At 37.4% G+C, this 57,671-nt stretch carries 49 protein-coding genes (2 of these 49 running past the window's edge); all 49 read right to left on the minus strand.

The annotated features are described in order from the left end of the window. Positions 1-116 carry the 5' portion of an RNA chaperone Hfq gene (hfq, locus tag BK137_RS02270; protein ID WP_038184348.1) on the minus strand. Its footprint begins 115 nt before the window's first position, so only the first 116 of its 231 coding nucleotides appear in the window; it begins with the start codon at positions 114-116; its stop codon lies off the left edge, out of view. 78 nt (positions 117-194) lie between these two features. Further along, positions 195-1,109 (minus strand): tRNA (adenosine(37)-N6)-dimethylallyltransferase MiaA, encoded by a 915-nt coding sequence (gene miaA, locus BK137_RS02275; RefSeq protein WP_081730073.1) that lies wholly within the window; start codon positions 1,107-1,109, stop codon positions 195-197. Further along, a complete protein-coding gene (locus BK137_RS02280) occupies positions 1,106-2,026 on the minus strand; it encodes an alpha/beta fold hydrolase (RefSeq protein ID WP_038184343.1) in 921 nt (306 codons plus the stop codon). Before BK137_RS02280 ends, miaA begins: the two co-directional genes overlap by 4 nt. Then, positions 2,019-3,677 (minus strand): glycerol-3-phosphate dehydrogenase/oxidase, encoded by a 1,659-nt coding sequence (locus tag BK137_RS02285; RefSeq protein WP_038184340.1) that lies wholly within the window; start codon positions 3,675-3,677, stop codon positions 2,019-2,021. Before BK137_RS02285 ends, BK137_RS02280 begins: the two co-directional genes overlap by 8 nt. Before the next feature lie 28 nt (positions 3,678-3,705). Next, positions 3,706-5,604, minus strand: coding sequence for a DNA mismatch repair endonuclease MutL (gene mutL, locus BK137_RS02290; RefSeq protein ID WP_038184330.1), 1,899 nt, complete (start codon positions 5,602-5,604; stop codon positions 3,706-3,708). 12 nt (positions 5,605-5,616) lie between these two features. Continuing rightward, positions 5,617-8,247: a DNA mismatch repair protein MutS gene (gene mutS / locus BK137_RS02295; protein WP_038184327.1), complete on the minus strand. Its 2,631-nt coding sequence runs from the start codon at positions 8,245-8,247 to the stop codon at positions 5,617-5,619. A gap of 130 nt (positions 8,248-8,377) precedes the next feature. Continuing rightward, positions 8,378-8,965, minus strand: a complete 588-nt coding sequence (cotE, locus tag BK137_RS02300) for an outer spore coat protein CotE (protein ID WP_038184325.1) — start codon at positions 8,963-8,965, stop codon at positions 8,378-8,380. Positions 8,966-9,607: 642 nt separating this feature from the next. Further along, complete coding sequence (locus BK137_RS02305; protein WP_038184323.1) at positions 9,608-10,042, minus strand: YlbF/YmcA family competence regulator; 435 nt, start codon at positions 10,040-10,042, stop codon at positions 9,608-9,610. Beyond that, complete coding sequence (gene miaB, locus BK137_RS02310; protein WP_038184321.1) at positions 10,042-11,589, minus strand: tRNA (N6-isopentenyl adenosine(37)-C2)-methylthiotransferase MiaB; 1,548 nt, start codon at positions 11,587-11,589, stop codon at positions 10,042-10,044. The genes BK137_RS02305 and miaB overlap by 1 nt, the downstream gene beginning before the upstream one ends. 459 nt (positions 11,590-12,048) lie before the next feature. Then, complete coding sequence (locus BK137_RS02315; protein WP_038184318.1) at positions 12,049-12,915, minus strand: 2-oxoacid:ferredoxin oxidoreductase subunit beta; 867 nt, start codon at positions 12,913-12,915, stop codon at positions 12,049-12,051. After that, complete coding sequence (locus BK137_RS02320; RefSeq protein ID WP_038184316.1) at positions 12,902-14,653, minus strand: 2-oxoacid:acceptor oxidoreductase subunit alpha; 1,752 nt, start codon at positions 14,651-14,653, stop codon at positions 12,902-12,904. Before BK137_RS02320 ends, BK137_RS02315 begins: the two co-directional genes overlap by 14 nt. Before the next feature lie 332 nt (positions 14,654-14,985). Continuing rightward, complete coding sequence (locus BK137_RS02325; protein WP_038184313.1) at positions 14,986-15,252, minus strand: stage V sporulation protein S; 267 nt, start codon at positions 15,250-15,252, stop codon at positions 14,986-14,988. A 90-nt stretch (positions 15,253-15,342) separates the two neighbouring features. Further along, entirely contained in the window at positions 15,343-16,140 is a 798-nt protein-coding gene (locus BK137_RS02330) for a TIGR00282 family metallophosphoesterase (protein WP_038184310.1), read from the minus strand. Between the two features lie 138 nt (positions 16,141-16,278). Beyond that, a complete protein-coding gene (gene rny / locus BK137_RS02335) occupies positions 16,279-17,835 on the minus strand; it encodes a ribonuclease Y (protein WP_038184308.1) in 1,557 nt (518 codons plus the stop codon). 212 nt (positions 17,836-18,047) lie between these two features. Further along, a complete protein-coding gene (recA, locus tag BK137_RS02340) occupies positions 18,048-19,109 on the minus strand; it encodes a recombinase RecA (RefSeq protein WP_038184305.1) in 1,062 nt (353 codons plus the stop codon). A gap of 175 nt (positions 19,110-19,284) precedes the next feature. Beyond that, positions 19,285-20,541, minus strand: a complete 1,257-nt coding sequence (locus BK137_RS02345) for a competence/damage-inducible protein A (protein WP_038184302.1) — start codon at positions 20,539-20,541, stop codon at positions 19,285-19,287. Positions 20,542-20,673: 132 nt separating this feature from the next. Next, entirely contained in the window at positions 20,674-21,252 is a 579-nt protein-coding gene (gene pgsA / locus BK137_RS02350; protein ID WP_038184299.1) for a CDP-diacylglycerol--glycerol-3-phosphate 3-phosphatidyltransferase, read from the minus strand. A 49-nt stretch (positions 21,253-21,301) separates the two neighbouring features. Then, a complete protein-coding gene (locus tag BK137_RS02355) occupies positions 21,302-22,204 on the minus strand; it encodes a helix-turn-helix domain-containing protein (protein WP_051448685.1) in 903 nt (300 codons plus the stop codon). Positions 22,205-22,211: 7 nt separating this feature from the next. Further along, entirely contained in the window at positions 22,212-23,012 is an 801-nt protein-coding gene (locus BK137_RS02360; protein WP_038184458.1) for a DUF3388 domain-containing protein, read from the minus strand. A gap of 115 nt (positions 23,013-23,127) precedes the next feature. Next, on the minus strand, positions 23,128-23,385 hold the full coding sequence (locus BK137_RS02365; protein ID WP_038184292.1) for a DUF3243 domain-containing protein: 258 nt from the start codon (positions 23,383-23,385) through the stop codon (positions 23,128-23,130). Positions 23,386-23,429: 44 nt separating this feature from the next. Beyond that, entirely contained in the window at positions 23,430-24,158 is a 729-nt protein-coding gene (ymfI, locus tag BK137_RS02370; protein WP_038184288.1) for an elongation factor P 5-aminopentanone reductase, read from the minus strand. After that, positions 24,158-25,489 carry an EF-P 5-aminopentanol modification-associated protein YfmH gene (gene yfmH, locus BK137_RS02375; RefSeq protein ID WP_038184285.1) on the minus strand — a complete coding sequence of 444 codons (1,332 nt, stop codon included), beginning with the start codon at positions 25,487-25,489 and terminating at the stop codon, positions 24,158-24,160. The genes ymfI and yfmH overlap by 1 nt, the downstream gene beginning before the upstream one ends. Then, a complete protein-coding gene (yfmF, locus tag BK137_RS02380; protein WP_038184284.1) occupies positions 25,486-26,757 on the minus strand; it encodes an EF-P 5-aminopentanol modification-associated protein YfmF in 1,272 nt (423 codons plus the stop codon). The genes yfmH and yfmF overlap by 4 nt, the downstream gene beginning before the upstream one ends. A gap of 171 nt (positions 26,758-26,928) precedes the next feature. After that, positions 26,929-27,888, minus strand: coding sequence for an ABC transporter permease (locus BK137_RS02385; protein ID WP_038184281.1), 960 nt, complete (start codon positions 27,886-27,888; stop codon positions 26,929-26,931). 1 nt (position 27,889) lies between these two features. Continuing rightward, a complete protein-coding gene (locus tag BK137_RS02390; RefSeq protein WP_038184278.1) occupies positions 27,890-28,933 on the minus strand; it encodes an ABC transporter permease in 1,044 nt (347 codons plus the stop codon). 1 nt (position 28,934) lies between these two features. Then, positions 28,935-30,482 carry an ABC transporter ATP-binding protein gene (locus BK137_RS02395; RefSeq protein ID WP_038184275.1) on the minus strand — a complete coding sequence of 516 codons (1,548 nt, stop codon included), beginning with the start codon at positions 30,480-30,482 and terminating at the stop codon, positions 28,935-28,937. A gap of 192 nt (positions 30,483-30,674) precedes the next feature. Next, positions 30,675-31,736, minus strand: a complete 1,062-nt coding sequence (locus BK137_RS02400; protein ID WP_038184271.1) for a BMP family lipoprotein — start codon at positions 31,734-31,736, stop codon at positions 30,675-30,677. 48 nt (positions 31,737-31,784) lie between these two features. Continuing rightward, the gene (locus BK137_RS02405; RefSeq protein ID WP_038184268.1) at positions 31,785-32,513 is read right to left on the minus strand and encodes a GntR family transcriptional regulator; all 729 of its coding nucleotides are present in this window, start codon (positions 32,511-32,513) and stop codon (positions 31,785-31,787) included. A gap of 179 nt (positions 32,514-32,692) precedes the next feature. Next, positions 32,693-34,942 (minus strand): FtsK/SpoIIIE family DNA translocase, encoded by a 2,250-nt coding sequence (locus BK137_RS02410; RefSeq protein WP_081730079.1) that lies wholly within the window; start codon positions 34,940-34,942, stop codon positions 32,693-32,695. 141 nt (positions 34,943-35,083) lie between these two features. Further along, a complete protein-coding gene (locus BK137_RS02415) occupies positions 35,084-36,751 on the minus strand; it encodes a ribonuclease J (protein ID WP_038184264.1) in 1,668 nt (555 codons plus the stop codon). 113 nt (positions 36,752-36,864) lie between these two features. Beyond that, positions 36,865-37,758 carry a 4-hydroxy-tetrahydrodipicolinate synthase gene (gene dapA, locus BK137_RS02420; RefSeq protein WP_038184262.1) on the minus strand — a complete coding sequence of 298 codons (894 nt, stop codon included), beginning with the start codon at positions 37,756-37,758 and terminating at the stop codon, positions 36,865-36,867. A gap of 13 nt (positions 37,759-37,771) precedes the next feature. Continuing rightward, the gene (locus BK137_RS02425) at positions 37,772-38,812 is read right to left on the minus strand and encodes an aspartate-semialdehyde dehydrogenase (protein WP_038184258.1); all 1,041 of its coding nucleotides are present in this window, start codon (positions 38,810-38,812) and stop codon (positions 37,772-37,774) included. 78 nt (positions 38,813-38,890) lie between these two features. Then, entirely contained in the window at positions 38,891-39,478 is a 588-nt protein-coding gene (locus BK137_RS02430; protein ID WP_038184255.1) for a dipicolinate synthase subunit B, read from the minus strand. After that, positions 39,471-40,286, minus strand: a complete 816-nt coding sequence (locus BK137_RS02435) for an NAD(P)-dependent oxidoreductase (RefSeq protein WP_038184252.1) — start codon at positions 40,284-40,286, stop codon at positions 39,471-39,473. The genes BK137_RS02430 and BK137_RS02435 overlap by 8 nt, the downstream gene beginning before the upstream one ends. Further along, positions 40,283-40,552: a YlmC/YmxH family sporulation protein gene (locus tag BK137_RS02440; protein ID WP_038184249.1), complete on the minus strand. Its 270-nt coding sequence runs from the start codon at positions 40,550-40,552 to the stop codon at positions 40,283-40,285. Before BK137_RS02440 ends, BK137_RS02435 begins: the two co-directional genes overlap by 4 nt. Positions 40,553-40,655: 103 nt before the next feature. Then, positions 40,656-41,888, minus strand: a complete 1,233-nt coding sequence (locus BK137_RS02445) for a M16 family metallopeptidase (protein ID WP_038184246.1) — start codon at positions 41,886-41,888, stop codon at positions 40,656-40,658. A gap of 147 nt (positions 41,889-42,035) precedes the next feature. Continuing rightward, positions 42,036-44,147 carry a polyribonucleotide nucleotidyltransferase gene (gene pnp / locus BK137_RS02450; protein WP_038184243.1) on the minus strand — a complete coding sequence of 704 codons (2,112 nt, stop codon included), beginning with the start codon at positions 44,145-44,147 and terminating at the stop codon, positions 42,036-42,038. 182 nt (positions 44,148-44,329) lie between these two features. Further along, positions 44,330-44,599, minus strand: a complete 270-nt coding sequence (rpsO, locus tag BK137_RS02455) for a 30S ribosomal protein S15 (protein WP_038184240.1) — start codon at positions 44,597-44,599, stop codon at positions 44,330-44,332. A gap of 157 nt (positions 44,600-44,756) precedes the next feature. Next, complete coding sequence (gene ribF / locus BK137_RS02460) at positions 44,757-45,704, minus strand: riboflavin biosynthesis protein RibF (protein ID WP_038184455.1); 948 nt, start codon at positions 45,702-45,704, stop codon at positions 44,757-44,759. A gap of 15 nt (positions 45,705-45,719) precedes the next feature. Further along, positions 45,720-46,634 (minus strand): tRNA pseudouridine(55) synthase TruB, encoded by a 915-nt coding sequence (gene truB / locus BK137_RS02465; RefSeq protein WP_038184237.1) that lies wholly within the window; start codon positions 46,632-46,634, stop codon positions 45,720-45,722. 86 nt (positions 46,635-46,720) lie between these two features. Then, the gene (gene rbfA / locus BK137_RS02470; protein ID WP_038184234.1) at positions 46,721-47,071 is read right to left on the minus strand and encodes a 30S ribosome-binding factor RbfA; all 351 of its coding nucleotides are present in this window, start codon (positions 47,069-47,071) and stop codon (positions 46,721-46,723) included. A gap of 19 nt (positions 47,072-47,090) precedes the next feature. Next, the gene (locus BK137_RS02475; protein ID WP_038184231.1) at positions 47,091-47,369 is read right to left on the minus strand and encodes a DUF503 domain-containing protein; all 279 of its coding nucleotides are present in this window, start codon (positions 47,367-47,369) and stop codon (positions 47,091-47,093) included. Further along, positions 47,366-49,834: a translation initiation factor IF-2 gene (gene infB, locus BK137_RS02480; protein WP_038184228.1), complete on the minus strand. Its 2,469-nt coding sequence runs from the start codon at positions 49,832-49,834 to the stop codon at positions 47,366-47,368. The genes BK137_RS02475 and infB overlap by 4 nt, the downstream gene beginning before the upstream one ends. A gap of 14 nt (positions 49,835-49,848) precedes the next feature. Then, positions 49,849-50,160 carry a YlxQ family RNA-binding protein gene (locus BK137_RS02485; protein WP_038184225.1) on the minus strand — a complete coding sequence of 104 codons (312 nt, stop codon included), beginning with the start codon at positions 50,158-50,160 and terminating at the stop codon, positions 49,849-49,851. Further along, positions 50,157-50,435 (minus strand): RNase P modulator RnpM, encoded by a 279-nt coding sequence (gene rnpM, locus BK137_RS02490; RefSeq protein WP_038184222.1) that lies wholly within the window; start codon positions 50,433-50,435, stop codon positions 50,157-50,159. The genes BK137_RS02485 and rnpM overlap by 4 nt, the downstream gene beginning before the upstream one ends. 83 nt (positions 50,436-50,518) lie before the next feature. Beyond that, entirely contained in the window at positions 50,519-51,661 is a 1,143-nt protein-coding gene (gene nusA / locus BK137_RS02495) for a transcription termination factor NusA (RefSeq protein WP_038184218.1), read from the minus strand. Positions 51,662-51,681: 20 nt separating this feature from the next. Further along, positions 51,682-52,164 (minus strand): ribosome maturation factor RimP, encoded by a 483-nt coding sequence (rimP, locus tag BK137_RS02500; protein WP_038184215.1) that lies wholly within the window; start codon positions 52,162-52,164, stop codon positions 51,682-51,684. Positions 52,165-52,297: 133 nt separating this feature from the next. Next, entirely contained in the window at positions 52,298-56,632 is a 4,335-nt protein-coding gene (locus BK137_RS02505) for a PolC-type DNA polymerase III (protein ID WP_038184212.1), read from the minus strand. A 72-nt stretch (positions 56,633-56,704) separates the two neighbouring features. Next, positions 56,705-57,671 carry the 3' portion of a proline--tRNA ligase gene (locus BK137_RS02510; RefSeq protein ID WP_038184209.1) on the minus strand. 740 nt of this gene lie beyond the right edge of the window, so 967 of the gene's 1,707 nt are visible here — the last part of the coding sequence; the start codon falls outside the window, past its right edge; the stop codon is at positions 56,705-56,707.

A 57,671-nucleotide genomic window follows, 5' to 3' on the forward strand; every position in this document is an offset into this window, starting at 1 on the left:
TCATAAGATTTAATAAGACCTTTTAGTTGAAAACCATTTAGCAAAAAAACGGTAACGAAAACCCCATTTTTACGCATTTGATTTAGAAACGCATCTTGTAAGTTAATAGATTTCATGCAAAGCCACTCCCTCTTCTGTTTTAAATAAATCTCCTCAATACCATGTATTCGATTTCATTTACGAAAAACCCTTTATTATTCCAACATTTCTCTGATTATTTTTTCTGTGCCATCCAAACTATCGAACCATTTAACGTCCATTTTATTACGGAAATAAGTTAATTGACGTTTTGCATATCGTCTTGAATTTTGTTTTAACTGCTCTATCGCATTCTCTAGTGATTGTTTACCATCAAAATATGCATAAAGTTCCTTATATCCAATAGCTTGTACCGATTGTACACCTCGAATATCCTTTTGCCAAAGTGCTTCTACTTCAGCTAGCAGTCCTTGTTCCATCATTATATCAACACGCTTATTTATTCTTTCATACAACAGCTCACGGTCCATATTTAATCCAATGATAATATGGTTATAAAGTGGTTTATCACCTTGATTTTGCTCATCAGAAGATTTGGCTACACCACCATGCTGAATCATCTCAAGTGCTCTGATTACTCGACGAGTATTATTTGGATGAATCGTTTCAGCAGTTTTAGGGTCAAGCGCTACTAATTTTGCATGCATTGCCTCAGGTCCAATTTCACTAAGTTCTTTATAATAGGCTTCTCTCGCAGCTTCATCAACTTTTTCATCTGTAAAGCGGTAGTCAAAAAGTACAGCTTGAATATATAGACCAGTGCCGCCAACTATGATTGGGAATTTTCCTTTCGCACGAATAAAGTCTATACGTTCACGCACGAGTTGCTGATATTCAGCAACTGAAAAAGATTCTGAAGGCTCTTTAATACTTAGAAGATGATGTGGTATACCTTCCATTTCTGTTTCTGTTATCTTAGCTGTTCCAATATTCAATTCTTTATAAATCTGCATGGAGTCACCATTTATAATCTCTCCATTTAATCTTTTTGCTAGCTCTATACTTAAAGCAGTTTTGCCTGAAGCTGTAGGACCAACAATGGCGATTACCTCTAAATCTTGTTGTCTCATTCTTTTTCTAACCACCATATGATTTTGTTATAAACCTCTTGTCGATTTACTTCATTTAATATTTCATGTCGTTTTTCTTCAAATAACTGTACGGTAACATTTGTTAAACCACAACTTTGATAACTTTTTGCCACCTTCCAAATACCTTTACTAAAACTACCAACAGGATCATCTGCACCACTTATTAAAAGGATAGGTAAATCTTTTCGAATTCCATTTATTTCCTCTTCCTTCGATAAAGTTAGAATACCACCAGTTAAATCAACATAAAACTGATTAGTCGCTAAAAATCCACAATCTTCATCTGCAATATATTTAGCAACTTCAGTTGAATCAGATGATAACCAATCAAAATCAGTTTGGGTATTTGAAAATGCACGATTGAAATTTCCGAATGACAATTTATCTAATAATGGACTTTCCTTCGTTTTCCCTTGTAATTTAGCAAGACTTTTAGCAAGTACATGGCCAGCTTGATGTGTCACACTTGCAGCACCTGTTCCGCAGAAAATTGCTTTGGATAGAGTATCACTGTAAAGCTCTGTATAACGTCGTGCTATAAACGAACCCATGCTATGACCAAATAAAATAACAGGAGGTAAATGTTGATCAGCCCGAACGAAGTCAAGCACTTCATGTACATCTAACACAACTCGCTCAAAGCCTTGCTGTTCAGCAAAAAAACCTTTAGGTGACTCGTTTACAGACGCTGTTTGCCCATGACCACGATGATCGTGCATAGAAGCAACATAACCATTGCCTATGAGGAATTTTGCAAAATCTTCATATCTTGCACTATGCTCTGCCATACCATGAAGAATGTGAATATGTCCTTTCGGCTCTTCACTAGGGAAATAGACAGTCACCGAAATAAGGTGACCATCTGAGACTTTAACTAAATGTGTATTTTTATTCATAAATTCCCTCTTTAGCAAAATGCGACGCTTCGAATAGAACTTGGTCTAATTCCAAGCGATATTGCTCTTCCTGTGCTGTTGAATAGGACAAGTATTTTTTCATTAATTTTATTACTGCTTCCTTATGATTATAGACACTATCTATATCAAATAATAATCGACTTGAACGGCGAACAAAAAAATCTGTTGGTGTTTGTGCCAATTCGTATTGAATAGCATATAGTAGCTGCGCATGTATAGCAATCGGTAAATCCTCAATTGAATTATTGACTTTCAGCGTATGAATAATGTTGAATATGGCTTGTATATTCGTACCGTATTTAGATACGAGCATATTCGCCTCTTCTTTAGTTAAACCTAATTTCGTTCCTTCATATGTTTTATTTTTTACATAAGGGCCAAAATTTATAGGATTTATACCTTTAGATCCTGAAAGGGACAAATGCTCTGTAACACAAGGTCCAGACTTTTTAAATTGTTTTTTTTCTACTATCTTGTCGACTATATTTTCAGCCATTTTACGATAACCTGTTAATTTCCCACCTGCAATTGTCAACAATCCACTCGGAGATTCCCAAATCTCGTCTTTACGAGAAATTTCTGAAGGATCTTTACCCTCTTTGAAAATAAGTGGACGAACTCCAGCCCAGCTCGATTCTACGTCTTTTTGAGTAATTTGGACATCCGGGAAAATATAGTGAATTGTATCTATTAAATAAGTAATATCTTCATCAGTTGCAACTGGATTTATGGGATTTTCTTCGTAAAATGTATCAGTGGTACCGACATACGTTTTTCCATCTCGAGGTATTGCAAAGACCATACGGCCATCAGGTGTATCAAAGTAAACAGATTGTTGAAGTGGGAAACGAGATTGATCAATCACGATATGTACACCTTTAGTGAGACGTAATTGTTTATTATTACTAATTTGATCTTTTTTACGTACTTCATCTACCCACGGTCCTGTAGCATTTACTACTGAATTCGATTGAATTGTCCAAGTGCGAGATGAAATTTGATCGTGAACGACAACTCCTGTAATTTTCCCGTTTTCATAATTAAATTCTTCTGCTTTTACATAATTTAAGCAAACAGCACCAAGTTCAACAGCTTTCTTAATAACCTCAATCGTTAAACGTGCATCATCAGTGCGGTATTCTACATAATATCCCCCACCCAATAATCCTTCTTTTTTGAGTAAAGGTTCTTTTTGTAAAGTCTCTTTTGCATTTAGCATTTTACGTCGTTCTGATTTGTTAACTTGAGCTAATTTATCATACACTTTTAAGCCTAATGAAGTTGAATAAGGTCCAAATGATCCTCCTTTGTAAAATGGAAGTAGCATCCATTGCGGAGTTGTAATATGTACCCCATTCTCATAAACGATGGCACGTTCCTTTCCAACTTCAGCAACAACACCTACTTGTAGTTGTTTTAAATAACGCAAACCACCATGTACTAGCTTAGTTGAGCGACTAGAAGTACCAGCAGCAAAATCCTGCATATCAATTAGGGCAACAGATAATCCTCTAGAAACAGCATCTAGCGCAATTCCTGCACCTGTAATGCCACCACCAATTACCAACACATCAAAAGAATAAGCATCCAGTGTTTCAATAAAACTTTCACGTTGTGCAGATGAAAACATATTATCTTCCTCCTTTATTTCGTAAAAATCACATAACTCGCTTAAACATTTTTTCAATTTCATACGTTTTAAAATGGACGATTACAGGTCTTCCATGTGGGCATGTAAACGGATTGACCATTTTTTTTAAGTCTTGTATTAAGACTTCCATTTGTTGAGTATTTAAGTAGTGATTTGCTTTAATCGAACGTTTACAGCTCATCATTATAGCTGCGTCTTCACGTAATTTTCGTATATCCGTTTTACGTTCACGTAGCACCTGTTCAATTAATTCTTCAATGATTTCCTCTTCAAAATCTTTTGGGAACCAAGCGGGATGTTCTCTAACTACAAATGAGTTTGTGCCAAATTCCTCAAGAATAACACCTACATCTATTAAATAGGCCATATTTTCTCTTAACACTAATGCTTCATCAGCAGAATAATGGAATGTTAGCGGAAATAGTAGTGTTTGTCGTTCATTTGGATCGACCTCTCCTACTTTTTCTTTGAAAAACTCATATTTAATTCGTTCTTGTGCAGCATGCTGGTCAATTAAATAAAAACCATCCTCACTTTGTGCGACAATATACGTCCCATGAATTTGACCTACAACTTCAAGTTCAGGAAATGGTTCTTTCGTTTCTTGCTCGTCAACTTCTTCTAGTGGCATTTTATAATCTTCATCGTTTTTAGCTTGCTCTGCAGACAATTCTGATTCCGACAAATCGTGTGTACTATTTACTTGTTCCCATGTTGCTTCCTTTACAAAACCTGAATTGGGTGATGAATTTAAATCATCTTGTGGAAATGGTTCTGAATAAAGAGTTGAACCTTCTTCTTGCTTAGTTTTTTCATTAAATTGAGGCATACTCGTGTTATTATAATTCATCGATTTCCAAAAATTAATTTGCTCCCCGGTTTGCGGAACTTTTTTCTTCTTTTCTGCAATTTCAGGTGCTTGCATTGACTGACGAATTACCTTATGCAAAGTTTTTTCAATTAAGTCCATTAATTCTGCTTCTTTGCTTAAACGAATTTGTTGCTTTGACGGATGTACATTAACATCTGTTAAAAATGGATCGCCTTCAATGTTAATAACTGAAATCGGAAAACGACCAATCGGTAAGAATGTATGATATGCATCAATCATTGCTTTTTGTACAGTAAAATGACGCACCCATCGACCATTAACGAAAATAGACATGTAATTTTTAGATGCTCTTGTAATTTCAGGTATTGTTGCAAACCCTGAAATTTTATAATCTAGTGATTCGCCTTCAAATTGCACCATTTTTTTCGCATTGGCAATACCATAAATTGCCGCTAATACTTGGCGTAAATCACCACGTCCATTCGTTTGTAATAATATATGGTCATGGTGACGTAATTTGAATGCGATATCTGGGTAACAAAGAGCCAATCGATTCATCAAATCAATTGTGTGACCTAATTCAGTTTGAATCGTCTTCATGTATTTCAATCGTGCTGGTGTATTATAAAAAAGTTGGGATACCTTCATATCCGTCCCTTTACGTAATGGCGCTGGTTTTTTGTCAATAACATGACCACCTTCCAGTTGCACTTCAATACCCACTTGCCCGTTTGATGTGACCAGGGTAATTTTTGATACTGAAGCGATACTGGCTAATGCCTCTCCGCGAAAACCTAGTGTACGAATACGGAATAAATCATGTTCATTTTCAATCTTACTTGTAGCATGTCGTTGAAAAGATTTCAGTGCATCAGCTTCGTCCATCCCACTACCATTATCAATTACTTGAATGGAAGTTAGTCCGGCTTCTTCTAAAATTACCTCAATCGAGGTGCTTCCTGCATCAATGGCATTTTCGACTAGTTCTTTCACAACAGATGAAGGTCGCTCGACTACTTCACCTGCTGCGATTTTATTGGACAGAAATTCATCCATTATATGAATATGACCCATCTGTTGCACCTCCTACTTTTTTATTAAAGATTGTTGCAATGCGTAAACAAGTTGCAATGCATCCATCGGCGTTGTGCCAGATACATTTACTGATCGAATTTGCTCAAGTACTTCTTGTTCTAATTTAGAAACAGCTAATTGAATTACTTCTTTCGGCTCTTCTTCTGCAAATAGAGAAAGTTGTGCTGATTCGTCCTTCATAATGTCTACTTGTTCATCTTTAACATTAAGTGCTGATTCTGCTTTTGTAACCGTTGCAGCTGAGACTGCATTAGTTGCCTCAAATTCTTCCAATAAAATGCGCGCTCTAGAAATAATTTCAGCCGGTAATTCTGCTAACTCTGCTACATGAATACCGTAACTTTTATCTGCCGGGCCTTTTTTAACTTTGTGTAAAAAGACCACCTTCCCATCTTGTTCCATTGCTGATACATGGACATTTTGCAAGCGATTTAAGTCATTTTCTAAATCCGTTAATTCATGATAATGAGTAGAGAATAATGTATTAGCGCCTATTTTATTGTGGATAAACTCCATCATAGATTGTGCTAATGCCATACCATCATAAGTTGATGTACCACGACCAATTTCATCAAAGAGCAATAAGCTCTTCTCGGTAGCATTTGTAATGGCATGTTGTGATTCCAACATCTCTACCATAAATGTACTTTGTCCTGCTGCTAAATCATCTGCTGCACCAATACGTGTGAAAATTTGATCCGTTATTGGTAATTCCGCTTCATCTGCTGGTACATAGCAGCCCATTTGTGCAAGAATTGTAATAAGCGCCACTTGTCTCATATACGTACTTTTACCAGACATATTCGGTCCTGTAATTAGCATCATATTTCGATCATCAGTCAATATACAATCATTTGGCACATATAATTGCTGATTCATCATTTTCTCGACAACCGGATGACGACCATTAACAATTTTAAGTGAACGACCTTCATGGAAGACCGGTTTTGTGAAACGATACTTTTCCGTAACAGTTGCAAAACCTACGTAGACATCTAATTCACTGATAGCAGAAGCAAGTCCTTGTAATCTCGGGATATATTGCTTTAATTCTTCACGAATTTGAGTAAATAAAGTATATTCGAGCGCCAAACTTTCTTCTTCAGCATTTAGTATGATAGCTTCTTTTTCCTTTAGTTCATCTGTAATGTAACGCTCTGCATTAGCTAGCGTCTGTTTACGTTCATATCTTTCTAAATCAGCTAAATGGATATACGATTTCGTGATTTCGATGTAATATCCAAACACTCGGTTATAACCAATTTTCAAATTCTTAATTCCTGTTTTTTCACGCTCTTGTTGTTCAAGTGCTGCAATCCAGTCTTTACCGTTGCGAGAGGCATAACGAAGCTCGTCTAATTTCGCATTATAGCCACCGCGGATAACATCGCCCTCTTTAATAGAGATTGGTGGGTGATCTGTAATCGCATGACTTAAATAACTTTCTACATCACTACATAAATCAAGTGCTTTCCCTAAATTTTGTAGATTTGCTTTTGAAGAGTTTAGTAGTTGCTCTTGAATGACAGGCACTTGACGTAATGATTCTCTTAATTGGGCTAAATCACGTCCCCCAACACTTCCAAATGCAACACGCCCTGCTAGGCGTTCTAAGTCATACACTTGTTTGAATAATTCCTGTAATTCTGCTCGAACAAAATATTCTTCCAACAAATCTGTAACGATGCTCAAGCGATTTTCAATATGTTGACGGTTTGCTAACGGTTGATGTAACCACTGTTTTAATTTTCGACCACCCATTGCAGTAACAGTTTCGTCTAGTAACCATAATAGTGTTCCTTTTTGGTCCCCACCACGTAGTGATTGAATGAGTTCTAAATTACGTTTTGAGTTTGTATCTATATTTAGATAATTTTTGTTTTCATTGTATTGGAATGGTTGAATATGAGAAAGTGAGCGCATTTGAGTACGTTCAATATAGTGCAGAAGCTTTCGTCCAGCACCATGCAAATTACTTGGTGCCTCTTCTAAATACTGTGTACTTTTAACTTCATCCATTACCTCTTCTTCAATTGATAAGACAATGGATAATGCTTCTGCCTGTTCAGTCAGCTCTGCAAATAATTGCTCTGAAACAACCATTTCTCGAATACCAAATGATTGGAGTTGTTGTAATAAGACCAGACCATCGCCTTCGACATAAGTAACAGTTGCCTCACCAGTTGATAAATCTAAATAACAAAAAGCATATTCTATAGGGTTTATTTGCTCAGCAGCTGCGATGAAGTGATTTGTTTTTCCATCCAACGCTTTGCCTTCCATAATTGTCCCAGGTGTAATCAACCGAACAACTTCACGTTTTACGACACCTTTTGCTTGTTTGACATCTTCTGTTTGTTCACAAACTGCTACTTTAAAACCTTTTTGAACTAGTGTTTCGATATAATTTTTAGCGGAATGATGAGGGACACCACACATGGGAATGCGTTCTTTCATCCCGGCATCTCGGCTCGTTAATGTAATTTCTAGAATTTGAGAAGCTTTTATAGCATCATCAAAGAACATTTCATAAAAATCACCTAATCTAAAAAATAAAAAAGCATCTTGATAATCTGCTTTCACTTGTAGATATTGTTGAATCATTGGTGTATACGTTGTCATTTTAAAACCTCTCTTGTGTAGCTAAATCTTATTTCTATTATAACAAAATAAGTATTGAAATGCGTTTCATACCTTTTAGAGACTTTACTCAAAAAAAAATAAGCCGGCGTCGCCTCCGGCTTTAAAATGTTTAATGAAATGATGAAGATTCAAATGATGGACCTGATGATGAAGAGCTCGATGATGAACTTGATGATGAACTTGACGATGAGCTTGATGATGAGCTTGATGATGAGCTTTCATCTTCGAAATCCCACTCTTCTTCAAAATCTAATGGATGTACTGAGATACAAATTGTTGTCTCACCTACAACTTCTGCAAGCAATTCCCGCTCAATTGTGACTTGGAATTGCTCACCGCAAGGCGTAATAATAGCTTCTGTACAGTTCGGGTGTTGAATCACCTTGACATGAACCTCTTCTTTACCAGTTGTTTCGTTATCTCTATAATGTAGTTTGATACGGTCTCTATACAGTACCGTCTCAGAGTATACTGCTGTTTTTGAATGATTATGATAAGCGTACCAAACATTGACATCAAATTTGCCTGATACTTCTACAAAATTACCATGTTTTTTCGCTGTATGCGTATGGTTGATTACCCAGCACCCTAATATACTTGATGGTTGATTCGGTGGTCTTAAATTTTCACATACTTCTGTTCTTTTTTTACCCTTCGCGACGACCGCCTTTGTGACAATTTGACGCAACTGTTTCAGTGCGATTCCTCCTTTGCTTCTCTTAATTTCATCTTATGCGCCATGTGCCTATTGGGTGATTAGATTAATTTTTAAAAATAAAAAAACTACTGAATAGCCGTTCTTTCTTTGGCTACACAGTAGTCTGTAATTTTTCCGGTACTTTGAATGCTAAACATATAGGGTGACCGTAATATACGTTAATTGCGGAATTAATGTTATATCCGCATCTAATACCTTCTGTTTATAAATTCCAGGGTAAAAATCAATTAGATTTTATCCTATTTCATCAGTAGCGACTACATTAAACGCTCATTAGTAACCGGTAAGGCATTGAAATAGGATACATAGTACGCATTATCAAACTTAGTCCAACTGCTTCGTATGACCCATCGTAATAATTATCTTTAATTTCTTTGGCCATCCGCGTTTATTTTCACTGTACTTAATGTAGAAAATTCGCCACAAAGCCTAATTCACTTACTTAAACTTCCCATCATCCTGTTCTAGACAAGAACCATTCCATACCAAGTAAGTTAAATGAGGAAAGATAATTCGCTTCTCCAACATTGCTTTCAGTTTTATGCTATGAATCTTCTATTCCAAAATAAAGAAAACCCTTATAAAAATCGTTATTTTTTATAAGGGTTTTCGATTATTATATTAAGAACAGCTACCTGGTTTTGAATTTTGTACTTTTGACCCTGTTTCACCACGTAACACGTCGCCACCAGTTGATTCAACAATTTCATCTGTCACACTATTCGCAATTGTGTTTGATACTAATTGCAATAGATCATTTACATCGCCCTGAGATTGTTTAAATTCTTCAACGATTGGTAAAGAATTAATTTCTTCTTCAATTTTCGCAATTTTATCTTCAATTAAACGAAGTGCTTTTTCTTTACCATAATGTTGGAAGTTTACTGCTTGTTTTTGTAAACTTTTTAGACTAGCGATTTTTTCACGTACCATTTGGTTTTCATTAATTTGTGCTTCTGCACGTTTGAAGAAATCTACTTCTTCCGTGTTAGCTACCATATGGGCAATTTCCATTGCTTTTGCGATGATTTGATCTTTAGTATATATTTCTGCCATTATAATTCCACCTTTTGGTCCGTTACAACTTCGATAAAATCCCCTTGTAATGACCAAGTTTTTGCTTCAGTAACTTGTACTTTAACAATTTGACCAATTACTTCTTTAGGAGCTACAAAGTTTACGAGTTTATTTTTTCTTGTATAACCTGCTAATACATTCGGGTTACGTTTACTTTCCCCTTCTACTAACACTTCAACGATTTGACCGTCATATTGTTTAATTGCTTCTCCACATAGTTGGTTCACTACGTCATTTAAACGTTGTAGACGTTCTTTTTTCACTTCCATTGGTACATTATCCTGCATTTTCGCTGCAGGCGTACCTTCACGTGGTGAATAAATGTAGGTGAATGCCATTTCGAAGCCAACTTCTTTATATAAAGATAGCGTTTCTTCAAATTGCTCGTCTGTTTCATTTGGAAATCCGACGATAATATCAGTTGTTAACGCCACATCTGGAATTGCTTTTCTAATTTTGCGCACAAGTTCTAGATAGCTTTCGCGCGTATATTTACGAGCCATAATCTTCAACATATCACTTGAACCTGATTGCACTGGTAAATGAATGTGCTCAACTAAGTTTCCTTTTTTCGCTAATACTTCGATTAAATAATCATCAAAATCACGTGGGTGACTTGTTGTAAAACGAATACGAGGAATATCAATTGTACGTAATTCATTCATTAAATCGCCAAGACCATACTTTAGATCCTCAAAGTCTTTTCCGTAAGCGTTTACGTTTTGACCAAGTAATGTCACTTCTTTATAGCCTTGTGCAGCTAGTTGGCGTACTTCTTGAATAATATCATCTGGTCGTCGACTACGTTCTTTTCCGCGTGTATAAGGTACGATACAATATGTACAGAATTTATCACAGCCGTACATGATATTAACCCAAGCCTTTGTATTCCCTTTGCGAACTTTCGGAAGGTTTTCAATAACGTCCCCTTCTTTAGACCACACTTCGATAACCATTTCTTTCGACATATAAGCTTCGTTTAAAATGTCTGGTAAACGATGAATATTATGCGTCCCAAAAATCATATCAACTTGGTCATATGTTTTCAAGATTTTCTTAACTACTGCCTCTTCTTGCGACATACAGCCACATACACCAATTAATAAATCAGGATTTTTTTGCTTTAACGGTTTAAAGTGACCAAGTTCACCAAATACTTTGTTCTCAGCATTTTCGCGAATGGCACAAGTATTCATTAAGATGACATTCGCATCATCAACGTTATTTGTTGCTTCATAACCAAGTTGTAGGAAAATACCAGCCATTACTTCTGTATCGTGTTCATTCATTTGGCAACCGTACGTACGAATGTAGAATTTACGACCATGTCCCATACCCATGTATTTTTCGTCAATCGCGAAGTCTTTATGGTATTGAACTTCTTCCTTACCACGTTTCTTTGCATCTTTTAGAGATGGCGCTGTATATACAGATTGAAAATATTTACTATAGTCCTTCTCGGATTTTTTGTCCGATGGATCTGGATGTTTCACTTGTTGACTAGCAAGTCGTTGTTCTTCGTTCATCAGTAAACTCCTTCCGCTCGTATTCGCACACTCGAATACCCATTTTCTTATTATACTTAATGGAGTATGGTTCCTACAAGAAAAGAACGTTAATTGTCGGTGTTTCGACATATAGCTTGTTTTGTGGGGCGAGGCCGTGTGCTATGTGGAGTCTACTTGGACTTACTTTGGTGCTGTTTGTGCTCTATAGCGCTACTCATGCCTTCATTGGCGTTACTCACTCTCTCTTTAGCGCTACTCACAACCTCTTTAGCGCTACTTACTATCTCTTTGGCGCTACTCACTCTCTTTGGCGCTACTCACTCTCTTTGGCGCTACTCACAACCTCTTTAGCGCTACTTACTATCTCTTTAGCGCTACTCACAACCTCTTTAGCGCTACTCACTCTCTTTTTCAACAATAAAAAAACTAATTCTCTAGTCAGTTAAACGACTCGAGAATTAGTCTCTACATTATTTATTACATAAATTCCTTCATTAGCTCTTGAAGATCTTTTTCTTCAATCATCATATCCTGCTGGTTAAGGGGTTCTTCACTATATCCATTTACTAAGTTTTGATACGAAGGTGTTTCCTCGTCTTGATAAATGATACCTGTTACTAGACCTTCATGCTCCATTACAGTCGCCATAGCTTGGGCACGGTTTGTTGAATCGTAGCCTTCAATGCTCGATAGTTTTGTAATGTTTTCTTTGAACCAGTCATAAGTGTTGATTTTATTATACGTTACACAAGGGCTGAATACATTAATAAATGCGAAGCCGTTGTGATTCATACCTGCTTCAATGATTGCAGTTAGCTCTTTTAAATCTGTCGAAAAACTTTGTGCTACGAATGTTGCGCCAGCAGATAATGCTACTTCTAATGGTTTTAATGACGGTTCGATTGCGCCACCTGGTGTTGATTTTGTGACAAAACCAGCAGCTGAGCGTGGTGATGTTTGTCCTTTAGTTAAACCATAGATTTGATTATCCATGACGATGTACGTGATATCAACGTTACGACGGATTGAGTGAATTGTATGACCCATACCGATTGCGAAACCGTCACCGTCACCGCCAGAAGCGATTACTTTTAAATCACGGTTAGCCATTTTCAACCCTTGTGCAATTGGTAATGCACGTCCGTGAATACCGTGTAAACCATATGAATTAATGTATCCTGAGATACGACCTGAACAGCCAATTCCTGAAACAACTGCTAGTTCATGCGGTTGGATTTCTAGGTTTGCTGCAGCACGTTGGATTGCAGCTTGCACTGAAAAGTCACCACACCCAGGACACCAGTTAGGTTTAACATTATTTCGAAAGTCCTTAAATGTTACCATCTGTTAGCAACTCCTTCACGCGGCCTAACAATTCTTTTGGCAAGAATGGTGTGCCATCATATTTCACTAAGCTAATAATTTTATCGTGTGCGCCAATATTCATTTTCATTACATTAGCTAATTGACCAGTGGCATTATTCTCAACGACAATTACTTTTTTCGCATTGTCGATCAATTCTTTCATTTCCTCTGCTGGGAATGGGTGAATTAGTCGAATATGTGCGTGGTTTGTTTTGATGCCTTCTTCGTTTAACATCGGTTGAATTTCTTCTATTGCACCTTTAGTCGAGTTAAAGCCAACTAATAGTACATCCGCTTCCTCGTGTGGTGTGTTTTTAAATACAGGCATATTAAAGTTTACGTGATTTAATTTACGGAAACGTTTATCCATTTGCGCTTTACGGTTGCCTGCTGCTTCAGATGGTTTACCTGTCTCATCATGTTCAACACCTGTAACGTGGTGAATACCGTGTTTTTGACCAGGCACGACACGAGTTGACACGCCATCTTCTGTTACTTCATAGCGTTTAAAATATGCTTTATCCTCTGCTTCAGGTAATTCACCAAGTTCTAGCTTACCTCGACGAATTTCGATTTTAGAGTAATCAAATGGTTCAACAGTTTGTTTACCAAGTGATAATTGAAGATCAGATAATAATATAACCGGTATTTGTAATTCTTCCGCAATGTTAAACGCTTGAATTGTATCGTAGAATGCCTCTTCACCAGTACTTGGTGCGATAACAACTTTCGGAATTTCACCATGTGTTCCGTATAGCATTGCCATTAAATCAGATTGTTCTTGTTTTGTTGGTAGGCCTGTTGATGGGCCACCTCGTTGTGTATCTACTATAACAAGTGGTTGTTCTGTCATACCAGAAAGGCCAATTGCTTCCATCATTAATGATAAGCCTGGACCTGCAGATGCTGTAAATGAACGAACGCCACCATAATTTGCGCCGATTGCCATTGTTGCAGCCGCGATCTCATCTTCTGTTTGGATAACAGTACCACCGAATTTAGGCAATTTTTTGATTAAATATTCCATTATTTCTGAAGCTGGAGTGATCGGATATGCTGCCATAATACGAGAGCCTGCAGCTAATGCACCTAGTGCAATAGCTTCATTACCGATCATAAATAGACGGTGTTTACCATCAGCTGGTTCTAATTCGAATTTACCAATATTATCACCAAGCATACCGTTCATTAGTTCGTGTCCTTGTGCGATGGCTGTCATATTTTTTTGGACAACTGTTTCACCTTTACGACCGAAGATTTCATCAACGACACTTTGGAAAACTTCATCTTCTAGATTTAATAATGCAGCAGTTGCACCGATCGCCACCATGTTTTTCATTAAAGTAGTCCCTAATTCAGCGGCTACTTCAGTGAATGGTACAATATAAAGTGTTGCAGGACAATCTTCTGGTTTTACTGGTTTAAATTTAGCGTCTGCTAAAATAACACCTTCTGATGTTAATTCTTTATAATTGACATCGATTGTTTCTTGGTCAAATGCAACCAATATATCTAAATCATCTGGAATCGTGTGTACGACAGATGTGCGTACGTTAATTTTATTGTTCGTATGGCCACCTTTAATACGGGAAGAGAAGTGACGGTATCCATATAAATGGTATCCAAGACGGTTCATAGCCGTAGAGAAAATTTCCCCCGTACTCTCAATACCTTCCCCTTGTTGCCCACCGACTTTCCATGAAAGCTGATGTAACATTTATAACATCTCCTTAATTACAGGTTTTTAGCTTTTTATCCTTCATCAGTTTATCACGAAGACCCGATGTAAACTATTGTTTATAAGCGATTTCTTTGAAATTCAGACCTTTGACGGAAAAGCTCGTTCAATAAGTTGTAATAATAATCACTGACAATACTCACTATGTTAACATATTTTTTTATGTATAGTAAAAAAGCTTGGTGTGCTCACTTCATTTCACAACATGTATTAGTGGTCACCTTAAAATTCCATTTCAAATAAGCAAAATACAAACGCTCATTATTTTCCCCATAAAAAAATACCGGTTTCCCGGTATTTTAGTTTTTTATTTATCTCGTACGCTTTTCTACTAAAAGCTTCATAGCCGTTCGATCTTCACCTGCAATTAAAATATCCGTAAATGCAGGCGAACAAGTCAAGTCCGTTCCACTTGGTGCAACAAATCCTCTTGCAATTGCAACTGCTTTAACAGCTTGATTTAGTGCACCTGCTCCAACTGCTTGCATCTCTGCATAGCCTTGCTCTCTAATGACTGCTACTAATGCGCCAGCTACTGAGTTCGGGTTTGAGCGAGAAGATACTTTCAATGAATCCACAACAATTCCTCCCTTAATTTGAAAAAATGTGGGACATCTCTCTTGTCCATGGATTATTGTATGCAGCGAGTTTTGGGAATAGACTTACAATTATGCTTTGAAAGGATAATCTGCATTAATATATATGCGCTCAAATGATTTCGCTAAGCCCGTTTTATCATCAAGATCAACAAAGAAGCCACTTAGTACTTCTCGGCCTTGTTTTGGTACTTCAAAACGTGTTGGCATATTTGTTTTAAATCGGTAGATTACACTTTCTTTATTCATTCCAAGAACTTCATCATAAGGTCCAGTCATTCCAACGTCAGTAATATACGCTGTACCACCAGGGTAAATGCGTGCATCCGCTGTTTGTACATGTGTATGCGTCCCTACAAGAGTTGATACTCGGCCATCTAAATACCAACCCATTGCAATTTTTTCACTCGTCGTTTCAGCATGGAAATCTACGAAAATAAGTGGAGAAACTTTTTTTGCTTCTTCTATTAATTCGTCTGCTTTAGCAAATGGATCGCCATGTGGTGGTAAGAAAGTACGTCCATGTAAATTGATTACAGATAAAGTATGACCATTTTTTGAAATAGTCGTCATCCCTTTGCCGGGCGCTTCGTCTGAGAAGTTTGCAGGTCTGATTAAAAATTCTGCATCATCAATGAAATCGAAAATTTCTTTTTGATCCCATGTGTGGTTACCCATTGTAATGACATCTACGCCCGTCATTAATAACTCTTGATAAATGGCTCTTGTAATCCCACGTCCAGCAGCGGCGTTCTCCCCGTTCGCAATGACAACATCTGGTGCATATTTTCTCTTTAATCTTGGTAAATATGTTTCAACAGCTGTACGGCCAATTGAGCCGACAATGTCTCCGATAAATAGTACTTTCATTATTGATTCACTCTTTTCCAACAAAAAAGGCTTCTCGACCGAGGTTCTAAGAAGCCTTCTTTATAAAATATTTGAATTTTTCAATTCAGTTTTCTTACTTTACATTTGGCATAAACTTATTTCTTATTCTGAAATTAACTATTTCGCATATTCGACTGCGCGTGTTTCACGAATAACTGTCACTTTAATATGCCCTGGATAATCCAGTTCATCCTCAATACGTTTGCGAATATCACGTGCTAAACGATGTGAAGCTAAATCATCAATTTGATCAGGACGTACGATTATACGTATTTCACGACCTGCTTGAATAGCGAATGATTTCTCAACGCCTTCATATGATTCAGAGATTTCTTCTAGTTTTTCTAGTCGACGAATATAGTTTTCAAGTGTTTCACTTCGTGCACCTGGGCGCGCTGCAGATAAAGCATCAGCAGCAGCCACTAATACAGCAATTACTGAAGTTGGTTCAGTATCACCATGGTGAGAAGCAATACTATTAATAACAACAGGATGCTCTTTGTATTTTGTGGCCAATTCTACGCCTATTTCTACGTGACTTCCTTCTACTTCATGATCAATTGCTTTACCAATATCATGCAGTAACCCTGCACGTTTTGCTAAAAGTACATCTTCGCCTAATTCAGCTGCTAGTAAGCCCGCTAAGTGAGCTACCTCTACAGAGTGTTTCAGGACGTTTTGACCATAGCTTGTACGATATTTCATACGGCCTAAAATTTTCATTAAATCCGGATGTAAATTGTGGATACCCACTTCGAATGTTGTTTGTTCACCTGTTTCACGAATTTGCTCGTCCACTTCACGGCGAGATTTCTCAACCATCTCTTCTATACGAGCTGGATGAATACGGCCGTCTTGTACTAATTTTTCAAGTGCTAGACGTGCTGTTTCTCTACGGATTGGATCGAATCCTGATAAAATAACGGCTTCAGGTGTGTCATCAATAATTAAATCGATACCTGTTAGCGTTTCAAGTGTTCGAATGTTTCGGCCTTCACGTCCAATAATACGACCTTTCATCTCGTCATTTGGTAAAGTGACGACGGAGACAGTCGTTTCTGCAACGTGATCAGCTGCAAAGCGCTGAAGGGCTAGTGATAAAATTTCTCGTGCTTTTTTGTCAGATTCTTCTTTCGCTCGCATTTCAGATTCTTTCGTCATAACTGCTATATCAGTTGATAACTCGTTTTCTACTTGTTTTAGAATAATGACTTTTGCTTCTTCACGAGTTAATGCTGAGATACGTTCGATTTCAGATTGCTGTTTAGCTACGAGATCTTCCACTTTGCTTTCCATCTGTTCAATATGCTGTTGTCTGTCGTTAAGAGCGTCTTCTTTGCGCTCTAAACCTGCTTCCCTCTTATTCAGAGCTTCATCCTTGCGATCAAGATTTTCTTCTCTTTGCAATAACCGGTTTTCTTGTTTCTGAAGCTCAGACCGGCGTTCACGGATGTCGTTTTCTGCTTCAGTTCGAAGTGTGTGAGTTTCATCTTTTGCTTCTAGAAGTGCTTCTTTCTTTAGAGCTTCCGCTTCTCTTTTACCTTCATCTATGATGAGCTCTGCGGAACTCTTTGCACCTGTCACTTTTGAATCATTCACTCTTTTATTGACGTAATAGATAACAGCGGCACCGACGATGAGTCCAAGCAAAGCGGAGATGATGTTTCCAGTCATTCGAACACCTCCTCTTGCTGTATTGTTTTCATTTTTAGTCGGCTATACATTAAGTATTTCTATGAGCTCTCAATATACTGCCTATTTCATTTCAATTTTAGAAATTATACAAGTTTAATTGTATAGTTGAAAAAAAACAATGTCAAGGATTCACAGTTATAGTTATAGTCAAAAGGGCCCTTCAATTGACATTGAAAGACCCTCAGAAAATCTTACTCTTCATTTAATAATGATGATAGTTCTGCATCCATTGCTTCGTCTTCTTCATTTTCAACTGTATATGAATCAGTTGCAATCCCAGAAGCTACGCGGATTTTATGTGCAATTTCATTGCTGATTTCAGGGTTTTCTTTTAAGAATTGTTTTGCATTTTCGCGACCTTGGCCTAAACGCTCTTCTTCATAAGCATACCAAGAACCACTTTTTTGCACGATTTCTTTTTCTACACCGATATCGATGATTTCGCCTTCTTTAGAAATCCCTTCACCATACATAATATCTACTTCAGCTGTTTTGAATGGCGGTGCCACTTTGTTTTTAACGACTTTAATTTTAGTTCTGTTACCTACCATATCATTACCTTGTTTGATTGTTTCTGCGCGACGTACTTCTAAACGTACAGAACTGTAGAATTTTAAAGCGCGTCCACCTGGTGTTGTTTCTGGGTTACCGAACATAACACCAATCTTCTCACGAATTTGGTTAATGAAAATAGCAATTGTATTTGACTTGTTAATAATCCCTGATAATTTACGTAATGCTTGAGACATTAAACGTGCTTGTAGACCAACATGCGAATCACCCATGTCACCTTCGATTTCGGCTTTTGGTACAAGGGCTGCTACAGAATCGATGATAATGATATCGATTGCGCCGCTACGTACAAGAGCTTCAGCGATTTCTAACGCTTGCTCCCCTGTATCTGGCTGTGATAGTAATAATTCATCAATATTAACGCCTAGTTTTTGTGCATAGACAGGATCAAGTGCATGTTCCGCATCAATAAACGCTGCTGTGCCACCGTTAGCTTGTACTTCTGCAATCGCATGAAGTGCTACAGTTGTTTTACCAGAACTCTCTGGTCCATATATTTCAATAACGCGACCTCGTGGATATCCACCTACTCCAAGTACTGTATCAAGTGCTAAAGAGCCACTTGAAGAAGTCATAATTTCGATGTCTGTTTTTTCGCCTAATTTCATAACTGAACCTTTACCAAATTGCTTTTCAATTTGTTTAAGGGCCATGTCTAATGCTGCTTTACGATCGCTCAATCTTGTTCCTCCTTCGAAAACATTATCTCTTTTATATCTGTATCTACTATACTTCTTTTTTGAGAAATACACAAGAAAAAAGCGAACATTTATTCGGAAAAATTTAATCAAAATCGAAATATAAACACCATTTATTGCTCAAAAGCTGATTATAAACCACTTTGAATGGACAAATTTATATTTTACGATAACCTTGTTCGGTCAATAATTGAATAATAAAAGCAAAAGTACGCTTCACTGCACGTAAACGATTTGTATTGCGTTGCCCAGTTAAATGTAATTGATACGTTCGAGGTTCATTATCACCGATAACTACAGCTATCCACACAGTGCCGGCTGGTTGATTATCATGCCCTTCAGGACCTGCTGCCCCTGTTAAACCAATCCCTATATCTGTACCGAACTTTTCTTTTACTTTGCTAGCCATAGCCACCGCACATTGGGAGCTTACAACTCCATAATTTTCTAATAAGTCAGCTGGAATTCCTAGTTGCTCACGTTTTGCTTGTTCTGTATAAGTAACAACTCCACCAATTAACGATTGGCTTATACCTGGATTTTCTGCTAACTCAGATTGAAATAGCCCAGCAGTTAAACTTTCTGCTGCAGCGATAGTTAGATCGTTTTCAATAAGAATTTCAGCCGTTTTAGAAGACAGAGAATCATCATTCACACCGTACATAAACTGCCCAACTCTGCGAATTATTTCATCTTTTGTTCCAGCTATTAACTGTTCAGCTTGATCAAGACTATAAGCTTTAGCTGTAATACGTAGAGTTACTTCTCCATCTGATGCTAGAGGCGCGATAGTAGGGTTTGTTTGGTTGTCTAGTAAGTCTTGTACCTTTACCTCTAACTCTGCCTCACCGATACCGTAGAAGCGTAGTACGTGCGACATAATCTGTGCTCCATCATTTACTCTTGCCGCTAATTTTGGCTTTGCTTCAAATTGAAACATAGGCTCCAACTCTTTCGGTGGTCCTGGTAACAACATATATATACGGTTATTTTTTTCTAACAACATGCCAGGCGCCATACCATGACGATTTATTAGTACTTCACAATCTTTTAATACGAGCGCCTGTTTACGATTATTATCTGTCATAATACGATTTTGAAGCATGAAGAATTCTTCAATCGATTGCATAGCAAAATTATCTATTTCCAGTACAGTTCCTAGGTGTTGTGCGATTGTTTCCTTTGTTAAATCATCTTTTGTTGGCCCTAAGCCACCAGAGAAAATAATGAGATCTGCACGTGTCTCAGCTACTTCAATCGCCTTTATTAAACGATCTACATTATCTCCAACTACAGTGTGATAATACACATTAATACCTAATTCAGATAATTGACCTGAAATAAAACGCGCATTTGTATTCGTAATTTGACCAAGCAAAAGCTCTGACCCTACTGCAATGATTTCAGCATTCATCTCTAACAATCCCTTCCGTTATTTCATATTATGTATAGTTCGCAAAAGCGAAAAGTTACAAAAGGCGAGGTATATAATGTAGGAGAAAATTCTCCACACTTACATCCTCGCCTACTATAATTCATTTTACCTTTATTTTGAATCTAATAATACACGTCGATTCAAGTAGAAATAATCTGCTCCAGACCAAACAGTAAAGAATAGAGCAACATATAATGCAATGTCAGCAAAAGGAATGCCGAACATAGTAAAGAAAATATTATCTAGCAATAGCGCTGCAATTGCCACAATTTGTGCCCATGTCTTGATTTTACCTAATTGGTTTGCAGCAACTACCTCTCCACCACCAGCTAAAATTAGTCGTAAGCCAGTTACAGCAAATTCACGGCTGATAATGATAATAACAACCCATGCCGGTGCAGTTCCTAATTCAACAAGCAGGATAAATGCAGCAGAAACTAACAATTTATCCGCTAATGGGTCCAAAAATTTACCCATATTCGTTACTAAATTATATTTACGTGCGTAGTAGCCATCTACCCAATCTGTGATAGAAGCTATGATGAAAATCATCGCACCAACAAAGTGCTCAATAGGCAATTGTGCCCCAAGCACCGTCATTTGCCCCCATCCAAAATCCACTAACATTAAAAGCACGAATACCGGGATTAGCAAAACTCTTGAAACTGTAATTCTATTTGGTATATTCACGATTTCCTCACCCTTCTTTCAAAGAAAATAGCCATCTTTCTCTAGATGACTATTCTTTCTCTGAAAAATTAATGACGATATTTTGAGTACTTCGCTCGCTTGGAGAAGCCGCAAGTTTCAATTTCTCATCATTGACAAAAACATTAGCATTTGCAGCTGCACCTAATCGAATACGAACGCTTTGCTTACCCTTCGCATCAACTTCAACTACATCATTAGCATGGTATACATCTGCTCTATCAGAGATTTCTGTACGATTTTCATCTTGTACACCAACCCATGTATCGCCAGTAACTTCAACACGGATTTTATACTCTTCTGTACCCGTTAAAGTATAATTAGTTGTCTCATTATCGTTCACTAGCGTACCTTTAGAAAGTTTTTGTTTTTCTTCTTCTTTTTTTGTTGTTTTTTCATCGTTCTTATCTTGGTCTTTTGAACCGGCTACTTCATTGTCTTTATTCTTATTATTTGTAGTTGGAGTTTTTGTATCCACAGTTATTGGTGCTTCATTTTTAATATCTGGTGTAGAATTATCGGCTTTATTTTGGAACAATACCCAGATTACTACGATTGCAATTATGATAAATAAAGCAACAACAAGTTTCGGCATTAAGTCCATAAAACCTTTTGATGGTATTTTAGACAAGCTTCTACGCGATTGCGGTTGTTGAATTGTTGCTGTCGTTGTACTTTCAACTGTTTTGTTTGCAGGTACTTCAGATTTATACGTCTCAAGTAATTCATCGGCACTTAAATCAACCGCTTCTGCATACTGTTTAATAAATGCTCGAACATAAAACGTTCCAGGCATTATGCTATAATTTCCCTCTTCAATTGCAGAAAGATAGCGTTTTTGAATTTTCGTAATTTCTTGTAAGTCATCCAGACTATACCCTTTTGACAATCTCGCTTCTTTTAAACGAGCTCCTAATTCTGTCAACTGTAACACCTACCTGTTAAAAATTAAATCCTCCAAAACCACCGAAACCACTCGAATCTTGAAGTAAGCTGTTATGTTTCTCCATGATTTCGTATGTAATTTCTTCATCTGGATGATGTCTTAATTCGATAATATAATCAAAGTCTTCAATTGTATATTCAGAATGTTGCACGAACATATCAGGATGCTCCACTACCTTAATAGATGGCATACTCATCATTTCACGTACAAGTTGTTGATGTTTTTCATCAGAAGATCTCCTTGTGACAATTCCATCCAGAATGAATATATTATTGCTATTAAATTCGTCTCCAAGCAACTTGTTGCGTGCAGTTTGTTTAATCATAGTCGATGATAAAAATAACCATCTCTTATTTGCACAAACACTAGCCGCTACGACTGATTCCGTCTTTCCGACACGAGGCATACCTCGAACTCCAATAAGTTTATGACCGTCCTTTTTAAAAAGTTCTGCCATAAAATCTACTAAAATACCTAGTTCATCACGTACAAAGCGAAACGTCTTTTTTTCATCTGCTTCTCTTTGTATATAACGACCATGTCGGATCGCTAGACGATCACGTGTTGTTGGCTCGCGGAATTTTGTTACACTTATCATTTCCATAGTCGAAACGATATTCTCAAATCGTTCAATCTGTTCGTCCTTTTCAGCTCGTAAAAGCATCCCTCTTCGAACTTGATCGACACCGTTGATTGTTACAATATTCACACGAAGCATACCTAATAAGGAAGCAATATCTCCTAATAAGCCGGGGCGATTGATTTGTATTTCATATTCAAAATACCATTCTCTCACATACAACGATCCCTTCTATTATACGACGCTTAAAACATTTCTAAGTTCCATAATAGCCGATTTTTGTACATATGGAAAGAAAAAAAGGAAAAGAGGGGCTATAACCCCATTTTTCCTATTGTACCTTCCTATTCTGCACTAATTTTACAACACAATTAGCTAGAGATTGCTTCTCATCATCGGTTGCCACCGACCAAAGCTCAGAAAGCACTCTCTCTTGTTCATTTTTTGGATCTACATTATTTGCCAAATACTCACCAATTTGAACTGCGGCTTCTTGAATTACCTTTTGTGACATTCCCGCAGATTCCGCTTTTGCAACATTTTGGCCTAAAAAGCTCGTCCACTTCTGCCAGTTTTCTATGATATCCATATAGAATCCCTCCTTTTCACATTTAGTATGTGTAAAAAAGTTATTTATATGTACCATCCACCATTAATTCGAAGTATTTGGCCAGTAATATAATTGGCATTCCCTGATAACAAGAAGGATACTAAATAACCAACTTCAGCTGATTCTCCAGCCCTTGCTAATGGAATTTCATCAATTAGTTCTTGCTCTTCTTTATCCGTCAAATGCCCATTCATTTTAGTATTAATTAAGCCTGGCGCTACTGCATTAACGAGAATACCATTTCCCGCTGCTTCTTGTGCGTACGATTTCACAAAAGCATGAAGTGCACCTTTCACAGTAGCGTACAAAGCTTCTCCTGATGCCCCTGCTTCGCCCCAAACAGAACCAATCATAATGATATGACTTATTTCGTTTCGGCGTAATTTTGAAGCTAGGAGGCTAATCAATCTAATTGGTGTTTGTACATGGACTTTCCAGAGTGCATCCATTTCATCAACTGAGGTATCCTCTACTAGCTTGTATAAAGCTTGACCACTAGCTACAACAATTGATTGTAGTGAAAATACAGAATGGGTAATCCGTTCTGCAGCAAGAGGATCTGTTAAATCAGCTTGAATCTTCATAAATTCTTGCTTTGGATAGAAAGCTGACAGATTACTTTCAAGCTCGACAGCCACCTCTTCACCATGATTATACTGCAAATATAAAGACCAGCCATCTTTAGCAAGCTGCTCACTTATGGCACGTCCAATTGCACCGGACGCGCCAAGTACTAAGCAAAACTTTTTCATTATTTCTCTTGACCTTCTTTATCATTACTTGTTTTCGCTTTATTTCCTACAGGTAAAATCTTAAATACTGTTTGCTGTGATTCTCCTTGTAGTGAAGCGAAAGCTTGTTGCACGTCTGCTATCGTCAATTCTTCAATGACAGGAACTGCGTCAAATAAATTCATATCATTAAAAGCATATCTTGTGAATTGATTTGCGATAAATTCAATTGAATTTAATGCTCTTAAATAAAAGCCGATTTTACGACGTTTTACTCTCTCTAATTCATCATCACCAAAAGGCCATTTTTCTTGTGTATTTTCTAGTACATTTTGAATAGCTTCAACTAACTCATCTGTTTGATTCGTATCCGAACCAATTAAGGCAAAACCAAAGCCCTTTTCTAATGAGAAGTCATAAGAATATGATTCATCAATCATGCCTTTTTCATATACATTTGTATAAAAGTCCGAAGAACGACCAAATAAAACATCAAGCGCTAATTGGATAGATAGCTCATGCTTTAGCATAGCTTTGCCAGAAAGGCTTGTTTCTTTTGCTTTTAAACCAACAATAACTTTTGGTTTTAAAACATCCATTTCTAACGTGCTACTTTTTACCGCAACATCTGTAGGTTCAGTCACTTCAATTCGCTGAATTGGTGTTGGTTCCTCAAATGTTTTATCTGCTTGATCAGTACGAATAAAATCCATCATTTTCTCTGGTTCAACAGCACCGATGACAAATAGAAGCATATTAGATGGATGATAAAACGTATTATAGCAAGTGTATAAATGATCCGCTGTAATATCATCGATTGACTCAATAGTACCTGCTATATCAATTTTCACTGGATGCTCATGGAACATATTCTCAATCGTTCCAAAGTATAAACGCCAGTCTGGTTGGTCATCATACATCGTAATTTCTTGACCTATAATACCTTTTTCCTTCTCCACGGTTTGCTCCGTGAAGTATGGTTGTTGTACGAAATCAAGTAAAGTTTTCGTACTCTCATATAAATGATCGGTTGCAGAGAATAAATACGCTGTTCGTGTGAAAGATGTGAAAGCATTTGCTGAAGCACCTTTTTCACCGAACTTTTGGAATACATCGCCATCTTCTTTTTCAAACATTTTATGCTCTAAAAAATGTGCAATACCGTCTGGCACTGTAATAGCTTCAGTTTCACCAAGCGGGATGAATGAGCGATCGATGGAACCATATTTTGTAGTAAAAGTGACAAATGTTTTAGAGAAGCCTTTTTTAGGCAAAATATAAACATCTAATCCATTATCTAACTTCTCGTAGTAAAGTGTTTCTTCTAATTGATCGAATTGGATTGTTTTCATTCTGCAGCATCCTCCTTACCCCTTAAGAAATATACTGTTTCTTTTTCTACTTGTTTTGCCATATCAACTACATCTTCCTTTGTTACAGCTAGCCATTTCGCGGCCATATTTTCTACCGAGAACTCTGTTGGCAATTCTTTATATTGATCATATATTTCGATTTGCCCTCTTGCTGAATCAAGTGCTTCTTTTATTTGGTTTGTTAACATCGCTTTTGTTTGCGCTAATTCTAAATCTGTAATGTCGCCTTTTTGAATCGCAACAAGTTGTTCGTCGATTAATGAAATCGCCTTTTTCTCTTTGTTGGCATCAATTCCTGATATGACGAATACTAAGCCATATTGGGCAGAATATGAGCTTGAGCAGTAATAAGCCATACTTTCTTTTTCACGTACATTCATAAATAATTTTGCATGTGGATATCCTCCAAAAATGCCATTAAAAATTTGCATTTTTGGAAAATCGGGGTGCGTGAAAGTGACAGGTGTATGATAGCCGATATGTAATTTACCTTGCTTCATATCTTGCTGTTCACTAACAAACGATTTAGTCGGTTTACTTTCTACGGTTGGACGTGTAGCATAGTCTACTGTACGATCAGCAAATGGTAATGCTTTTTTTAAGCTTTCAACTATTGTTTTTTCATCGATATCCCCAACTACGTAGATATCGATTAAATCATCGGCTAACATCTCTTCGTACGTTTTAACTAGTGACGCTGGCGTAACTTTTTTAACCTCTTCAATTGTGCCGTTAGCTGAGATAGATGCAGGGTGATTTGGGCGCATAATACTCAATAATTTCTGTTGGGCATAGCGCGATTTATCATCAAAAACAGATTGAATTCGCTCAATCACCATTTCTTTTTCACGAGCAACAATATTTTCACGGAATAAACCGTTATCAAAATTCGGTTCAAATAATACCGTATGCATAAGATCGAGTACTTTACCTAAAACTTCACCATTTTTTAAATATTGATCATTAACTGTTTCAACATTTAATAATACAGTATGTTCATCGCCACGTTTAGTAGTATCAAAATACAACACCGTACCGTATAAATCATCTAAATACATACGCATTGCAGCAGAAGACGGATATTTTGCACTGCTATGTTGCAGTACGTTTGTTAATACTGTTCTTTCTGAAGCATCCTCGACAGTTAAAGGTCTTTTAAATTTCACTGAAAAATTGACAGTTTTAAATTGGTCAGTTGTTCTTGTATGAATATTGACACCTTTTGCTACTTGAATTGATTGAAACATGTAGACCCCTCCTATCTCTTTAATATAACAAACCATTACACTCACTATACATGCCTTTTTAATAAAAAAGCAACTTCAGGCAAAGTAAGTATTTAGACTTGATATTAAAGGGTCTTTATTCATAAAGAAAAAGACCGAGCGAATGCCCAGTCCTTCCTTTTGAGTAAAAAATTAACGCTTACCTTTAATATATGGTTGACCAACTGCTTTAGGTGCATTTGCCTTACCAATAAATCCGGCTACAGCAAAGATTGTTAACACATAAGGTAAAATATGCAAGTAAACAGCTGGAATGTCTTGAATATATGGAATTGAGTTTCCTGCTATACTTAGAGATTGCGCAAATCCGAAGAAAATAGCCGCTCCTAAAGCACCAAGTGGATGCCATTTACCAAAGATCATTGCCGCAAGAGCCATGAACCCTTGCCCATTAATTGTTCCGTGACCAAAGTCACCAGAGATTGTTTGAGAATAAATTGCACCACCTATACCACCTAATACACCTGAAAGGATTACGGCGATATAACGCATTTTCGTTACATTTATACCCATTGTATCTGCCGCAGTTGGATGCTCCCCAACAGCACGTAAACGCAAACCGAATGGTGTCTTATAAATAATCACCCAAGCAAGAACCGCAACTGCAATTGCTAGAATTGAAGTACCATAAACATCCTTAAAAAGCATAGGGCCGATTAATGGAATATCCTCTAAAAAAGGAATATTAAAACGCGGGAAACGAACTTTAATCATATCTGTTTGCCCTTTATCATACAACATTTTCACAGAGAATAATGCTATAGCAAGACCAAGTAAATTGATTGCTACCCCTGAAACCGTTTGATCTGCACGGAATGAAATGGCAGCTACTGCATGTAGTATTGAGAAAATACCCGCTACTAGCCCTGCTACTAATAATGCAATCCAAGGTGTCCAAGAACCAAATGTATCAACATACGTTAAGTTAAACACGATTCCAACAAAAGCACCCATAACCATTAAACCTTCTAGTCCAATATTAACCACACCAGAACGTTCTGAGAACACTCCACCGATAGCAGTCAATATAAGAGGCGCTGCATAGAAAATTGCAGTAGGCACTAGGAAATATAACACTTCCAAAAAGCTCATGTTATTTCGCCTCCTTTTTCTTGCTCAATCGTTCAAGGAATACCCTAATGATATAACCCGAAGCTACAAAGAAAATAACTAATGCAATAATAATTGAAACGATTTCTACAGGAATTCCGACGTTCGGCATATTTAAAGACCCGAATTTCAATGCCCCAAATAAAATTGCACCTAATAATACTCCAAATGGTGCATTTGCACCTAGTAAAGCGACTGCGATACCGTCAAAACCGATACCAGTAAAGCCAGCTTGAACTGTAATATTACCAAACGTTCCAAGCGCTTCCATTGCACCTGCAAGTCCTGCAAATGAACCAGAAATAACCATAGCAAGTATGATATTACTTTTAACATTCATCCCTGCATACTCAGAAGCATTTTGGTTAAAACCAACGGCTTTAAGTTCAAAACCGCGTTTCGTTTTCTCTAAAATGAACCACATAATAACAACCATTATTAAAGCGATTACAAAACCGTAATGCATACGGGAGTAGTCTGTTAATGTATCTAAAAAAGTAGAACGTAATGATGCCGACTCATGAATCATCGGCGTTTTTTCTCCACTATCAGAAAGAGATTGAATCACTGCGTTCGCTACATGTAACGCAATATAGTTCATCATAATTGTGACGATAACCTCATGCACTTGTAATTTCGCCTTTAATATCCCTGGGATAAATGCCCAAAGTGCTCCTGCTACTGCAGCAGCTATTATAGCTAACGGAAGGTGAATAATAGCTGGCAATTCAAAAGCATAACCTACATAAGCAGCTGCTAACCAACCCATTATTAATTGACCTTCAACACCGATATTAAATAAACCCGTGCGGAACGCAAATGCTACCGCTAAACCTGCCAATATATAAGGGGTGATTTGTCGGATAGTACCACCAATCGTAAACATATCCCCAAAAATACCTTCCCAAAGAGCAATATAACCTTGTACAGGATCATACCCACTTACAAGCATCACAATTGCTCCGACAAGTAAGCCTAAAATTACTGAGATCACAGGGACGAGGATATTAGTCAACTTATTCGACATGTTATTCGTCACCTTCCTTTACTTGTCCGTTGTTTGATTTTCGATCTTGACCCGCCATTAATAAACCTAACTCTTGTTCAGTCGTTTCATTTGGATTTACTGTATCGATAATTTGGCCGTCATATATAACTGCGATTCTATCAGAGACATTCATAACTTCATCTAATTCAAATGAAATTAATAGAACTGCCTTTCCTTTATCACGTTGTTCGATTAAACGTTGGTGAATAAACTCAATTGCACCGACATCTAAACCTCGTGTTGGTAATGCTGCAATTAGTAAATCTGGATTTCGATCCACTTCACGCCCAATAATAGCTTTTTGTTGATTACCACCAGATAACGCTCGAGCTGGTGTAACTTCACCATGACCTGAACGAACATCGTATTCTTTCATTATCTTTTGCGCAAGTTCAGAGATTTTGCTATAATCTATAACTCCAGCTTTTGCGATTGGAGACTGATAGTATGTTTGTAGTGCAATATTGTGTCCGATTGGGAAATCTAATACTAAACCGTGTTTATGACGATCTTGTGGGATATGTCCAACACCAGATTCAGTAATATCACGCGGTTTTAGATTAGTAATGTTTTGATTGTTTAAAGAAACTATGCCTGATTTCACTTTACGAAGCCCAGTAATTGCTTCGATTAATTCGGTCTGCCCGTTACCATCAATACCAGCAATACCGACAATTTCACCACTGCGTATCGAAAGATTTAAACCTTTCACTTTTTCAATATTTCGGTAGTCAGTTACTACTAAGTTTTCAATTTTCAAAATTTCTTCTTTTGGATTAGCCTTAGATTTTTTAGTTTTAAATTCAACTTGGCGTCCAACCATTAACTCGGCTAATTGGTCTGGCGATGTTTCTGAAGTTGTTACAGTTCCAATACCTTGCCCTTTACGGATAACAGTGACCCTATCTGAAACTTCCATAATTTCTTGCAATTTATGAGTGATTAAGATTATAGATTTGCCTTCTGCAATTAAACGTTTCATAATTTGAATCAGTTCTGATATTTCTTGTGGGGTTAATGATGCTGTTGGTTCATCGAAAATGATATTTTCTGCCCCACGGTACAATGTTTTGATAATTTCCACTCGTTGTTGCATACCAACTGAAATATCCTCGATTTTTGCATATGGATCGACATTCAATCCATATTTTTCAGATAGAGCCTGTACTTTTTTGGCTGCATCTTTGATACTAACAATGCCACCTTTAGTAGGTTCACTACCTAAAATAATATTTTCTGTTACCGTAAAGTTTTCAACTAACATGAAGTGTTGATGAACCATTCCAATACCTAGATCATTCGCTACATTCGGATCAGAAATTTTAACTTTCTTTCCATTTACACGAATTTCCCCAGCTTCAGGTTGATAAAGTCCAAAAAGCACGTTCATTAAAGTCGATTTTCCTGCACCGTTTTCTCCAAGCAATGCATGAATTTCGCCTTTTTTCAGCTGAAGGGTGATATTATCATTTGCTACAAAAGATCCGAATTGTTTTCGAATACCCAGCATTTCTATCACATATTCCAATGTGTTCACTCCCTTGGACACTGTAAATTATATTTGTTGTTATTAATAAATTAACATAGGTTAAAAAAATTAATACAGGAAAGATTTTGAAATTTCAAAAATTCAAAACCTTTTATCTATTAATTTATGCAGATAAAAATCATCATAAAGACTAATAGTTAACTAGCCTTTATGATGATGACTTAAATTAAATTATTTCTTTTTTTCTACTTTTTCTGGAACTTTAATTGTACCGTCAGCGATTTGTTTAGCAAAATCATCGATTTTTTTCATAGTTTCATCTGAAATAGCACCGTGTGAATCTGCTAATGCCATACCATTGTCTGATAAACCATATACTAAAGTTTCTCCACCTGGGAATTTACCTTCTTTAGCTTGTTTCGCAACGTCTTGTACCGCAACATCTACACGTTTCATAACAGAAGTTAAAGTAACGTTAGTTTTATCGTTAACTTGACCTTCTTTATATTGGTCAGCATCTACGCCGATTACCCATACATTTGCATTTGGGTCTTTAGCTTTACGTTCTTTTGCTTCAGTAAATACACCATTACCTGTTGCACCAGCAGCGTGGAAAATTACATCTACGCCTGTAGTAAACATACGATTAGCAGTTGTTTTTCCAAGTTCTGCTTTATCAAAAGCACCTGTATATTGAACATCAACTTTAATATCTGGATTTACTGCTTTTACACCTTCAACGAATCCAGCATGGAAGCGGTTAATTACAGGAATATCAATACCACCTACAAAACCGATTTTGTTTGATTTTGTAGCACTAGCTGCAGCTACACCTGCAAGGAAAGCACCTTCTTGCTCTTTAAACAAGATAGAAGCTACGTTTGGAGCATCAACTGTAGCATCAATAATTGAGAAGTTTGTATCAGGTTTTTGGTCAGCAACTTCTTTTACAGCATCAGCCATTAAGTAACCAACACCGAAGATAAGATCAAAGTTACGACGATTCATATTCGTTAAGTTCGTGTTGTACTCAGAAGAAGACGCAGATTGCAAGTAGTCATAGCCACCATCGCCTTTTTTCATACCATTGTCTTTACCGAATTTTTGGATCCCTTCCCAAGCTGATTGGTTGAATGATTTGTCATCCACACCACCAAGGTCAGTAACCATAGCAAGTGAGAAGTTGTCTTCTTTGTCACCTTTAGAAGTGTCATCTTTAGATCCACAAGCACCTAATAAAGTACCCGCAGCTAATACTACTGAAAGTGCTAAGCCAAATTTACGTTTTTTCAATTGGAGTCCCCCCAAAAGTGTTTGATGTTAGCAGGAATGCATACAGTTTTACACACGTTTTCGAACTACATGGAAGCTAAATTTATCAGCTCTAAAATAGTTTTTTGAATATAACACCACTCGATCGTTATCATCGTAGTGGAGCTGTTTTAAGACGAGGAGAGCTGTTTCAGGCTCACACTCTAAAATTGGAGATGCTTGGTTATGATAACCAACCGGATCGATAAATGTGATTGCATACGCGACATGAATATCACCAGATTCCTCTATCGCAGAAAAGATTGAAGAATCTTTACGATTTGAAAAATCATTAGGCAAATACTTTGAAGGTACTTGGTCCACACAATAAACCACGGGCTCTCCGTTCGCAGTACGAACTCTTTCAATTGATATGATAGTTTCATCTTCTTCGCAATGAAAGCGTTTTACATCATCCTCAGAAGCTGGCAACCCGAATGAACTTAAATAGTTTGTTCCGGGTTCCATTCCAGCATTTAGGATCATAGAGGAGATACTTGATAAATGTTCAATTCCTGATGTAAACACAGGTTTTGGATTCACAAATGTTCCCACTCCATGTCGGCGAACAATGATGTTTTCTTCTTCCAACAGTCTAAGTGCCTCACGTAGAGTGGCACGACTGACTCCAAGTTTTTTGGATAATTCGAATTCAGATGGAAGTTTTTCTTTTTCTTTAAAAACTCCTTTTTCAATATCTTCTTTCAAACGATCGATTACTTGGAGATACAAATGCCGACTATCTGTTTTAATCGTCATACATACCACCACCTAGAGAGATCAGACATCTGACGTAAAACATTCCTACTAATTCGTTACTATACCATTATTATTTAGGTAAATAAATAGGTTTTTTTAAAAACTGTGCTAAAACAGTTTTTTTTTTTTTCATCTGTAGTTATTTTAGTATTTTTTTGATAAAGAAAATTTTTCCATCATTATTTTCCGATAAGGACTTGACGTGGCTTGCTTTTTTCAGCAGGTCCTACAACTCCTCTTTCTTCCATCTGATCCATTATACGAGCCGCTCTAGCATACCCCACTTTTAACTTTCTTTGCAAATATGATACCGATGCCGTTTCTTGATCCATTACTAATTGTACTGCCTCTTCATACAAATCATCTGTGTCATCTAAGTTCTTTAAGTCATCCTCTTCTGTCGGTATCATCTCTTCTTGGTATTGTGCCTTTTGTTGACTAATAACAAAATCAACAACATCCTGTACTTCATTATCTGACAGAAAAGCCCCTTGGACTCGAACAGGTTTCGATTGTCCAGCTGGTAAAAATAGCATATCCCCTCTTCCGAGAAGACGTTCCGCTCCACCCATGTCTAAGATAGTACGAGAATCAATTGAAGAAGATACTGCAAAAGCAATTCGAGATGGAATATTTGCTTTTATGACACCCGTAATGACATCGACACTCGGTCTTTGGGTAGCGATAATTAAATGAATACCTGCCGCTCGTGCCATTTGGGCAAGTCTAGTAATGGAGTCTTCTACATCACTTGAGGCAACCATCATTAAATCCGCTAGTTCATCAACAATAACGACAATAAATGGTAATTTTGGATGCTTCTCATCATTTTCAGCATTAAACGCATCAACATGTCCATTGTAGCCTTCAATATTACGTGTTCCTGTATGTGAAAACAGGTCATAACGGCGCTCCATTTCAGATACAACTTTTTTCAAAGCTTGAGAAGCTTTACGTGCATCCGTAACAACTGGTGCTAACAGATGCGGAATGCCATTATAAACATTTAGCTCAACCATTTTCGGATCAATCATCATGAGTTTCACTTCATGAGGTTTTGCACGCATTAATATACTTACTATGATGCCATTAATACAAACACTCTTACCGCTACCTGTAGAACCAGCTACCAATAAATGTGGCATTTTATTTAACTGGGCCAACTTCGCTTCACCTGTAATATCTCTACCTAAACCAATTAGTAGTTTGGCATTTGGTTGATTATTTTCTTTTGCCTCTAACACTTCACGCAAACTAACAATTGCCACTTCTTTGTTTGGTACTTCGATACCGACAGCTGATTTACCCGGAATAGGTGCTTCGATACGTATATCTTCAGCTGCTAATGCTAATGCTAAATCGTCTTGCAAACCGACAATTTTGCTTACTTTAACCCCTTTATCTGGCAGTACTTCATACTCTGTAACAGCTGGCCCTAAATGGACTTCTGTCACAGTTGCTTTCACACCAAACGATTGAAAAGTTTGTTCAAGCTTTCGTGCATTTGCTTGAATCAATGTGAATTCTCCACTTTGATCAACATGTGGTGGTGCTTTTAATAAAGACATTGCCGGTAATTGGTAATTGACATTTTCAATAACCTCATCACCCGCCATTGGTTGAATCTCTATTTCTTCTTCTGGTTCTATATCCTGTGGTATTACTTCAGGTTCTACAATACGTTGTGTAAAAGCTGAAATAATAGGTTCCTTATGGACAGGAAGCTCTACTTCTGTGGCAGCTTCAAGATTTTCTTCAACTTGTTGCGGCGCTTCATCTTTTACAGATTTACGAGCGCGACGTGATGAAGCTTTTGGCGCCTCTTGACTTTGTGGAGTTCTTCTGGCTTGCTTCGCTCTTTTCGCTTGTGTACGACGTTCTCTCCATTTTGTTTGCCATTCAGGCGTCTTTTGCAATAAGTATGGAACTAATGCCTTACCAGTTAATAAAATCATCCCGATAAATAGCATTAACCAACTAGCAATAGACGCTCCTGCAGAGTCAAATAAAATAAAGAAACATGCAAATAATAAAGCGCCGACCATCCCACCACCAAGTGATTGACTACGTTCTTCTATACCACCGCTCGTTATGAGTATTCGCCATGTTTCTTTCAACACCGAATTACTTCCAATTCCATTTCCATTTAGTAATTGCTCAAACAGTGCAATATGACTAAATAAAGTTAGACTCCCTAGTATAAATGCACAACCTAGAATTGTTCTGTTCTTCATATTCGGGATGGTTCTACGAATCATTAAAATAAGGGCACTAAGAATAAGCATGAATGATACAGCAATTGACCAATTACCAAATAAAAACAAAGCAGCTGTTTGAAAGAATCGTCCAACTAAGCCATATTCAAAGAATGTAATGATAGCAATTCCTACCAATAGGAGACCAATGATTTCATACATAAGAGGATGCATCGTTAATTTTTGTTCTGGCTTTTTAGGTTTTGTCTCTTTTTTCTTTTTTGTAGCCAATTTTCTTACCTGCCTTTCTCTTTTAAAGGAAAAAAGGATTTCCCACCACAAATCGGCTAGGAAATCCTTTGTATCCGCTACGCATTAATATTCCATAATAATCGGGATGATCATTGGGCGGCGCTTCGTTTTTTGGAATAAGTAAGAATTTAGCGTGTCACGGATTTCTTGTTTAATGTTTGTCCATTCATACGTACCTTTATTCACATACTTTTCGACAACATTCTTTACTAGTGCTGCAGACTCTTCCATTAGTTCTTCTGACTCACGAACATATACGAATCCTCTAGATAAAATTTCTGGACCGGAAGCGATTTTCTTATGTTGACGGTCAATAGTAACAACAACGATAAAGATACCGTCTTGACTTAATAATTTACGATCACGTAAAACGATGTTACCTACATCACCAACGCCTATACCATCTATTAAAACATTACCAGCAGTTACACGGCCACTCATACGCATTTTACCGTTTTTATATTCTACAATATCACCTTTATCAGCGATGAAAATTTGCGCTTTCGATAAACCTGTTTCTTGCGCAAGTTTAGAGTGCGCTATTAACATACGATATTCCCCTTGAATAGGAATAAAGTACTTTGGTTTCATAAGGTTAAGCATTAATTTAAGGTCTTCTTGCGAACCATGACCAGATACATGTACCTTTTTATCAGCAGACATTACTTTAGCGCCTGCTTTGGCTAGGCTATTCATTGTTTCAGCAATTTGTACTTCCATACCTGGAGAAGGTGTGAATGTAATTAATACAGTATCAGTAGGTTTAATACGAATATCACGGTGATGCTTACGAATGATTTTCTCAAGACCTTCTAAAGGCTCTCCTTGATTACCTGTTACAATTGCAACAATTTCATTTTCAGGGTAATCATTGATTTTACTTACTGGAATAATTCTTTCTGGATCAACAGAAAGATAGCCTAAACGCATACCTACTTCAAACACATTTTCTAGGCTACGTCCTACAACAGCAATTTTACGATTTGATGCTGCCGCTTGGTCAAATACTTGTTGAATACGGATGAAGTTTGATGCATAAAGTGCTACAAGGATTCTTCCTTCTGCACGATGGAATGTTTTCGATAATCTTTCACGGATAATTGATTCTGAGATTGTATATCCTGGGCGTTCTGCTTCTGTTGAATCAGACATTAAGATGAATACACCCTCTTCACCAAGACCAGCCATTTTAGCGATATCGGGCTTGTACTTTCCTTGTGCTGATTGGTCAAATTTAAATTCGCCAGTGTGTACGATTGCACCTTCAGATGTATGGAACGCAACGCCAAGTGAATCTGGAATACTGTGCGTTGTATGGAAAAATGTCACATACGTCGTTTGGAAATTCATACGACTTTTGCTTGTCACTTCAAAGAACTTCACTTGTTGTGGAGCGGGCAATTCTTTTAAATGTTCTTTTGCTAAAGCAATTGTAAGTTTTGAACCATAAACTGGTGCATTGACTTTTTGTAATAAGTACGCAATTGAGCCAATTGCATCTTCATGACCATGTGTTAAGAAGATTCCTTTTACTCTTGTTTTGTTTTCTTCTAAATATGAAATGTCTGGAATAACAAAATCAATTCCTAGCATCTCATCCTCTGGGAACATTAGTCCACTATCGACTACAAATAGCTCGTCATCAATTTCAACGACATACATTGCTTTGCCGATTTCACTAACCCCACCTAGAGGTATTACTCGTATTACTTCATTTTTTGTTTTAACCACTTGTTTTCCTCCTAAAAATAATCCCGAACAGCATCCACTTGTTTTTATTATATCGGTAGTAGACCGTTTTCACAAACAAAAAAAGAATGGGTTTTATCACCCATTCCATTTTTTTATTGGAACTGTTTTTGTTTCGCTAAATAATGTTCCCAAACTATATCAAAATGTGCTTTTTCTTGTTCAGTCAATTCCACTAATGGCAACCTAACCGTTTCAGATGAAATATTCAATTTACTAAGAGCATATTTAACGGCAGTAGGATTCGGAGTTGCAAACAAGGCACGAATTAAAGGTAGTAATGCTTGATGTATAAACGCTGCGTCCCCATGGCGCCCCTCTTTAAAAGCTTTGATCATTTTCTGCATATCTTCGCCAACAACATGTGCTGCTACAGAAATGATACCTGAACCTCCAACTGCTAAAAGTGGTAAAGTTAAACCATCATCACCCGAGTATACTTTGAATCCCTTAGGTGCACCAGATAGAATTTCTGTCATTTGATCAAGACTACCACTTGCTTCTTTCACAATATGGATGTTTGGTATTTTACTTAATTCTAGGATCGTTTCAGGTAATAGATTTACTATTGAACGTCCTGGTATATTGTAAAGCATAATCGGTAACGTTGTTTCTTTAGCAATTGCGGCAAAGTGTGCATACATACCACGTTGGCTAGGCTTATTATAATATGGTGTCACCAGCATAACGCCATCAACACCTGCTTCTTCAGCTTCTTTTGTCGCTTGAATCGATTCAGCCGTATTATTACTTCCTGTACCAGCAATTACTGGCACTCGTTTACGTACAGTTTCGACAACAAATTGGATAAGATGCATTTTCTCTTCGTGTGTTAATGTTGGTGATTCGCCAGTTGTACCACAAACAACAATTGAATCAGTACCTGTTGCGATTAGATGTTCTACTACCTTTGCCACCATTTCATAATGGATAGAGTCATCTTCGTGAAATGGAGTAATCAACGCTGTTGCTACATTCCCTATGTTCATACGTGACGCCCCCTTAGATTATACCTTCATCAATCAAAGCTTCTGCGATTTGGATAGAATTAAGTGCCGCACCCTTTAATAGGTTGTCAGCAACAATCCATAAATGGAAGCCATTATCCTTCGCTAAATCTTTGCGAATACGGCCTACAAATACTTCATCTTCGCCTTCTGCATAGATTGGCATTGGATAACCTTGCGCTGTAATATCGTCAACTAGTTTGATGCCAGAAGCATTTTCAAGCACCTTCTTTACATCTTCTACTGACACATTATCTTTTTCTACTTCAATATAAACAGATTCAGAGTGTCCTGATACAACTGGCACACGAACACAAGTTGCTGCGACTGGAAGCTCTGGCATATGCATAATTTTCTTCGTTTCATTTATCATTTTCATCTCTTCATATGTGAAGCCATTTTCAGTGAAGACATCAATTTGAGGAATAACATTTCTAGCAATTGGATAATGTTTTTTATCGCTTTTAACTGGTAATACATTCGCTTCCACGTCTTTACCTTTTTCCCACTCACCACTTTGTATTTTAAGCTCTTCAATGGCATTTATACCTGAACCAGATACTGCTTGATATGTAGATACGATTACATTTGATAAGCCAAATGCTTTTTTTATTGGTTCTAATGCTGCGACCATTTGAATTGTTGAACAGTTTGGATTAGCAATAATCCCTTTGTGTTTAGCTAAATCACTAGGGTTTACTTCAGGTACAACAAGCGGTACTTCTGGATCCATACGAAAAGCGCTTGTGTTATCAATTGCAACAGCACCACGTCTTGCAGCTTCTGGTGCTAACACTTTTGATACAGCACCACCTGCACTGAATAGCGCAATATCTACACCTTCAAATGCTTCAGGTGTTGCTTCCTCAATCGTGTATGACTGACCATTAAATGTAATATCTTTTCCAGCAGATTTTTTGGAAGCTAGTAATTTAATCTTACCAATCGGAAACTTACGCTTAGCAAGCTGCTCCATCATTTTCGTCCCTACTGCTCCTGTAGCTCCTACGACAGCTACTGTATATTGCTTAGTCATCATACATCTCTCCTCAACTCATCATTGATATTGGCGCTATTGTATCATAATTTTTCATAATTGTGTATAAAAATTAAATTATTTAGTATATTGAATCAATAATGGCTGTAATTGTTTCTTTTCTAACGCATTTTTAATCGTTTCATTTATTTTTGTAAAATCAGAAATTAACGAATTTGGCTTTTTATATGGATCATCTTGGCCAAATGGTATAAAGAAAATGTTCTTTGTATTTAAAAGTTTCATGAGATTCATACCATTTAATCCTAAGGCATCATTGGTAGAAACACCGATGACAACTGGACTGCCGTTACGTAGTGTCGCCTTTGCTGCCATTAAAACTGGCGATTCCGTTGCAGCATTTGCAAATTTACTTAATGAGTTCCCAGTCATCGGTGCAATCACCATACAATCTAGGGGATTTCTCGGTCCAAGCGGCTCTGCCTCAGCCATTGTCTTAATCACTTCATGACCTGCAACTTCCTCTATTTTTGCAATCCACTCTTCTCCTGTACCAAATCTGGTTGCTGCATGCAATACTGAGTGAGTAATAATGGGCACAACTGTCGCGCCTTCATCTTTAAGAAATTTGATTTTCGGTACAACTTCTTCATACGTACAATGTGATGCAGTTATGCCAAAGCCGATGCGCTTTCCATCAAGCATGATGTTCCTCCTTATACTTTGCATTATGCAGTTCTATCGTTTGAATTAGTAAATCTGCAGCATCTATGGGGAAAAATTTCCCGGGCAATGCTGGTAATTGAATATAGTCAAAATCGGGTTGTTCTTCAAACGCCAGACATCCTGGAGCTGATGCTAAATCAAACACTGTAGTAGATGATTGTAACTTCTCACTAAAGGCTACTGTAAGCCATTTTACGGGAATTGTGTTAATGACGTAATCTGATTTACCTTCCAATGCCTCAGGTGCCAAAACAGAAGCTTTATAGCCAAAAGCTTCCGCCTCATATATTTGAGTTGCAGAGCGTGCCATAACATGAATTGAAGCACCTAGGTCTCTACATAATGCAGCAGTCATCTTTGCAACTCTTCCAAATCCTGTAATTATTAGGTGTTGCCCATTCATTGATCTTTGTTCATGATCGTAGAATGATCTGAGCATACCTTCAGCGGTGAGCTTTGCATTTTGCCATATAAATTGTTCATCTTCTAGGTAGTTAACAGTTTGTGAAGTAGACAACTGTTGTTTAAAGTCTGGTGTCGTTCTTCCAACAAACAACTTTGCATTCTCTGCCACACTTAGAAAACTATTCATATCTGCTGACCATTTAGGTGGGTGAATAGGTAAAACAATGCGATTCGGTTGAAGCTTTTTGCTCAACATTACGAGCTCTTCATTCCACTCATCTGTATATTTGTACACAACAGTTCGATGAGGCTTTGAAAGTTGTACGGCAAGCTTTTTAAAACGTGCGTCCGTTCCTATGAGTAGCCATCTTTCATCCGTCATTCTGTTAACCCCGAATTCATTGGCTTTACTTGATTAAATAGAATTCGATCTTCTCCGATGAGAACTATTTCATCCCACGGGATATATTCCTGCATTTTCGGTGATTTTGCTTTAAATGGAATTCGATGCCCTTTATGAATCATTTCAAAACCAAAAATTTGACCTGTTTTTGGGTCAAGTAAACACTCTGTCTCAGCCAAAATACCAAAACGTATACCATCATTCATTTGAATTAATTCTTTCTCAGCTAACTCTGATAAGAGCATGCTTCCCCTCCTTTTCGCATGTATATTATGTATATGCTTTTTCCTTGTTTTTAGTGATTTTTTGCATCAAAGGAAAAAAGATCAAAAGAAAAAGCTAAGGGCATTAGTTGCTTCCCTTAGCTGGTGTAATGATGGAGCTTGCAAATGGTTGTTTTAAATGGTCTTCAATAATTTGATTTACTGATTGTACCGTTACTTGTTGTAATTCAGCTAGTGCTTTTTCAATCGTGCGATCATAACCAAATACAAGTTCATTTTTAGCATTGCGACTCATAAAATCATATGCTGTTTCTAATCCGAGTAGCAGATTACTTTCAAGTTGTTCTTTAGCAAATAATAATTCTTTTTCAGTAATACCTTCTAGGCATATCGTGTCGATAGAACGAGTAATTGTTTGCTGCAACAAAGGTAGTTGATGTGGTGAAGTTCCAGCATAAATCACAAATGCACCAGCATCTTGATACGCAGAATAATAGGAGTAGACGGAATAAGCAAGTGCTTTTTCCTCTCTTACTTCTTGAAATAAACGAGAAGACATAGAATCTCCCAGTACACTATTTAATACAACTAAGCTTAATAGATTAGGTGCTTGCATACTTAACCCCGGATAGCCTAATGCCAAATGTGACTGTTCTACTTGACTCGTCTTTTCGATTTTCGCTGGAACAAATGTTGGTGAAGTAAAAATTGTAGGTTTATATGATGTTGTTGTTGGGAATTGATTGAATAATTTCTCAATCGTTTGAATTAACTTTGGTGTCAAATGACCCGCAATTGAAATTACTACTTGTTCGGGACGATAATGCTTGTGCATATATGCCAGAAGATTTTCACGATTAAACGTTTGTAAAGTTTCTGTTGTTCCTAGTATAGGCGAACCTAATGCACTATTAGGGAACATTGCCTGCCATAACCTTTCATCTACATCATCATCAGGTGCATCTTCAGTCATTGCAATTTCTTCTAATATCACTTGTCTTTCCTTTTCAATATCATCAGGACTAAATTTGGAATGAAAGAACATATCAGACAGCATTTCAATTGCTTTTTCTGCATGATGATCAAGAACAACTGCATAGTAACATGTATTTTCTTTTGATGTGAAGGCATTTAGTTGCCCACCAATACGATCAAATTCTTCAGCTATTTCTTTTGCAGAACGTTTAGCTGTTCCTTTAAATAACATATGCTCAATGAAATGTGTCATTCCATTTTCATGCGGTTGTTCATATCGTGATCCAACATTTACCCAAATACCCATTGCTACTGAACGTACATGCGGTATATCTTCCGCAACGATGCGTACTCCATTAGCACAAATATGTTTTGTAACCAAATAGTTTCCTCCTTATAATACAAGCAAAAGAGGTCGCCGTTTTGCTGGAAACGGACGACCTCAATAATTTAAACATTATGATGTTTAGTAACTTAAGTTGTACGCGAGGAGTATCGACTTGTAATACCCTATATCGTAAACCTCAGTTTACTTTTGCTCTTCGCGTTCTTTTTCTTCTTTTAATACTACTTTACGAGAAAGGTTTACGCGACCTTGGTTGTCGATTTCGATGACTTTTACAAGTAGTTCATCTTCTAGTTTTAGAACATCTTCTACGGCTTTAGTGCGCTCTTCTTGAATTTCAGAAATGTGTAGTAAACCGTCTTTACCTGGGAAGATTTGAACAAATGCACCGAATTTTTCGATACGTTTTACTTTACCCATGTAATATTCGCCTACAACTGCTTCACGTACGATATTTTCAATGATTTCTTTTGCACGTGCGTTCATTGCTTCATCAACAGAAGAGATGTAAATTGTACCGTCTTGTTCAGTATCAATTTTCACGCCAGTTTCTTCGATGATTTTATTGATTTGTTTACCGCCAGGTCCGATAACATCACGAATTTTATCTGGGTTAATTTTAACCATGATAATTTTCGGAGCATATTTAGAAAGATGATCACGTCTTTCTGGCATAGTTGCAAGCATAGACTCTAGTATATGCATACGACCAATTTTCGCTTGAGTTAAAGCTTCTTCTAAAATTTGATTTGATAATCCATCAATTTTAATATCCATTTGAAGTGCAGTAACACCTTTTGCAGTACCCGCTACTTTGAAGTCCATATCACCCAGGTGATCTTCCATTCCTTGAATATCAGTTAAGATTGAATAATGTTCATCTTTTTTAATAAGACCCATTGCAATACCTGCAACTGGTGCTTTAAGAGGAACACCTGCATCCATCATCGCTAAAGTTGAAGCACAAATACTTGCTTGTGAAGTAGATCCATTAGATTCTAATACTTCTGATACGCAACGGATTGTGTAAGGGAAGTCTTTTTCGTTTGGAATAACTGCTTCTAAAGCACGTTCACCTAACGCACCATGGCCGATTTCACGACGGCCTGGTCCACGAATAGGTCCAGTTTCTCCTACTGAGAATTGAGGGAAGTTATAATGATGCATAAAGCGTTTAGACTCTTCAACACCTAAACCATCGATAATTTGAACATCACCTAGTGCTCCTAAAGTACAAACTGAAAGTGCTTGAGTTTGTCCACGTGTAAACAAGCCAGATCCATGTGCTCTTGGAAGTAAACTTACTTCTGAAGATAATGGACGAATTTCATCTAATTTACGACCATCAGGACGAATTTTATCTTCTGTGATTAAACGGCGAACTTCTTCTTTCACCATTTTATCTAGAATTTCGCCAACTTGTTTTAAAGTTGCTTCATCCGCTTCAGCTTCTTCGTATTTTGCAACAACTTCAGCTTTTACAGCATTAATTGCTTCTTCACGAGCATGCTTTTCATAAGTTTGGATAGCAGCAACCATTTTAGTTCCGAATTCCGCATTGATTTCAGCGTATAATTCTTCATTTATTCCGTGTAATATTACTTCCATTTTTTCTTTGCCGACTTCAGCAGCAATTGTTTCTTGGAAAGCAATTATTTTTTTGATTTCTTCATGTCCAAACATAATAGCTTCTAACATTTTTTCTTCAGGAACTTCTAAAGCACCTGCTTCAACCATGTTAATCGCATCTTTTGTACCAGCAACAATTAAATTAATTGTTGAATTTTCCCATTGTGCAACTGTTGGGTTTACGATGAATTCACCGTCAACAAGCCCAACTTGGACACCTGCGATTGGTCCGTCAAATGGAATATCAGAAACCATCAAAGCAAGTGATGATCCGAGCATAGCTGCCATTTCTGAAGGGCAATCTTGATCTGCTGACATAACCATAGAGATTACTTGTACTTCATTACGGAAGCCATCAGGGAATAACGGACGGATTGGACGGTCGATTAAGCGAGATGTTAATACCGCTTTTTCAGAAGGACGTCCTTCACGTTTGATAAACCCACCAGGGATCTTACCAACTGCATATAATTTTTCTTCATAGTTAACTGTTAATGGGAAGAAGTCTAATGGTTTTGGGTGTTTTGAAGCAGTTGCATTTGATAGTACAACCGTTTCTCCATAACGTACTAATACCGACCCATTAGCTTGCTTTGCGAGCTGACCTACTTCGATTTGTAAAGGTCGTCCGGCCCATTCATAGGTATAAACCTTTTTTTCGTTCATTTATTTGAACTCCTCTCTCAAAGAAAACATCTATTCATGTATTTATGTAGTACTATTAGTTTATCAAAAAAGGGAGGCTTATGCGAAACATTTCAATTCTTTATATTCAAATTGTCGTAGGAGGTTAGTTTATTGAAGCATAAAGAAAAAGCGGGACAAGCCCGCTTTCACAAAATTGCATGTTATCGACGTAAGCCGAGTTTAGTAATGATTTCACGGTAGCGTGGTACGTCATTTTCACGTAAATATTTTAATAAGTTACGACGACGTCCAACCATTTTGAATAAACCGCGACGAGAATGGTGGTCTTTTTTATGAGTACGTAAGTGCTCATTTAAGTTGTTAATCTCTTCCGTAAGGATAGCGATTTGAACTTCTGGTGAACCAGTATCACTTTCGTGTACACGGAATTCAGAAATGATTTCGTTTTTGCGTTCTTGTGTTAGTGCCATCCTATTCACCTCCTAAATTGAAATATCCCCAAATGCTGAGCAAACGTTGGTGATTCGAAAGCCAAGCAATGGTTCAGTGGTTGCAAATGAAATACTTCATTTAGAGCAACTCACTTATGAAATAGTAACATAAGCGCCTAATAGAATCAACTATTATCTAACGTTCACGTAAATATTTCATTGCAGTTGCCTTATCTATTTCGATTTGTCTTTTCAGCGCGTCGATTCCATCAAACTTTTGTTCTGATCTTAAATGCTTATACCAATCTATTTGTACTTCTTCAGCATAAATATTTTTGTTGAAGTCCATAATATGTACTTCTATTGATAAGCTTTTTTCATCTGGGTTTTTGAATGTTGGTTTATATCCCACGTTACAAACACCATCGAACCATTCATTTTGTACTCGCATTCTTACAGCATAAACACCATTAGCCGGTATGAACGTACCTTCATGCGCTTGAATATTCGCAGTTGGAAAACCAATCTGACGTCCTCGTTTATCACCATGTACGACAATCCCTGGAATTTGGTATGGTCTTCCTAGAAGAATATGAACAGCTTCCATTTCACCCACTTGTAACAACTTACGAATTCTAGTCGAGCTAATTTTCTCCTCTTCCTGAACTTGCTTATTAATTATAGTAACATCGAAGTCTTCATTGCTGAGTGACTTCATTTCTTCCATCGTTCCTTTTCCAAATGCACCAAATGTAAAATCGAAGCCTGCTGTCACATGTTTTACATTTAATTTACGAATAAATACATCTACAAATTTACTAGGACTAAGCTTAGCGAAATCCGAAGTGAAGCGTACGACGAATACCGTATCAACTCCCATACTTTCAAGGATATCTAGCTTTTGCTTTATTGGTGTAATATAAAAAACTTGTTCTTTACTTTGGCCTAATACAATAGAAGGGTGAGGATCAAACGTCATAACAGCCGTTTTCAAGTTTTTCTCGTGTGCTTGCTTTTTCGCATGCTCAATCACCGCTTGATGACCTCGATGTACTCCATCAAAAAAGCCGATTGCAAGCGAATAGGGTCCTTCAATATCTGGATGACTAATTTGGTGAGGGTACATTAATTGAATAACTTTCATCATAAAGACTGCCTCCTAATCAACAGCTGGGAACATTTTTTCTGGCTTCATAAGCCCATCTTTTGTTGGATGCTTAATATAAATAGCAACCGCTCTCCCATTTTCTACAAATACTATTTTATCATGTTCTTCTAGAGATGGGTGCATAGGAATTACTTGTCCATTTGTAATTTGCTTATGATTCTCTTCATCAATTTGGAAAGTTGGATAATTAGTTAATGCTTGCTCAATTGGCATTATTACTTTATCCAATTCCTCCGCCTCAGCAATTTCACGTAATTCAGAAATTGTGACACAATCTTCCTTCTTAAAATTTCCAGAAGCTGTACGAACTAGTGAAGCCATATGCGCAGGGTACCCTAACTCTTCACCTATTTGTACAGCTAAAGTGCGAATATATGTCCCTTTGCTACATGCAATGCGAACTGGGAAAGTGATAGTAGCTCCCTCATAGACCAATTCATCATCTAGTAGTTCTAAGTTATAAATCATAACATTACGAGAAGGACGTTCTATAATCTGACCTTGGCGTGCGTATTCATATAATTTCCGTCCATTTACTTTCACAGCTGAATACATCGGTGGTGTTTGTGAAATTTCTCCAGTAAGGTTAGCAAGTACCTGTAATAATTGTTCACGAGAAATGGTTTTGATACTACTATCTTCTGCCACTATTTCCCCTTCAGCATCTTCAGTTGTAGTAGATGTGCCAATTGAAATAACAGCCTCATACGTTTTACCTGCGTCTGTCAGATATTCTGCTAGACGTGTTGCATTGCCAATACAAATCGGCAAAACACCTTCTACACCCGGATCAAGTGTACCTGTATGCCCTACTTTTTTCGTTTGCAATATTTTGCGTAATTTAAATACGCAATCGTGAGAAGTCATTCCCCGTTCTTTCCATAGAGGAAGAATGCCATGTTGCATTCGTGTCAACTCCTTTTTAGTATAAATAATTTTATTTTAAAGACAGAAAAAGCCTGCAAATAATAAGGTTTGCAGGCTTGTTTCAATTATTGATCTTTTGATTCATGTAGTTGACGTAAAAGCGTGTCAATTTTATTACCATATTCAGCCGATGAGTCAAATTCAAAGGATAATTCTGGTGTAATTCTTAAACGAATACGTTGACCAATTTCAGAACGAATAAAGCCTTTTGCTTTTTCAAGTCCTTTTAATGTGTCCTGACGCTCTCTCTCAGTACCTAAGCTAGTAATATAAATTGTTGCTTGTTGTAAGTCACCTGTTACTTCAACATCTGTTACAGTAACAAATCCGACGCGAGGGTCTTTTAGTTTACGAACGATAATATCGCCGAGTTCCTTTTTCATTTGTTCTGCAACACGGTTCGCGCGCATACTCATAATCGTTTCACCTCAATTTTTATAAGTACTCTCTTTGTATGTTTAGTCGTTCCCATTCGGGATTTGATTCTAGAAGTTGAAGAGCACGAGTGAGCTCACGATCTGCTGCATCCTTAGAAGAAGCAACAGTAACAATCGCGAGCAATGCTCTTTGCCAAACATCTTGATGATCAATTTCTGCAATGGAAACATTGTACCGCTGTTTTGTACGGGTAATCATACTTTGCAAGACAGCACGTTTTTCTTTTAACGAATGGGCCGCAGGGATGAAGAATTCACACTCTGCGTAGACAATCATTTGCGGACAATTTCTTCCATGATGAATGCTTCAATTACATCTTCTGTTTTAATGTCATTGAAGTTTTTCACTGTAAATCCACATTCATAACCTTTAGCTACTTCTTTTGCATCATCTTTGAAACGTTTTAAAGAGTCTAATTCGCCTTCGAAAATAACGATACCCTCACGGATAACACGAACACCACTATCGCGCGTAATCTTACCTTCAAGTACATATCCACCAGCAATTGTGCCGACTTTAGATACTTTGAATGTTTCACGAACTTCTGCTGAACCAATTATTTTTTCTTGGAATTCAGGATCTAATAATCCTTTCATTGCAGCTTCGATTTCTTCAATTACTTTATAAATAACACGGTGTAGACGGATATCTACTCCTTCAGCTTCAGCTGCACGTTTCGCATTAGTATCTGGACGTACGTTGAAACCAATGACAATTGCATTTGATGCGGCTGCTAATGAAATATCAGATTCTGTAATTGCACCAGCACCCGTGTGGATGATACGCACATTTACACCTTCTACATCAATTTTCATTAACGAAGCTGCCATTGCTTCTACTGTACCTTGAACGTCAGCTTTAACGATTAAGTTTAACTCTTTCATTTCGCCTTGGCTCATTTGTTCAAATAAATTATCAAGAGTTACTCGTTGTTTTTCAGAGCGTTGTGCTTGAATAGCAGTCGTTGCACGTGCTTCCCCTACTTGACGAGCTGTTTTTTCATCTTCGAATACTACAAAACGGTCGCCAGCTTGAGGAACTTCACTTAATCCAGTAATTTCAACTGGTGTAGAAGGACCTGCAGTTTTTACGCGACGTCCAATATCATTAACCATTGCACGAACACGTCCGTAAGCGTGGCCAACTACAATTGGATCTCCTATGTTAAGAGTACCATTTTGTACTAATAAAGTAGCAACAGAACCGCGACCTTTATCTAGTTGTGCTTCGATTACAGTACCAATAGCTTTACGTTTTGGATCAGCTGTTAATTCGCCTACTTCTGAAACTAACAATACCATTTCAAGTAATGAATCAATGCCATCTCCTTTTAATGCTGAGATAGGAACAAAGATCGTTTCGCCGCCCCAAGCTTCTGGTACTAGACCATGCTCAGTAAGCTCTTGCATTACGCGATCAGGGTTAGCTGTTGGTTTATCCATTTTGTTTACAGCAACAATAATTGGAACTTCTGCAGCTTTTGCATGGTTGATTGCTTCAACTGTTTGAGGCATTACACCATCATCAGCAGCAACTACTAAAATTGTTAAGTCAGTAATTCTTGCACCACGCGCACGCATTGTTGTGAACGCTGCGTGTCCAGGTGTATCTAGGAATGTAATTTTTTTGTCGTTTACGACTACTTGGTAAGCACCAATATGTTGTGTAATACCGCCAGCTTCTCCAGCAGTTACTTTTGTGTTACGAATTGAATCTAGTAATGTTGTTTTACCATGGTCAACGTGACCCATAATTGTTACAACTGGTGGACGTTCTGCTATGTTATTTGTATTTACTTCTTCTTGGTCACCCTCAAAGTAAGTTTCTAGGTCTGTTACGTCGATACGAATTTCTTCCTCAACTTCCACACCATAATCAGCACAGATTAGTTCGATCGCATCTTGTTCAAGCTCTTGGTTAATTGTCGCCATAACGCCAAGCATGAATAATTTTTTGATGATTTCAGATGGTTCACGGCCTAATTTTTTCGCTAATTCGCCTACAGATAATGATTCGAAGAAAGTGATTTTTTCTGGTAATTCTTTTTTCACTGCAGGTACAACTGGTTGTGGTCTTTGTTTACGACGTTGCCCACCATTAATACCTGGTTTTTTTCTTTGATTAAAGTTACGGTTTCCACCTTGTTGGTTGGATTGACCACCAGGTCCGCGATTTGTGTTACGGTTTTGGCTTGAATTTGAATTCGAGCCAGTTCTTGTGTTCGAATTCGTATTTGGTTTATTGTTTGAACCTGTATTTGGTCTTGAGTTTGTGTTCGTATTTGAATTCGAATTTGGTCTTGAACTTGTGTTTGTGTTTGGTCTTGAACCTGTGTTTGTGTTTGGTCTTGAATTAGTATTTGGTCTTGAATTTGAGTTAGAACGATTGTTTGAATTTGAGTTTGAGTTGTTTTTTGAAGTGGAATTGTTATTCATAGTACTTCCTTGATTAGTATTTTGTTTTGGTTGAGCAGCGCTAGTTTGTGGTGCTTTTTCGTCTTTTCTAGCGTTCGGACGATTCCCTTGTTGTCCTCTGTTTTGGTGCTCAGTTTTTTTTGGTCCTTGAGATGATTGTGCGTTAATTTTCATTTTAAATACACCATCTAATTTGCTAACTGCATCTTTTTCTAACGTAGACATATGGTTTGTGACGTTTATTTGTAGCTTTGTAAGCTGATCAATAACTTCTTTACTTGACTTATTTACTTGTTTCGCATATTCATGGACGCGTAATTTTGTCATGTATTCACCCCCGGTTAGATTTCGTTGAGAAGCTCGGACAGTTTTTTCGCAAAACCGTCATCCACGATGGCTAATGAGACCCGTGCGTCTTTCCCCGTGGCATGTCCGAGATCATATCTAGTCCCGAACTCCTGCAACTCAACGTTGAAAGAATGACATTTATCTTGCATTTTTTTGCGCGTATTGGCAGATGCATCTGTTGCTAAAATAACAAGCTTCGCACCATTATTGCGCACTTCTTTAATAACTTGTTCTTCGCCTGAAACGATTTTACGAGCCCTGGCAGCCAATCCAAGTAAATTTAAAATAGATTGCTGTGGCGTCATGTTAACGTCTCCTTGCGAATGACTTTTAAAAGGTCTTCATATACTTGTTCAGGAATTTCCACTTCTAACTGATGTTTCAGGACATTTTTCTTTTTCGCTTCTGCAACAGCTGTTTCGGATTTCGAAACATATGCACCGCGACCTGATTTCTTGCCTGTAACATCAACGGAAACTTCGCCTTCTTTAGAACGAACAACCCGGATCATTTCTTTTTTAGGAAACATTTCACCAGTTGCTACACATTTTCTTAAAGGAATTTTTCTGTTTATCGACATAAGAACACACCTTCCTTTTAGCGTAAGAACTATTGGCCATAATGGTTCATTAGAAGACTTTGCATATGACCAAATGCTATTACTTATTCTTCGTCGTCTTTATATAAATCAACCTCAACGTCATAATCTACATCTTCTTCGTCTTGAGCTTCCTCATAAACAACAGTTGATGATTGAGTTGGGTAGATTCCTAATTCTCTTGCATCTGTTTCACTCTTAATATCAATCTTCCAGCCAGTCAATTTAGCAGCAAGGCGCGCATTTTGACCGCGTTTACCAATAGCTAAAGATAATTGATAGTCAGGAACAACTACTGTAGTTGACTTTTCTTCTTCATCAACTTGCACATCAAGAACTTTTGAAGGACTTAGTGCGTTTGCAACGAATACTACAGGATCTTCTGACCATTCAACGATATCGATTTTCTCACCGTTTAGTTCGTTAACAATTGTTTGTACACGGGCACCTTTAGTACCTACGCATGAACCTACAGGATCCACTTCTTCATTATGTGCAAAGACAGAAATTTTAGAGCGATCGCCAGCTTCACGAGCTATTGATTTAATTTCTACTGTACCTTGGAAGATTTCAGGAACTTCTAATTCAAATAAACGACGAAGTAAACCTGGGTGAGTACGTGATACGTATACTTGTGGCCCACGAGAAGTACGTTCTACTTTCGTGATATATACTTTGATACGATCGTGAGGCGCATAAGACTCGCCTTGAATTTGTTCATTTTGTGGTAATACCGCTTCGACTTTACCTAAACCAACGTAAATATTACGTGGGTCTAAACGCTCTACAATACCATTTACGATATCATCTTCGCGATCCACATATTCTTCATAGACAATGCCACGTTCTGCTTCACGGAATCGTTGAGTAACGATTTGTTTCGCTGTAGTTGCAGCGATACGTCCGAAATTACGTGGTGTTTCTTCCTGTTCCACGATATCACCAATCTCATAGGCAGGGTTGATAACTTGCGCATCTTCTACAGAGATTTGTAAGCGATCGTCTTCTACTACCTCTACTACATCTTTTCTTGAATACAAGTGCATTGTACCGCGGTCAAGGTTTAAATCAACACGCACGTTTTGCGCTTGGTTGTAATTCTTTTTATATGCATTAATAAGTGCCGCCTCGATTGCTTCAATAATGATATCACGAGAGATACCTTTTGCTTCAAGTGCATTTAACGCACCAACCAATTCTTTACTCATTGTCTATTTCACTCCTACTATTAACTTTCTGCGGAAAAATCGATTGCTAATCGAGCTAATGCTATTTTATCTTTATCGATAACGACCTTAATTTTTCTTGTTTTAATCTTAACGTCAAGTTCTACACCTGCGTCTGAATAAGATTTTAAATAACCTTCAAATACTTTCATACCGTTAATGGCTTCATATGATTTAATATGCACGAATTGACCGATAGCCTTTTCAAAATCAGCTTCTTTTTTTAATGGTCGTTCTGCTCCTGGAGATGACACTTCAAGGAAATAATTTTGTTCAATTGGATCAGATTCATCCAATTTTAAACTTAATAATTCACTTACTTGAGCACATTGTTCAATGTCAATGCTTCCTTCAGGAGTATCAATGTAAACGCGCAAAAACCAATCGCGACCCTCTTTAACGAATTCAACTTCGACTAATTCAAGGTTTAACCCTTCTACTATAGGCGTTGCAAGTTGTTCCACTGCTGAGATAACTTTGCTCATACAATCCTCCTGACTCACTTCATGTTGTCATAACAACAGAAAAGAGCGGGAAATCCCACTCTTTTGCTGGTGTTCTATCAACAAATTAATTAAATAAATGATAGCACAGTATAGCCCGAAATGCAAATAAACCCTAGAACAGAGAGAGTTGGTTAGCATCTGGCATACCTTCTAAACAACCAAGTTTATCCATATATTCGATCAATGTTTTTGATACACGTCCACGTTGTTGCAAATCCTCTTTTGATAAGAACTCGCCATCTTCTCGAGCTTTAACAATAGCAAACGCTACGTTGTTACCAAGACCTGGAATTGCATTGAAAGGAGGGATTAAACTATCCCCATCAATCACAAATTCCGTTGCTTTAGAACGATACAAATCTACCTTTTGGAAATGATAACCACGTTCGCACATTTCTAAAGAAAGCTCAAGGACAGTTAGCAAACTTTTTTCCTTCGTAGAAGCTTCTAACCCTTTTGCATCAATTTCATCAATTTTTGACTTAATCATTTGTGAACCATTCACCATCGCGATAAGATCGAAGTCTGAAGCACGCACACTAAAGTATGCACAATAATAAAGAATTGGTAAATGTACTTTAAAATATGCAATACGCACTGCCATTAATACATATGCAGCAGCATGGGCTTTTGGGAACATGTATTTAATTTTCTTACATGAATCAATGTACCACCCAGGCACTTTATTAGCTTTCATTTCTGCTTCAAATTCTTCTGATAAACCTTTCCCTTTACGCACTGACTCCATAATTTTAAAGGCCAATGACGGCTCCAACCCTTGATAGATTAGATACACCATAATATCATCACGACAGCCTATAACTTCAGATAATACACATGTACCATTTTGGATTAATTCACTAGCGTTCCCTAACCAAACATCAGTACCGTGAGATAGTCCAGAAATTTGGACAAGCTCTGAAAATGTCGACGGTTTCGTTTCTTCTAACATTTGACGAACAAATCGTGTACCAAACTCAGGAATACCCAAAGTACCTGTTTTACAGTTGATTTGCTCAGCTGTAACACCTAATGACTCTGGTCCATTGAAAATTTGCATAACCTCTACGTCATCAGTAGGAATTGTTTTGGGATCAATTCCTGATAAATCTTGTAGCATACGAATAACTGTCGGATCATCATGTCCAAGTATGTCTAGTTTTAATACGTTATCATGGATTGAGTGGAAGTCGAAATGGGTTGTTTTCCATTCAGAATCCTGTGCATCTGCTGGAAACTGAATCGGCGAAAAATCGTAAATATCCATATAATCAGGTACTACGATAATACCGCCTGGATGTTGCCCTGTTGTTCGTTTAACACCCGTACACCCTTGTACAAGTCTGTCTACTTCTGCACCACGGAAATTTAAGTTATTGTCACTTGCATAACCTTTTACATATCCATATGCAGTTTTCTCTGCGACCGTACCAATTGTTCCCGCGCGATACACATACTCTTCGCCAAATAATACTTTCGTATAGTTGTGGGCTTGTGGTTGATATTCACCACTAAAGTTAAGGTCGATATCTGGAACTTTATCTCCTTTAAATCCAAGGAAAGTTTCGAATGGAATGTCGTGACCATCTTTTTGATAGGGCGTACCACATTCAGAACAATCCTTATTCGGGAGGTCAAAGCCTGACCCAACAGAACCGTCGTCAAAAAATTCTGCATGCTGGCAATTTGGACATACATAGTGTGGAGGTAAAGGATTTACTTCGGTAATTTCCATCATTGTTGCAACAAGTGACGAACCTACCGACCCCCTCGAACCTACCAAGTAACCATCATTTAATGATTTCTTCACAAGTTTATGTGAAATTAAATATATAACAGCAAATCCATGGCCAATAATCGATTTTAATTCTTTCTCAAGACGTGCTTCTACAACCTCAGGTAAGTTGGGTCCGTAAATAGAATGAGCCATATCATAACTCATATTACGTACTTCTTCGTCTGCACCCTCAATTTTAGGTGTATAAAGATCATCTTTTACCGGTTTCACATCGCCAATCATATTAGCAATTTTCTGAGGGTTCGTTACAACAATCTCTTTTGCAATATCGTCACCTAAAAAAGCAAATGCATCTAGCATTTCATTAGTAGTGCGGAAATGCACTTTTGGTAATGTATGACGATTCAATGGGTTTGCCCCACCTTGTGAACGGATTAAAATTTGACGGAATATAGCATCATTTTCATTTAAATAATGAACATTGCCTGTTGCCACAACAGGCTTATCTAATTTTTTTCCTAACTTGACAATTTTACGGATTATATCTTCTAAGTTCCATTCATCACGTACAAGTTCACTATCAATCAAATGTGAATATACAGCCTTTGGATGTACTTCTAAATAATCGTAGAATTTTGCAACTTGTTCTGCTTCTTCCATTGATTTTTGCATAACAGTTGTGAAAACTTCACCTTTATCGCAAGCTGAACCGATAATTAATCCTTCTCGGTACTTCGTTAACATTGAACGTGTAAGACGCGGGACACGGTAAAAAGTTTGCGTATGTGAAAAGCTAATAAGTTTAAAGAAATTCTTCAGACCGACATTATCAGTTGCTAAAATTGTACAGTGTGTAGGTCGAGCTCGTTTGTATGAGTCGCCTCCACCGATATTTTTGTTGAAATCATCGTGATATTTAATACCTTTTTCATCTGCTTCTTTTAAGAGATGTAAAAGTAGAAATCCTGTAGCTTCCGTATCATAAATTGCACGGTGATGTTGTGTTAATTCTATATTGAACTTTTTACATAAAGAATTTAATCTGTGATTCTTCATTTCTGGGTGTAAGAAACGTGCAAGCTCCAATGTATCAATAACCGGATGATTCTTCTCATCAATTCCTGCTTTTTTATAAGCTTCATATAAGAAACCTATATCAAATGAAGCATTGTGAGCAACAACAATTCCATCACCAATAAAATCATGGAATTTCTTTATCATATCCACAACTTCTGGTGCATTTCTAACCATATCATCTGTAATACCTGTTAGTTCGATCGTTGTTGCAGAAAGAGGATGATGAGGATTTGCAAAACTCTCGAATTTATCGACAACTTCACCATTAACGATTCTAACTGCAGCAAGCTCGATAATCGTGTCGTATGCAGCTGATAATCCAGTTGTTTCTACGTCAAAGACAACAAATGTATCCGTTTCAAGGAGGCGATGCTGTTCATCATATGCAATAGGTACACCGTCATCTACTAGATTGGCTTCTAATCCGTATAAAATTTTTATACCGTGCTTCTTACCCGCATTATAGGCATCTGGGAATGATTGAGCAACAGCATGATCTGTAATTGCAATTGCCGGATGTCCCCATTTAGCTGCTTGAGCAACAAGATCACCAACAGATGTAACGGCGTCCATTTGACTCATTGGAGTATGAAGATGTAGTTCGACACGCTTTTCACCTTCTGGAGCAGTATCTTTACGTAAGATAGGCTTTATTTCCATAATATCTTGTGCCATAACAATTAGATCACGAACAAATGTATCATTTTGAACGGAGCCTCGTGCCTTCACCCACATACCCTTTTTAGCCTGTTGCATAAGTGCAGCATCCTCTTTATCTCGTGAGAACATTTTAACTAAAATGGAATCAGTATAGTCGGTAATTTTCAAAGTCAGTAGCGATCGACCACTACGTAACTCTTTTACTTCTGCATCGAAAACAAATCCTTCAATCGTGATACGTCGTTCTTCATCTTGAATTTGTTGAATTTCCATCATTGCCTCATCTGGCTTTATAGGAATCCCCAGTTGGAATGGTCGGTCTGATACGTCTACACCACTTGGATTATCGTTGCGTTCTTTTTCACGCTTTTGCATATCTTCGACGGCTTTTTTTGCAAAAGCTTCCTCTTCTATACGGCGTTGTTCTAAAAATGCAAGTTGCGCTTCTGCTAATGCTTCAGTTGATTCATTAAGTTGAAAATCAATTGGCATATGCGGGAATCCATAGGTTTCATAAGCGTCCGCTATGATCTCTGTGTACTTTTTCTTAAGAGTCATCATTTCTAGCTCTTGTTGACAAGTGATCATCATTTTCTGACCATTCCATTCAGGCAGTTGTTTCACTAAACCTTCTCGCAATGGCGGGGATAGTTCATCTATGTCTTCAATCACTTTTAGCCAATAATCTGTTACTAATTCCTTTGAAATTGTTTGTTGCGGAGCTTTAATATCCAATTCAATTTGAGCAATTTGCGAAAATGCCTTTGTTAAGCGTGTTTCAAATTCGCGATACACACCAAATGGTAGAATCGCAGGTAATTTGAGAGAAAATCGCCAAACGCGTTCTTTTTTGTGTACGGTCATTCTAGCTAATTCAGCAGCATTAAAATAAGGCATATATACGTCTTCTGTTAAATCAATTTGTTGGAGCAGTAGTTGAAATTTCAACTTTGCGTCTTGCTCGTTTGTCATTATCCCACCTACCTTCTGTAAAAAAAGAAAAGAAGTACATTAAAGTACTTCCCCCTTTTGACTCATTCAACATTACTCAGCGTGAAAAAAGTTATTCAAACGATCGACTAACTCTTCTTTAGCCCATTCGAAAGTTTCGCCAGACTGTCTAAATTTCACTTCTAAAATACCTTCTGAAGCTTTTTTACCAATTGTAACACGTACTGGTAAACCGATTAAATCTGCATCTGCGAATTTAACTCCTGCACGCTCTTTACGATCATCATAAAGCACATCATAGCGATATGATTGCAACAATTTGTACGTTTCTTCAGTTAAGTTCTTTTGTGCCTCATCTTTTTCATTCACTGAAATCAAGTGAATATCATAAGGAGCAATTTGTTTTGGCCAAACAAAGCCATAGCTATCTTGGAATTGTTCTGCAACTGCAGCTACCAGGCGAGACACACCGATACCATAACAACCCATGATAAATGATTGAGCTCGTCCATTCTCATCCAGGAAAGTTGCTTTCATAGAGTCACTGTATGTTGTACCTAGTTTGAATACATGCCCAACTTCAATACCCTCAGCAAATTTAATTGTGCCCTTTCCGTCTGGAGATGGGTCGCCAATTTGAATAAAGCGTAAATCTTCAAAACGATCAATTGCAAAGTCACGGCCTGGATTTACATTAATATAGTGGAAACCGTCTTCATTTGCACCACATACACCGTTACGGATAGATTTGATTGCATTATCCGCAACCACTTTTACATTAATAGGAAGTTTTACAGGTCCCAAAGAACCAACATGACTACCTAGTAAATCAAAGATAACTTTGTCATCTGCTAACTCAACAGATTGTGCATCCAGTGCGTTTTTTAATTTAATATCGTTGATTTCATGATCTCCACGAGCTAATACAACAACTAGGTCGTCATCTACATTAAATACTAATGATTTAATACAAGATTCAGGTGATACTTTTAAGAATTCAACAATCTCATCGATTGACTTCTGGTCAGGTGTAGAAACTTTTTCAAGTTCTTTCATATCT

This window comes from Viridibacillus arenosi, assembly GCF_001955655.1.
GTDB classification, from domain to species: Bacteria; Bacillota; Bacilli; order Bacillales_A; family Planococcaceae; genus Viridibacillus; species Viridibacillus arenosi.

Coding starts and splice junctions, on each gene's coding strand:
- BK137_RS02435 (WP_038184252.1), bottom strand. CDS start 40,286: ATGACGGATGAAAGATGGCTACTCATAGGAACGGACGCACGTTTTAAA.
- BK137_RS02330 (WP_038184310.1), bottom strand. CDS start 16,140: ATGAAAGTACTATTTATCGGAGACATTGTCGGCTCAATTGGCCGTACA.
- BK137_RS02410 (WP_081730079.1), bottom strand. CDS start 34,942: ATGCATCCTCTTATGTATGAAATCATTGGTCTCCTATTGGTAGGAATT.
- BK137_RS02485 (WP_038184225.1), bottom strand. CDS start 50,160: ATGACGCCACAGCAATCTATTTTAAATTTACTTGGATTGGCTGCCAGG.
- BK137_RS02365 (WP_038184292.1), bottom strand. CDS start 23,385: ATGGATATCATAGAAAACTGGCAGAAGTGGACGAGCTTTTTAGGCCAA.
- BK137_RS02425 (WP_038184258.1), bottom strand. CDS start 38,812: ATGACTAAGCAATATACAGTAGCTGTCGTAGGAGCTACAGGAGCAGTA.
- BK137_RS02390 (WP_038184278.1), bottom strand. CDS start 28,933: ATGTCGAATAAGTTGACTAATATCCTCGTCCCTGTGATCTCAGTAATT.
- truB (WP_038184237.1), bottom strand. CDS start 46,634: ATGCAACATGGCATTCTTCCTCTATGGAAAGAACGGGGAATGACTTCT.
- mutL (WP_038184330.1), bottom strand. CDS start 5,604: ATGGGTCATATTCATATAATGGATGAATTTCTGTCCAATAAAATCGCA.
- yfmH (WP_038184285.1), bottom strand. CDS start 25,489: ATGAAAACAATCCAATTCGATCAATTAGAAGAAACACTTTACTACGAG.
- rimP (WP_038184215.1), bottom strand. CDS start 52,164: ATGAGCAAAGTTATCTCAGCAGTGGAACAACTTGCAACGCCTATAGTA.
- pnp (WP_038184243.1), bottom strand. CDS start 44,147: ATGAACGAAAAAAAGGTTTATACCTATGAATGGGCCGGACGACCTTTA.
- BK137_RS02320 (WP_038184316.1), bottom strand. CDS start 14,653: ATGTTACATCAGCTTTCATGGAAAGTCGGTGGGCAACAAGGGGAAGGT.
- mutS (WP_038184327.1), bottom strand. CDS start 8,247: ATGACAACGTATACACCAATGATTCAACAATATCTACAAGTGAAAGCA.
- BK137_RS02505 (WP_038184212.1), bottom strand. CDS start 56,632: ATGACAAACGAGCAAGACGCAAAGTTGAAATTTCAACTACTGCTCCAA.
- rny (WP_038184308.1), bottom strand. CDS start 17,835: ATGACTGGAAACATCATCTCCGCTTTGCTTGGACTCATCGTCGGTGCC.
- ymfI (WP_038184288.1), bottom strand. CDS start 24,158: ATGAAAAAGTTTTGCTTAGTACTTGGCGCGTCCGGTGCAATTGGACGT.
- rbfA (WP_038184234.1), bottom strand. CDS start 47,071: ATGAGTATGCGCGCGAACCGTGTTGCAGAACAAATGAAAAAGGAACTC.
- BK137_RS02285 (WP_038184340.1), bottom strand. CDS start 3,677: ATGTTTTCATCTGCACAACGTGAAAGTTTTATTGAAACACTGGATGCT.
- BK137_RS02430 (WP_038184255.1), bottom strand. CDS start 39,478: ATGCTTGATGGAAAGCGCATCGGCTTTGGCATAACTGCATCACATTGT.
- miaB (WP_038184321.1), bottom strand. CDS start 11,589: ATGAACGAAGAACAACGACTTGCTAGTCAACAAGTGAAACATCCAGAT.
- dapA (WP_038184262.1), bottom strand. CDS start 37,758: ATGAACATAGGGAATGTAGCAACAGCGTTGATTACTCCATTTCACGAA.
- ribF (WP_038184455.1), bottom strand. CDS start 45,704: ATGAAAGTTATTCAATTAATGTACCCTCACCAAATTAGTCATCCAGAT.
- BK137_RS02315 (WP_038184318.1), bottom strand. CDS start 12,915: ATGGTAACATTTAAGGACTTTCGAAATAATGTTAAACCTAACTGGTGT.
- BK137_RS02345 (WP_038184302.1), bottom strand. CDS start 20,541: ATGAATGCTGAAATCATTGCAGTAGGGTCAGAGCTTTTGCTTGGTCAA.
- yfmF (WP_038184284.1), bottom strand. CDS start 26,757: ATGTTTCAATCAATTCAAGTAGCAAAAGGTGTCAATATTCATACAAGA.
- BK137_RS02440 (WP_038184249.1), bottom strand. CDS start 40,552: ATGCTCTTATCAGAGTTAGCTGAGAAAGAATTAATTCAAATGAATGAT.
- rpsO (WP_038184240.1), bottom strand. CDS start 44,599: ATGGCACTAACACAAGAACGCAAAAACGAAATCATTTCTGAATTCCGT.
- BK137_RS02475 (WP_038184231.1), bottom strand. CDS start 47,369: ATGATTGTCTACGCAGAGTGTGAATTCTTCATCCCTGCGGCCCATTCG.
- rnpM (WP_038184222.1), bottom strand. CDS start 50,435: ATGTCGATAAACAGAAAAATTCCTTTAAGAAAATGTGTAGCAACTGGT.
- BK137_RS02405 (WP_038184268.1), bottom strand. CDS start 32,513: ATGACGATTAAAACAGATAGTCGGCATTTGTATCTCCAAGTAATCGAT.
- infB (WP_038184228.1), bottom strand. CDS start 49,834: ATGACAAAATTACGCGTCCATGAATATGCGAAACAAGTAAATAAGTCA.
- BK137_RS02385 (WP_038184281.1), bottom strand. CDS start 27,888: ATGAGCTTTTTGGAAGTGTTATATTTCCTAGTGCCTACTGCAATTTTC.
- miaA (WP_081730073.1), bottom strand. CDS start 1,109: ATGAGACAACAAGATTTAGAGGTAATCGCCATTGTTGGTCCTACAGCT.
- BK137_RS02305 (WP_038184323.1), bottom strand. CDS start 10,042: ATGGCAGAAATATATACTAAAGATCAAATCATCGCAAAAGCAATGGAA.
- nusA (WP_038184218.1), bottom strand. CDS start 51,661: ATGAGTAAAGAATTGGTTGGTGCGTTAAATGCACTTGAAGCAAAAGGT.
- BK137_RS02280 (WP_038184343.1), bottom strand. CDS start 2,026: ATGAATAAAAATACACATTTAGTTAAAGTCTCAGATGGTCACCTTATT.